The organism is Polynucleobacter sp. (genome assembly GCF_030693775.1).
Lineage (GTDB): Bacteria > Pseudomonadota > Gammaproteobacteria > Burkholderiales > Burkholderiaceae > Polynucleobacter.
Genome location: NZ_JAUXZY010000004.1, coordinates 395,880 through 452,143 on the forward strand (window position 1 = coordinate 395,880; position 56,264 = coordinate 452,143).

Here is a 56,264-nt window from a genome sequence, read left to right on the forward strand (position 1 = left end):
CCACATTGAGCATTTCCTTTGGGCTGGCTTTCGTGGCAGGCAAAAAGCGGGTACCCAATCCAGCAACAGGAAATACAGCTTTGCTAACTGGCTTAGAGAAAGGGGCGGTCATTGCAAATCCAATCAAACAAAAAGAATGGGCTGATTCTAGCGGAGATCAGGCATGCCAACTAGGCTTTGCCAAGGCGATCCAGCTGGGCAAGCAATTTTTCGTGGTTTTGCTCAAATCCAGCCAAACGCAGCTTTTCTTGTGCGACCACCTCTACAGGGGCGCGCGCAACAAAACTCTCATTATCTAATTTGCTGCGGGCTTTAGTGATTTCATTGGCAAGCCGGTCAATTTCTTTACGCAGCCGTATGCGTTCAGCGTCTACATCGACTTCAATCTTCAGGAGTAACTTCAGATCGCCCACTAAAGCAATGGGCGCCCCAGGGGCATCGCGCTCAAGCAAGGCTTCATCACTGTAAATCTTCACTTCCGATAGTTTTGCCAGTGCTTGCAAATAGGGGCTTGCCTTTTCTAAGAAAGCGGCGGGTCCATAAATCCATAGCGGTACTTTTTGCGCTGGAGAAATTTGCATCTCTCCTCGCAGGTTGCGGCAAGCATCGACAATCGCCTTGACTTGATTGACCCACGCTTCGCTGTGTTCATCGAGCTTTGAGGGTTGTGCCACTGGATAGGGCTGCAGGGCAATCGACTGCCCTGCTTGTTCAGAAAGTATCTTTCCGGTTTTGGGCCCAACCGTTTGCCATAGAGTCTCGGTAATAAACGGAATGAGTGGATGGGCCATGCGCAAAATGGTTTCCAGTACACGCAAAAGAGTACGGCGGGTTGCACGTTGTTGCGCTGGCGTGCCCGTTTGTAGCTGTACCTTAGCAAGCTCTAAATACCAATCGCAGTATTCGTCCCAGACAAACTGATAAATGGCGCTGGCGATATTGTCAAAGCGGTATTGCGTAAAGCCTTTTTCAACCTCAAGCTCAGTGCGTTGCAGGGCCGACACAATCCAGCGATCAGCCGCAGAAAAATCAAGATGGCCATCGGGGCCGCATTGCTCGTTGCAGGGGGCAAAGCCGTTGTCTTCATCTGATCCAGGGCAATTCATCAAGACAAAGCGGGTTGCATTCCAGAGTTTGTTGCAAAAATTCCGGTAACCTTCGCAGCGCTTCTGATCAAAATTAATGTTGCGACCCAGTGAAGCCAGCGAGGCAAAGGTAAAGCGCAGTGCATCGGTACCAAACGCCGGAATCCCCTCTGGAAACTCTTTCCGTGTTTTTTTGCCAATGCTATCCGCCTGCTTTGGATTCATCAGGCCGGTAGTGCGTTTGTCGATGAGGGTGTCAAGCGTGATGCCATCAATCAGGTCGATTGGGTCCAAGGTGTTGCCTTTGGACTTGCTCATCTTCTGGCCTTCCGCATCCCGTACAAGACCATGGACATAGACTGTATGAAACGGCACCTTGCCCGTGAAATGGCAGGTCATCATGACCATTCGCGCCACCCAAAAGAAAATGATGTCAAAGCCAGTAACCAATACCGAGGAAGGCAAGAAATGCTTGAGCTCCGGGGTTTCTTTGGGCCAGCCCAGCGCACTAAACGGCACCAGGGCAGAGCTAAACCAGGTATCGAGTACATCGGGGTCACGGGTGAGTGTGCCGGTATAGCCAGCAGCCAGTGCTTTTGCTTTCGCATCCGTTTCCGATCGTGCCACAAAAATTTGCCCAGCATCGCCATACCATGCTGGAATCTGATGACCCCACCACAATTGGCGCGAAATACACCAATCCTGAATGTTCTCTAGCCACTGGTTATAGGTGCTATTCCAGTTTTCAGGAACTAATTTGATGTCGCCACTCGTAACCGCATGCAATGCGGCGCTGGCAATGGATTCACCCGGTTTATAGGCGTTGTCTTGCGATGGTTTCGAAACCGCCACAAACCATTGATCGGTCAGCATCGGTTCAATAATCACTTGCGTGCGGTCGCCGCGCGGCACCATCAGCTTATGGGGCTGTACCTTTTCTAAAAAACCACTCGCCTCTAAATCGGCAACCACGCGCTTGCGGGCCTCAAAGCGATCAAGACCTTGGTATGCGATCGGTGCGTTCTCATTGATCTTGGCATCGAGCGTCAGAACATTAATGAGGGGAAGCTGATGGCGCTGACCAACGGCATAGTCGTTAAAGTCGTGTGCTGGAGTTACCTTCACAACGCCCGTACCAAACTCCAGGTCAACGTAATCGTCGGCGATGATGGGGATGGTGCGATCACACAGAGGTAGGCTGACCGATTGACCAATCAGATGGCGATAGCGCTCATCATTGGGATTGACCATGACGGCAACGTCACCCAGTAAGGTTTCTGGGCGGGTCGTAGCTACCACGAGGGAGCCAGAGCCATCGCTTAAAGGGTAGCGGATGTGCCACATGCTACCGTCTTCCTCTTCGCTCACGACCTCGAGATCGGAAACGGCTGTACCCAACTGCGGGTCCCAGTTCACGAGGCGCTTGCCGCGGTAAATCAAACCTTGCTCATGCAGGCGAACGAAGACTTCCACAACCGAGGCCGACATTTTGTCGTCCATCGTGAAATACTCCCGACCCCAATCAATCGACGCACCTAGGCGCCTAATTTGCCGAGTAATGGTCGAGCCGGAAGTTTCTTTCCACTCCCATACTTTTTCTAAAAACACATCGCGTCCTAAATCATGGCGGGATACTTTTTGCGCATCGAGCTGGCGCTCAACCACGATTTGCGTGGCAATACCAGCATGGTCGGTTCCTGGAACCCACAGAGTGTTTTTGCCAGACATGCGGGCATGACGGATCAAGCCGTCCATGATGGTTTGATTAAATGCGTGACCCATATGCAAGGTGCCGGTGACATTGGGCGGTGGCAGCTGAATGCTGAAATCCGCCTTATCGTCGTCAAGGGTGGCACTTGCTATGCCGCGCTTTTCCCATTCCGGACCCCAAAATGCTTCGATTGGGGCAGGTTCATATGATTTGGCTAGCTCGACTCCAGCAGGTGATTCTGCTGTGGACTGGGCTGGGCTTGATTCAGGGGTATTCGGGGAGATTGGCATAAGAGTCAAATTATAATTGGCGTAATGTATTCAGACCTACTCGCGAACCTAAACCCAGAACAACGCGAGGCAGTGACCTTACCTCCGGTTGCCGAAAATGGCCATGCCCAGTCCGCCCTGATCTTGGCCGGTGCCGGTAGCGGCAAGACGCGGGTACTTACCACCCGCATCGCCTGGCTCATCCAAACAGGCCAGGTTTCCCCAATTGGTGTCTTGGCGGTGACATTTACCAATAAAGCGGCCAAAGAGATGATGATGCGGCTGAGCTCGATGCTGCCGATCAATACCCGCGGCATGTGGATTGGCACGTTTCATGGTCTTTGCAACCGCTTGCTGCGAGCGCACCACCGCGATGCTGGATTGCCTTCCACCTTTCAAATTTTAGATACCCAAGACCAGTTGTCGGCAATCAAACGCCTGCTCAAAGGTTTGAAGGTCGATGATGAAAAGTACCCACCGAAGCAGTTGCAGTATTTCATTGCGCATGCCAAAGAACGGGGCATGCGGGCACGCGATTTGGAAAGCGGCGATGATTTTCAGGCGCGCATGGCGCAGCTCTACGATGCTTATGACCAGCAGTGTCAACGCGAAGGCGTAGTTGACTTTGCTGAGCTCTTATTGCGTAGCTACGAACTTTTAAAGCACAGTGAAGCCATTCGTACCCACTACCAAGAGCGCTTCCGTCATATTTTGATTGATGAGTTTCAAGACACCAATGCCTTGCAGTACGCCTGGTTAAAGCTGCTATCTGGCCACGATGGCGGCCGTGCCAAAGCGGATGCTAGCGCTGTCTTTGCGGTAGGTGATGACGATCAAAGTATTTATGCTTTCCGCGGCGCAGATGTTGCCAATATGCGCCTTTATGAAACTCAATTTCAGCCGATCATGGTCAAGCTAGAGCAGAACTACCGCTCGCATGGCCATATTTTAGATTCAGCAAATCACTTGATTGCGAACAACACCGGCCGTCTCGGAAAAAATCTGCGTACCGATGCGGGTCATGGCGAGCCAGTTCGCATCTATGAGGCGGCAAGCGACGGGATGGAGGCGAGTTGGCTGATTGACGAGATTAAAGCGCTCGTCAATGGCGGCTTACGACGCAGCGATATTGCTTTGCTCTATCGCAGCAATGCCCAGTCACGCATTATTGAGCACGGTCTATTTTCGTCAGGGATTCCATACCGAGTCTACGGCGGTCTGCGCTTTTTTGAACGCGCTGAAATCAAACATGCGCTCGCTTATTTGCGCTTATTGGAAAATCCTAATGACGACACCTCATTTTCTCGGGTGGTTAATTTTCCAACCCGTGGTATTGGTGCGCGCTCGATCGAGGCATTGCAAGACGCAGCACGGCAGCAGCAATGCTCACTGTATTTGGCCGCCTCTAGCTTAGAAGGAAAGGCCGGCGCGGCCTTGGGTGGTTTTGTGCGCTTAGTAGACCACATGCGCGAGGCAACCCGTCGCAACACCCTGCCTGAAACGGTTGAGTTTGTGATTCAGCACAGCGGTTTAATCCAGCACTATTTGACCGAGCGCGAAGGCCAGGATCGCGTTGAAAACTTACAAGAACTTGTTAATGCGGCTACGGCGTTTATTGCCGAAGAGGGTTATGGGCAAAATGCCGAAGCTGCATTACTGCCCGGAGAAAATGACCCAGGTACGCTCGAAGCGTCGCCGCTAGCTGGCTTTTTATCCCATGCCTCGCTTGAGGCAGGCGATAACCAAGCCCAAGCCGGGCAGGATGCCATTCAATTGATGACGGTGCACTCTGCCAAAGGGCTTGAGTTCACCGCTGTCTTTATCACGGGCCTCGAAGAGGGTTTGTTTCCGCATGAGAACAGCGTCAACGAAGCCAATGGTTTAGAAGAGGAGCGCCGTTTAATGTATGTGGCGATTACCCGCGCAAAAGAGCGCCTTTACCTATCGCATACGCAATCCCGCATGTTGCATGGTCAGGTGCGCTACAACATGCCCTCGCGTTTCTTGGAAGAGCTGCCATCCGATTCCCTGAAATGGCTGACACCCAAAGCAAAGGATGCCCGCTGGGGCGGTAGTCGTAATACTGGCTCCAGTTGGCAGGGTGGTGGCTATACCCGTCAGCGCGATAACGAGGGTATGGATACGTTTGATATGGAGACGCCGCGCTTAGGCAGTCGCAACAAAGCCACTGAGACCGTTAAGCGGATGGCTGCACCACCGCGTTCAGGCTATCCATTTACGATTGGCCAGCAGGTATTCCATACGAAGTTTGGCGAGGGCCGTGTTGTCGGCTTAGAAGGGCTCGACCTTGAGGCGCGTGCTCAGGTGAACTTCAAGCGCCATGGTGTGAAGTGGTTACAACTTAGCATCGCCAAACTCACAGCGATTGACGCCTAGGTCGACCTACCCTTCGGTCGATAATTGCTCAATATTGTTGTCAGTGAAGCAACCTTTCCAGGTTGCAAAAAAAGAGCAATACATAATCGTGAGTCCCGCCATCGAAATGGGTACAACCACGTAGGAAGCAATGCTCCCTAAATCGAGCGCATCGAGTAAGCCACCAATCATCATGGGCAATGCCACGAGAACGATGCCCCAAATCACCAAGTAATAAGCAAAGGCGGCGCGATTGGACCAGCATGCCATCCAGCTTGAAAAGATCGCTTGCGTTACGGGCATTTCAGCCCACGCCACCAAGAGGGGGGCGAACCACATCAGCATTGCAACTGGAACGTAGAGTAAGCCGCCAATAAACACTAATTTGTACAACTGTTGCATCGCCTCCGCACTCGGAGCTTGGTCGCTAGTCAAGAGCGGCAGTAGCGCTTCAAAGTCGACGATGAGGCTAGCCAAAAAACTCAAGATTAAGATGCAGGCGGTGTAAATCAGGCCGAGTTGCAAAATGCGCTTCCTTGCCACAGTGGATGGCAAGCGAAATGCAGCTAAATACGCCGTTGGCAGAATCCGCTCTTTTTGAATCGCTTGCCTGCATGCCGTCATAAACCCCACCGAAAGGGCGGGAGTGACTAAGAGCACAGCAAAAACACCAATCACTGGAATCAAAATAGACAGCTGTGCAAAGAAAATGTACATGAAGACCAGCATTAAAAACCCCAGCGGGTTTTGCTTAAAAAGCCAAAAGCCCTGGCGTATCCAAGTGATGGCTTCTTTGTGGTTAACGTGATTGAGTTTCATCTAGGCACTTTGTGGGATCAATTTTAAAAAATAGAGCCTGCAGCGGATTGGCGACGACTACGCAATATCCGTTCGAAGTGGCTTGGATCATGGGGTGTTAACATCTGGGCATCGCGGGGCAAATAAAAATCCCACAAACGCGAGATCCAAAAACGCAGGGCGGCCGCACGTAGCATCGCTGCAATACCGGCTAATTCATCTGGGCTGAGTGGCCGCACGGATTGATAAGCATTAACTAATGCCTGCATGCGAGCAGAGTCCAGCGCGCCGCCTTCTAGGAAGCACCAATCATTGATGGTGACCGCTAGATCAAACAACCATTTATCGGTACCGGCAAAATAGAAATCAAAAAACCCACCAAGGCGCATTGCTGAGCCTTGGCCTTCAAATAGGACGTTGTCGCGAAAGAGATCGCAATGGCTAGCGCCTTCGGGAAGTGCACGGTATGCGGCCGATGCAAAAAATGCTTCTTGAAAAGCCATTTCATCAACCAATAGGCTGCGTTGATCGTCACTCAGGTGGGGCAAGATTGCCGGAACCGTTTCGCGCCACCAGCCAAGGCTGCGCAGATTGGGTTGGTGCTGGGCAAAGTCGGCGCCAGCCAAATGCATTTTTGCCAGCATGCTTCCCACCATAGCGCAGTGTGCTGAGGAAGGCTGCATGCACGATGCGCCTGCGAGCTTGCTGACGATGGCAGCCGGCTTACCTTTGAGGGCAAACAAAATCGCGCCTGCGTGATTCGCAATCGGCTTAGGCACGGGAATGCCTTTTTCAGCGAGATGGCGCATGAGCTCCAGGTAATACGGAAGTTGCGCTGCAGATAAGCGCTCAAAAACAGTGAGAACGAATTCGTTTGGACCGCGCTCGTTGTTTGTGTCGAGAAAAAAATTAGAGTTCTCGATCCCGCCCTGAATGCCGCGAACAGCCGACGCTACCCCAATATCAAAGTCGGCAGAAATCCATTCCGAAATATCGCTTAATTCGACGGGAGTAAATACGGCCATACGAAGCGTGACTTAAAACGGAATGCTAATGCTGGGAACGCTGAGCAAATTGTCATTGGTTTTGTTACTCGGTCCAGGCATAACGGATGTGGGGGGCGACATTTCGTAGGTTCCCAAGGGTCCTTTGACTTGAACTTCCGTTGGTGCATTAGCATCACGAAATTCCTTGACTTGAGTGCCGCCTGGATCGGTGTACTCAAAAGTAGGTTTACGTGCATCTGCATTACCTAATGCGCCGGGGTTACCAACGGGGGCAGCAATCGGTTGATTGTTAATGCGGTTAAGCTCTGCTGGGCTCAGCGCCTGGGAATTTCCCCCTTGGGCTTGGGCAGAGGCGCAAATGGCCATGAGGCTTGAAATCAGCGAAGTGGCAAGCAGGTGCAGGGTTGGGCGCATAAAGTGTCTTGGTTTTTGGTTAGTTCAAGCTAGCCCCTCAGCCGAGATGGCAAGGAATTAGCAACAAGTAAGTAACTAGATTGTACGATTGCGGTATGACTAAACATAGACTCTTGTTGGTAGACGGCTCCAGTTACCTGTATCGGGCCTTTCATGGCATGCCAGACCTCCGAAATGCGGCTGGGGAGCCTACCGGGGCGGTCTATGGCATGGTCAATATGATGCGGCGGGCTAGGGCCGAGATCCAGGCGGACCACTTGGCCTGCGTTTTTGATGCAAAAGGCAAGACTTTTCGGGATGAGATATACCCCGAATACAAGGCAAATCGCAGCTCCATGCCGGAAGACTTGGTGGCGCAAATTGAGCCGATTCATGAGCTGGTCAAGGCCCTAGGTTGGCCCGTTTTGGTCGTTTCGGGGGTGGAGGCAGACGATGTCATTGGTACGCTGGCCAGGCAAGCTACTGAGGCAGGCTGGGACACCATCATCTCGACTGGCGACAAGGATTTGGCACAGCTGGTCAATCCCTCGGTATCGCTGATTAACACCATGACTGATGAGAGGCTCGATGTCGACGGTGTGACTCAAAAGTTTGGCGTTCCGCCTGAGCGCATTGTCGATTACCTCACCATCGTGGGTGATGCCGTGGATAACGTACCCGGAGTCCCCAAGGCTGGACCGAAGACGGCAAATAAATGGCTAGCAGAATACGGTGATTTAGATCAATTGATGGCACGTGCAGATGAGATCAAAGGTGTCGTGGGCGACAACCTTCGTGCCAGTCTGCCCTGGCTATTGCGCGCACGGGAACTGCTCACCGTCAAACTGGACTGCGATCTCAATGAACATATTCCGGGCCTCGACGATTTGCATGCCAAGCCAGAGAATTTACCGGTATTAAAAGAGTTCTTCGAGCGCTTTGCATTTAAAACCTGGTTGCGTGATGTGGAAAAGCGGTTGAGTGAAGAAGGCGCTACAACAGTAAGTGGAGCCACAAAAAATGATGCTCCCGTATTTGATTTGGTGGGCGACTCGGCCTCATCGCCGAGCGCAGTTTCATCAAAATCAGCTCATCCACCAGCACAAACACCAACCATTCCCGCAAAAGATGCGACGGAGCAAAACGCGATTGAGCGTCGATACGAATGCGTGGTTGATCAAACAAGACTCGATGCCTGGCTCGCCAAAATAGCTGCTGCTGATTTGGTGTGCATTGATACGGAAACTACAGGGCTTGATGCATTGGTAGCCGAGCTCGTCGGAATTTCACTCAGCGCAGAAGAGGGGGTTGCCTGTTACATTCCACTGGCGCACCGCACGGGCGAGGATCAGCTCGATCGCCAATCAGCCTTGGATCAGATGCGCCCATGGTTAGAGGATCCCAAGTGCCACAAAGTCGGGCAGAACCTCAAGTACGACGCCCATATCTTTGCGAACTACGGTATTGCCTTACGCGGGATACAGCACGACACTTTGTTGGAGTCCTACGTACTGGAATCCCATTTGGCCCACAATATGGATAGCTTGGCGGAGCGCCACTTAGGCGTGAAGACCATCCGCTACGAAGAAGTGTGCGGTAAGGGCGCGCATCAAATTGGCTTTGATCAAGTTGATCTGGCAACGGCAACCAACTATGCCGCAGAAGATGCCGACATCACCTTGCGCCTGCATCATTTCCTGTGGCCGCAGATCGAAAGTAGTCCTGGCTTACGCTATGTATACGAACAGATCGAAATGCCAGCCATGCGTGTACTGGGAGTGATGGAGCGCAATGGCATTCGGATTGACTCGGCGCGTTTAGCGGCCCAAGGGCTCGAAGTGGGTAAGCGACTCTTGGCCTTAGAGGGTGAGATCCATGCGCTTGCGGGCCAGCCATTTAATATTCAGTCACCAAAACAAATCGCCGAGATTTTATTTGGGCAATTGCAATTGCCAGTGATTAAAAAAACACCATCGGGCGCGCCCTCAACCGATGAAGAGGTATTGCAAAAACTGGCTGAAGATTTTCCCTTGCCGGCGAGAATTTTGGATTACCGCGGCCTTGCAAAACTGATGTCAACCTATATTGAGAAATTGCCACGCATGGTGAATCCTAAAACCGGGCGCGTGCATACCAATTTCTCGCAGGCCGTTGCAGTGACAGGGCGCTTGGCATCAAGCGAGCCCAATATGCAGAACATTCCGGTACGCACCGAAGAGGGTAGACGAATACGCGAAGCGTTTGTGCCAGCGGCAGGTTGCAAGTTGTTGTCTGCCGATTATTCGCAAATTGAACTGCGCATCATGGCGCACATTGCGGAAGATGAAAGTTTGTTAACCGCATTTGCAGCAGGTAAAGATATCCATCAGGCAACTGCCGCTGAAATTTTCGGTATTCCGCTCGAGCAAGTATCGTCAGAGCAGCGCCGCTATGCCAAGGTGATTAACTTTGGTTTGATTTATGGCATGAGTGCGTATGGCCTTGCAGGTAATTTGGGTATTGAGCGCGCCGCTGCACAAAAATACATCGCTACTTACTTTGAGCGTTATCCCAGCGTAGCCCACTACATGGAAGAAACCAAGCTACAGGCGCGGGAGCAGGGTTATGTCGAAACTGTCTTTGGTAGACGACTTTGGCTGCCCGAGATTAAGGGCTCGAATGGCCCCCGCCGGCAGGGCGCCGAACGTGCCGCCATCAATGCGCCGATGCAAGGCACTGCAGCCGATTTAATTAAATTGGCGATGGTTGCGGTCCAGAATTGGCTCGAGGCTGAAAACCTGAAAACACGCATGCTGCTGCAAGTGCATGATGAACTGGTCTTTGATGTGCCTTTAGACGAGCTGGATTACGTGCAAAAGGCGCTACCGGGGCTGATGTGCTCGGTCGCAAAACTCAAGGTACCTTTGCTGGTGAGTATCGGTGTCGGTGATAATTGGGAAGAAGCGCATTAATCAAATGAAATGAGGAGATGAATATGAGCACGAATCGCAGAGACTTCATGAAGGCATCGGCTGTCACGGCAACTGGCCTGGGCGTCGGTTTTGTTGCGGCATCCCAACCGGTTCTTGCGCAGGCAATTAAAACCGACTTTGCTGGCATCAAAGCGGGCGAACTATCCATTCCATCGGGCGGCATTCAGATGCCTGCCTATGTATCGCGTCCCGAAAAGGCCAAGGGGCCATTACCGATCGTGATTGTGTGCAGCGAGATTTTTGGTGTCCATGAATACATTGCGGATGTCACCCGCCGTTTTGCGAAGTTGGGCTACCTCGCGATTGCCCCTGAATTTTTTGTGCGTGCGGGCGATCCCAATACCTATGGAACCGTAGCTGAAATTTTTAGCAATATTGTTTCGAAAACACCGGATGCGCAGGTTTTGGGCGACATTAAAGCAGCGATTGCATGGGCTGGTGCTAATGGCGGTGACGTAAAGCGCGTCGGCGTTACTGGCTTTTGCTGGGGCGGCCGCATTACGTGGCTCTCTGCCACGATGCCTGAAGTGCGCGCAGGCGTTGCCTGGTACGGTCGTTTGGTCGGTGAAAAAACAGCCGGCAATCCGCTTCACCCAGTCGATATTGCGGCAGACCTGAAGGCCCCTGTACTGGGTTTGTATGGTTCAGCCGATACCGGCATTCCACTGGAGAGTGTGGATAAGATGCGCCAAGCGTTGGCTGCGGCAGGATCAAAAAATCTTGCAGCCAAAGCATCGCGTTTTGAGATTTACCTCGATGCACCCCATGCGTTTCATGCGGATTATCGTGAGACCTATCGTGCTGGCCCTGCAGCCGATGGTTGGGTGAAGTGCTTGGATTGGTTTAAGCGGAATGGAGTGGCATGACCGATCTGCAGCTCATCGTTTTAGTAACAGCAGGTGCAGGCCTCACTAGTGTTCTGATTGCGGCTAGCTTATCGCTGGGTGTTTTAGCGAAGCTAGTCGATCGCATGGTGAGCATTTCAGTTGGGATTTTGCTCGCCACCGCATTACTACATTCCTTGCCAGAGGCATTTGAGATGCCCGGGGTGGATGCCCATGTGCTCTTTGGGGTGCTCTTGGCAGGATTGCTGGGCTTCTTTTTACTTGAGAAAGTCGCGCTACTGCGCCATAGCCACCATCATGAAGGTGATGGCCACGACCACCACCACGGGCATGATGCAGAAGAAGCCGGTCAAAGCGGTTGGATGATTTTGATTGGCGATGGTCTGCACAACTTCGTCGATGGTGTGTTGATTGCTGCCGCATTCATGGTTGATTTTGAAGTGGGCATGTTTACTGCAATTGCCATTGTGGCCCACGAGATTCCGCAAGAGATTGGTGATTTCATTGTGCTCATCAATGCCGGCTTCTCACGCGCACGCGCATTGCTCTACAACGTGATCAGTGGCGCGCTCTCCGTATTAGGCGGCGTGCTTGGCTACTACTTTTTGGAAAAAGCCAATGCGGCAATGCCCTACTTACTCGTGATTGCCTCGAGTGGATTTATTTATATTGCGGTCAGTGATTTAATTCCGCAAATGCACCGCAGATCGCATTGGCGCGAGTCTTTGCGCCAAATCGCCCTGATTAGCTGTGGCGTTGGCCTAGTTGTATTGCTCTCGCGCGGACACTAAGTCACTCCACAAGAGCAAGCGATCTAGGTGGTAGCAATCGGCCGTTTTGGATCGGTGCACCACTCGCTCCAGCTGCCGACGTACAAACGGGATCCCGATAAGCCGGCTACTTCCATTGCTAAGAGATTATGGCAAGCACTCACACCAGAGCCACACTGATTGATCACCTTGTTTGCAGGGATGCTACCCAGCAAAGCTTTAAATTCAGTGCGCAAGACTTCAGGTGATTTAAATTGCCCTGCACTTAAGTTATGTTTAAAGAAGCGATTTAGTGCTCCTGGAATATGGCCACCAACCGCATCTAAGGTTTCATTTTCCCCACGAAAGCGATCTTCAGCGCGCGCATCGATCATGCAATGGCCCAGTAAATTTGGATCTGCAATGCATTCTTCGATGGCGTCTACAGTGACTACGCCCACCCATTCCTGCGGAGTTGGAGTTACTTTTAAGGGCGCAATGACCGGTGGAATGGTACCAATCGAGCCATTCCATGCGGAGAGGCCGCCATCCAAGACTTGGACATGGGCATGCCCGCTGGCTTTAAGCATCCACCACAAGCGGCTTGCATAGACGGAGCCGTGATTATCGTAGGCAATCACGCTTGTCTTTGCATCAATGCCAAGGCGCTGTCTTGTATCTGCCCATGCTTGCGGACTCGGAAGCGGATGACGACCGTTGCTCCCTGTTTTTTCAGCAGAGAGATCGCGATCCAGATCGACGTAGATAGCGCCCAAGATATGACCTACGTTATAGGCTTCACGACCCGCTTGCGGATTAGTTAAATCAAAACGGCAGTCGCAGATCAGAATGTCTGCGCCCGTATTAACGAGCTCTTCTAATTGATTGGGCGTGATGAGTGGGTGCATAGCGCAAGCTCCTTGTGAGTCGTCGGCAAGAAAAAATAGTCTACCGTGAATGCAACTGCAAGCCTAGTTAAAACTGCATCTCCCGGCGATACCATTCATGAAAATGCTGCATCCCATCTTCCATTGGACTTTGGTAGGGGCCAACTTCGTTTACGCCCCGTGCCAGGAGTGCGGCGCGACCGGCATCCATGCGCTCTGCAATCTCATCATCTTCGATGCAGGTTTCCATGTATGCGGCGCGTTCAGCCTGCACGAATTCACGTTCAAATAGGGCGATTTCTTCAGGGTAGTAAAACTCCACAATATTGCGGGTTTTATTGGGGCCCATGGGATGCAAGGTTGAAATGCACAGCACGCCTGGATACCACTCAACCATCACATTGGGATAGTAGGTCAGCCAAATAGCACCATGCTGCGGGGGTTTATTGCCATGGTGGCGCAGCACTGCATCATGCCATTGACGGTAGACCGGGGAGCCTGGGTTGGCGAGGTTTTTGTGGATACCTACCGTTTGTACGCTGTGCCAATCGCCAAATTCCCAATGCAAGTCTTCGCAGGATACAAATTGACCAAGCCCTGGATGAAAGGGCACCACATGGTAATCCTCGAGGTAGACCTCAATGAAGGTTTTCCAGTTGTAGTTGCACTCGTGCACCTCAACGTGATCGAGCATGTAGCCGGTAAAGTCTAAATCGTTAGCCACACCCAATTTGCCTAAGTCTTTTGCAACATCGCGCGGACCCTCAAACAGCATGCCTTGCCAGTTTTGCAAAGGCGATTTACCTAAATGTAAACAGGGCTTATCGCCAAAATGAGGCGCTCCTAGTAATTGCCCCTCTAAGTCATAGGTCCAGCGGTGCAAAGGGCAAACGATGGTATCGACTTGGCCTGAGCCATTGAGCATGAGGGCCTGACGATGGCGGCATACATTGGAGAGGAGTTCAACACCTGCGCTATTTCGAACCAGTAGCCGCCCTTCATTTTCGGCAGAGAGGGTGCGGTAGGAGCCTTGATCTGGAACCATGAGTTGATGACCAACATAGCCCGGGCCCTGCTTGAAAAGCAGCGCCATTTCGCGCTGATATAAATCAACGTCAAAGTAGGCCGAGACCGGCAACTGCAGATTGGACGGCGCAAGTTGCTGCGCGGTAGCCAGATTAGTCATTCTCCCCACCCCCGAAAAAGTCAGCCGAAGCTAAGCGGAACAACCAATCCAACCATCGAAAGATCGATATTGGAAAGGAAGGAAGGGATTATACCCACCGATGACTGGGGCTCGCTTTTATAGGAAGGCGCTGCTTTGGTGGAAAATCAGGCATGATTTAGCCATACGAGCCATATAACCCCTATTATTTTCCGGAAAACTGCGCATGCCAGCAAAAAAATCCGATGCCGCCTCCAGTGGCACAGAGATCCAAATTGACCCAGCCCTACGCTATGAGCAGGCTGTCAAAGAACTTGAAAAGCTCATTGCTGATATGGAGTCAGGTCAGTTTTCGCTGGAAGAAACCCTGGCCGCTTATCAGCGGGGAGCTGCTTTGTTGCGTCATTGCCAGGGCGTCTTAGCGCAAGTCGAGCAGCAGGTTCGGGTATTCGAGGCCTAATCCGATGACATTTGATTTTGGAGTGTGGTTACAGGCCGGCTCAGCGCGCGCCGAAGCAGCCTTGGATCGTCGTCTGGATTCTGCCCAGTTACTACCGCAACGCCTCCACGAGGCCATGCGCTATGCAGCCCAAGGTGGCGGTAAACGCATTCGTCCCCTACTCGTGTTTGCGGCGGGTGAGTTGGGGAACGCCAATCCCAAGGTGCTCGATGCTGCAGCCGCCGCGATCGAGATGATTCATGCCTATTCCTTGGTGCACGATGATCTGCCGTGCATGGATGATGATGATTTACGTCGCGGCCGTCCTACCGTACATAAGGCATTTGATGAGGCAACGGCGCTCTTGGTTGGTGATGCTCTGCAAACCAAAGCGTTTGAAGTATTGGTCGATACCGAAGGCACGGCGGAGATGCGCTTATCCCTGATTGGTGAACTCAGTAAAGCCTCAGGCTCGCTTGGTATGGCTGGTGGCCAAGCGATTGATTTGGAGAGTGTGGGTCAAAAAATTGATCTGACTGCCCTTAAGCAAATGCACGCCATGAAAACCGGTGCTTTGCTGAGCTGCGCCGTTCGCATGGGGGCGATTGCTGCCCAGCTCGATGCAACTGCAGTGAATCAATTGACGCAATACTCGACTGCACTTGGACTCGCCTTTCAGGTGGTAGATGATGTGCTCGATGCAACTGCCGATAGCCAAACCCTGGGTAAGACTGCGGGTAAAGATGCGGCAGACGATAAGCCAACCTACGTTACGCTGATGGGCTTAGAGTATGCTCAAAATCAAGCGAAAGAATTACAAGCCCATGCTTTAGATAGTCTTGCACTGTTTGGTCCCAAGGCGGATGCACTGCGCGCACTGGCGCGGCTGGTAGTAGAGCGCACACACTAATTATTTTTTTAACCACGTTCTAACTACGATGATGTTGAATACGATTAATGATCCTGCTGATTTGCGTAAATTGGAACGCGAGGCATTGCCGGCGCTAGCCGATGAGCTGCGTCAATTTGTCATTGATTCGGTATCCAAAACCGGCGGACACTTATCGTCCAACTTAGGTACGGTCGAGTTATCGATTGCACTCCATTACGTATTTGATACCCCGCGTGATCGCATTGTGTGGGATGTCGGACATCAAAGTTACCCCCATAAAATCTTGACGGGTCGCCGAGAGCGCATGAGTACCTTACGGCAATTTAATGGCCTCTCTGGATTTCCGCGCCGCGCAGAAAGTGAATACGATATCTTTGGTACTGGGCATTCCTCGACGAGTATTTCTGCGGCGATGGGCATGGCCAGGGCGGCGCAAACCAAAGGGGAGAAACGGGTTGCGGTCGCCGTGATTGGTGATGGTGCCATGAGTGCTGGTATGCCGTTTGAAGCCATGAACAATGCTGGCGTCTATGATGATTTGCCTTTGATCGTGATTCTGAACGACAACGACATGTCGATTTCGCCAGCAGTAGGAGCGCTCAATCGCTACCTTGCACGCCTACTCAGTGGCAATATTTATTCTGCAACGAAGAAAGGCATTGATAGTGTTTTATCGATTGCGCCGCCCTTGCGTGAGTTTGCGAAGCGCTTAGAAGATCATGCAAAAGGCATGGTCTCACCATCGACGATTTTTCAAGAATTTGGTTTTAACTATTTTGGCCCGATCGATGGTCACGATTTAGATGCCTTGTTGCCCATGCTGCAAAACGTTCGACGACTAGCGTTAGAGGGCGGCGGCCCACAGTTTTTACATGTCGTCACGCGCAAAGGCCAAGGGTATATGTTGGCAGAAGCCGATCCAGTTCTGTATCACGGCCCCGGTAAATTTAATCCCTCTGAGGGCATTCAAAAGGCAAGTAACACCAAGCAAACCTTTACGCAGGTATTTGGTGAGTGGCTCTGCGATATGGCGCATGCTGATCCCTTACTGGTCGGCATTACACCTGCGATGCGTGAGGGATCGGGCTTGGTTGAGTTTGAAAAGCGCTACCCCGATCGTTACTACGACGTTGGCATTGCAGAACAGCACGCCGTTACCTTTGCTGCGGGCATGGCCTGTGAAGGTATGAAGCCGGTGGTGGCGATTTATTCCACCTTTTTGCAACGTGCCTACGACCAGCTGATTCACGATGTGGCGATTCAGGATTTGCCAGTCGTGTTTGCGCTCGATCGCGCTGGCCTAGTGGGCGCCGATGGCGCAACTCATGCTGGCGCGTATGACATTCCCTTCTTGCGTTGCATACCCAATATGCTGGTGATGACTCCGGCCGACGAGTCGGAGTGCCGCGATTTACTCACTACGGCTTATCGTCAGCCGCACCCGAGTGCTGTGCGTTACCCGCGGGGATCCGGGGCTGGCGTTAAGCCTTCAGCTGAATTGCGTAGTTTGCCTTTGGGTAAAGGCGAGATACGCCGCGAGTCGACTGCAGTGGCTGGCAAACGGCTAGCCATTTTCGCGTTTGGCACCTTGCTGTACCCTGCACTCGATGTGGGTGAGCTACTTAATGCAACCGTAGTGAATATGCGTTTTGTAAAACCCTTGGACGTCGATTTACTAAAAGCAGTTGCGACGAGCCACGACTACCTCGTGACGATTGAGGACGGTGCAATCATGGGGGGCGCTGGCAGCGCTTGCTTAGAGGCGCTGATCCAATTGAATATCAATAAGCCAGTATTGCAATTGGGCCTGAAGGATGAATTCATTGAGCATGGTGATTACAACTTACTGATGTCGCGCTGCGGTCTGGATGCGGATGGCATTAAGACGTCAATTGCCACTCGCTTTCCCGCCGCTTTGCAGAGTTAGGCGGCAGTTAAGTCCCAGCGTGGCTTAACGTCAAAAGCGGTAGTGTCGCTGTCTTGATGTCCTGCGAGTAAACGCAAAGCCCCCGCAAAGGCAATCATGACGCCGTTATCGGTGCAGAGTTGCAGCGGTGGGTAGTGCACCTGAAATTGATCGCGTAGGGCGCGTGCATTGAGCGCTGCTCGCAGTTGTTTGTTAGCGCCCACTCCACCCGCTAAGACTAAGTCACGGAAGCCTGTTTGCTTGATGGCTTTGGCTGACTTCTGCACCAATACATCCACGAGTGACTCAACAAAGGCATGGGCGAGATCGGCGTCAAACTGCGCTTTATCGTCTGTGCTCTCAGGGCTAAAGCGATTGACTTGATTTAGGACGGCTGTCTTGAGGCCCGAGAACGAAAAATCCAAATCGCCTGAATGCAGCATGGGCCGGGGCAAATCAAAGCGCCCTGGTTTGCCACTCTCCGCCAATAGCGATACCGCAGCGCCGCCGGGGTAGTCCAAGCCTAACAACTTAGCCGTTTTATCGAATGCCTCGCCGGCAGCATCATCGACGGTTTCCCCGAGGAGTTCATATTGACCCACCCCCTGCACCGCCATCAGTTGGGTATGGCCACCCGATACCAAGAGAGCAATAAATGGAAAACGGGGGGCGGATTCACCTAAAAGGGGGGAAAGCAGGTGGCCCTCGAGGTGGTGCACCCCAATGGAGGGTTTGTTTAGAGCCAGAGCCAGAGACCGGCCAAAGGCAGTGCCGACCAAAAGGGCCCCAGCAAGCCCAGGACCTTGGGTATAGGCAACCGCATCAATCGAATCGAGGGGCAGGCTAGCCTCGTCTAAAGCCTGCTCAAGCAGGGGTAAAACCCGGCGAATATGGTCTCTAGAGGCTAATTCAGGGACAACGCCCCCGTATTCACGGTGCATGGCAACCTGAGAGTGGAGGGCTTGGCCTAATATGCCCAGGCCAGCCGCTTGGCCAGCTTCCCAGTTTTTAGTGTCATAAACCGCGATTCCGGTCTCGTCACAGGAAGTTTCTATGCCCAAAACGATCATTTTTAATTAAGCCGTGCTAGAATCCGTGATTCAGTTAATTTCGATTATTCGAGCATATACGAGTTAAACCAGCATGACTACAGTCCGCCTCCGCGAAAACGAGCCTTTTGAAGTGGCATTACGCCGTTTCAAGCGCACCATTGAAAAAAACGGTCTTTTGACTGACTTGCGTGCCCGCGAGTTTTACGAAAAGCCAACTGCAGAGCGCAAGCGCAAAAAAGCTGCTGCCGCAAAACGCCATTACAAGCGTATTCGCAGCCAGATGTTGCCTAAAAAGCTCTACTAATAAGGGCAGTCCGAATACAGGCACTCCATTCATCGAGTTGCCAACAAGCCCGCTGACGGTAAAACGCAGCGGGTTTTTGTTTTTTTGTTGTGGTACTAATAGACACCAAGACATTCAATAATCGCAAGGAAATGCAATGAGCCTAAAAGACCAAATCACCGAGGATATGAAAAATGCTATGCGCGCTAAAGAGGCCGAGCGTTTAGGTGCGATTCGCCTTTTGCTGGCAGCGATCAAACAGCGTGAGGTTGATGAGCGCGTGGTAGTGGATGATGCTGGCGTGATTGCGATTGTCGAAAAATTAATCAAGCAGCGCAAAGATTCCATCAGTCAGTTTGAAAAAGCAGGCCGCGCTGATTTAGTGGCGATCGAAGCCGCTGAGATGGCCATCATGCAAGCGTACTTGCCAGCACAGTTATCCGATGCCGAAGTGGCTGCCATTGTGACTGCAACCATCAAACAACTTGGCGCCAGTGGACCGCAGGACATGGGTAAGGTGATTGGCGCGCTTAAGCCGCAACTTGCAGGCAAAGCTGATATGGGCGCGGTATCTGGCCTCGTGAAAGCGGCGCTCGCTCAGTAAGCTTAAAGCAAAGCGCATCATGGGCATGATCCCTCAATCGTTTATTGCGGATTTATTAAATCGAGTTGATATCGTCGATGTTGTTGGCCAGCACGTTAAGTTAAAAAAAGCAGGCGCCAACTACCAAGGTCTGTGCCCATTCCATCAAGAAAAGTCCCCCTCGTTTTCGGTATCGGCAACTAAGCAGTTCTATCACTGCTTTGGTTGTGGTGCCCATGGCTCTGCTATCGGCTTTTTAATGGAGTACTCAGGGCTCGGTTATGTTGAAACAATTGAAGAGCTCGCACGCTCTGCCGGACTCACCGTGCCGCGTGAGGAACGCACCGCTAATGATGTAGCGCGGCAGCAGCAGGCACTAGCCCTAAGTGAAGTGATGGGCTTGGCAGCCGATTGGTATAAAACCCAGTTAAAGGCGGCACCGCGCGCGATTGAATATTTAAAAAGCCGCGGCCTGACCGGTGAAGTGGCGAAGCGCTATTCACTCGGGTATGCACCCGATGGCTGGCAAGGCTTGGAAGCGGTCTTTGGCAGTTATACCGATGACGCTACTGCTAAGCCTTTACTTGAGGGTGGTTTGTTAATACAAAGTGAAACCAGTGAGTCCAACCAAACAGCACGGCGTTATGACCGCTTTCGTGATCGCGTGATGTTCCCGATTCGAAATCACAAAGGGCAGGTGATTGGTTTTGGTGGGCGCATCTTGGATCAAGGCGAGCCAAAGTATTTGAACTCACCTGAAACCCCGCTCTTCTCGAAAGGCAACACGCTGTATGGTTTGTTTGAGGGGCGCCAAGCGATTCGGGCGCAAGAGTATGTCTTGGTTTGCGAAGGCTATATGGATGTAGTGGCCTTGGCGCAATTGGGCTTCCCGAATGCGGTAGCGACCTTAGGCACTGCATGCACTGCCAATCACGTGCGCATGTTATTACGTCAAACCGATCGGATTGTGTTTGCGTTTGATGGTGACGCTGCCGGCCAACGTGCAGCGCAGCGCGCGCTGGAGGCCTGTTTGCCTTTAATGTCAGACGATAAAGAGATCCGATTCTTATTTTTACCAACTGAACACGATCCCGATAGTTACGTTCGGGCATACGGCGCACCTGCGTTTGAAAAAGCCATTAAAGAAGCGACGTCATTTTCAGGATTCTTTTTTAAGATCGTGAGCGAAGGCCATGACTTAACAACGCCGGAAGGGCGTGCACAAACCCACCATGCTGCAAAGCCGCTGTTTTTATCGATGGCGCCGATTGCTTTGCGCTCCCAAATGCTACGCGAGGTGGCCATTCGTACATCGTCCACTGCGGCTGAGTTAGAAGCATTTTGCGGCCTGACAGTTGCGCCAGCAGTCCGCAGCAGTAATGCAGCACAGGGAGCATCGGCGGCACCAACCGCTACTGGAGTAAGAGCCCAATCCAGCACCTGGCAACCCGGTAAAGGGTATAGCAAAAAGCCAGCCGCACCGGTGATTCCACCACCCAACGCGCCGATGGATTTAGCGGAACAAATTTTGCGCGTACTGATTCAGTTTCCGCATTTGGGTAAGGGCCTCAATAGTGATCAACGTCAATTAGTCTTGGCGGCAGCGGAGCAGCGCTCACCTAATGCCTTGATGCTGATGACCGATTTGATCAAGCAATGCGATCAATTGGATCTATTACCAAATGCTTCTACTGCAGGGCCGACCATCGGGGCGGGCGCCTTTGCATTGTTTCAGGAGCAACTCTCCCGAAGTGAGCTGGCATCAATGTATGAGGTGCTGCGCAAACGCGTGATGGAATCCGATTTGGATGCAGCCGGCGCTGCTGCCGACCTAGACGGCGCCCTGAAAAAGCTTAATTTGTTGCAGCTGAAAAATGAAATGACCGCCATTACCCAGCGTATTTCCAGTGGTGAAGCCTCCGATGCGGATCGGGCGCGGTATCGCGAATTGGGCGAGCGGCTGAAGTTTTCCTAATAAAAGCCCATTAAGCCCCTTAGACCCCTTAAGCCCTTAAAAATTACCTGTTTAAGCCCGATTTATAGCTTACTCCAGCGTCAGAAAATACCGAATCGACTATAATCCTCTGTTAAGAGAAAAAATACGATTTAATTCAGTCACTTGCGTCATTAATTTACATTTATTGACCTTAGTGGCCCAGGCAATTGGTCTGACCCATTGAAACCAACAATTAATTAAGTAAGTGAGCGTAAACCTATGCCAAGCAGCAAGATCAAGAAAAGCGCAAAACCCGTGAAAAATACTTCAGCAGCAAGCAAGTCCAAACCGCTTGCCAAGAAAACGGCCGCCCCAGCAAAAAGCAAAGTAACTGCGAAAGCGCCAGTAAAGAAAGCTGCCCCGACAAGCAAAGCCAAAGCGCCTGCCAAAAAGGCAGTAGCAGTTAAGTCAAAGCCAGTACCTAAAGCAGCTCCTAAAAAAGCAGCGGCACCTGTGAAGGCAGCAAAAAAGCCGATTGCTAAATCGGCTAAGCCAAGTGCAAAGACAACAAAACCAGCCGCAAAGGCAAATGCGAAGCCAGCAACAAAAGTGCCGGCCAAAGCAGCCGCAAAAGCAAAACCAGTAGCAAAGGCAAGTGCGAAGCCAGCGGCGAAGGTGCCAGTGAAGGCAGCTGCAAAAGCAAAGCCCGAAGTGAAGTCAGCAGCCAAGCCAAGCAAGGAAACGAAAAAAGCCGCTGTTGCTGTCAAGGGCAGCAAAGATGTTCCAGCGAAAAAAGGCAAAGCAGTCGAGCCTGAAGTGGTTACATCAAAAGGCAAGAGCAAGTCCAAGGCGGCTGCAGCGGCCGAGGTATTACAAGATGACGCAGAAGCGGTAGAAGAGGGTAAAAAAACCAAAGGACGTAAAGCCAAAGCGGAAGTTCCTGCTACTGAATCGGGCGAAGACAATCGCACCGATCGGCAAAAAGCCCGTGACCGTAAGGCTAAAGAGAAAGCCCTTTTAAAAGAATTCGCAGCACAGCAGTTAGGCTCCGAAGAGCAGCAAGAGTTGCGTCGCGCACGCCTGAAAACCCTGATTAAGATGGGTAAGTCCAAGGGCTACCTAACCCACGGTGAAATGAATGACGTGATGTCCGATGAATTGTCGGATGCGGATGCGCTCGAAACATTAATCGGTTTGCTCAATGACATTGGTATTACCGTATACGAGCAAGCTCCTGATGCAGAAACCCTGCTCCTCAATGAGAACGGCATTTCTGGCGCATCCGATGAAGAGGCGGAAGAAGAGGCCGAGGCTGCGCTATCGACCGTTGATTCCGAGTTTGGCCGAACCACTGATCCTGTGCGCATGTACATGCGCGAGATGGGAACGGTAGATCTGCTTACCCGTGAAGGCGAGATTGTCATTGCCAAGAAAATTGAGGCAGGCCTCAAAGACATGGTGATGGCACTTTCGGCATGCCCAGTGACAATCGCTGAAATTATTGCTAACGCGGACAAAATTGTTTCAGGCGAACTGGAGATTGATCAGTTTGTCGATGGATTAGTTGACCCCAATGCGGAAGACATTCAGCTCGGACCGGATGAGCCAGAGGAAGATCTCGAGGCAGTAGAGGGCGACGACGATGGCGGTGAAGAGGATTCTGGCGGTGGCGGTGGAGGTGCAAGCACAGCGAGCGCTAAGCAACTCGAAGAACTCAAGCAGATTTCCTTAGAAAAGTTTGCCATTATTCGCACTCAAGCAGACAAGATGCGCCGTGCCTATGATCGTGATGGGTACAACTGCCCTGGATACATCAAGGCACAAGAAGCCATTCGCAATGAATTACTGGGTTTCCGTTTGACAGCAAAGAGCGTTGAAAAGCTCTGCGACACCATGCGCTCCCAAGTAGATCAAGTATGGAAGCTCGAGCGTGGCATTGTGAGTTTGTTGGTCGACAAAATTGGCGTACCCCGCGGTGAAGTATTAAAAGACTTCCCTAAGATGTCCATGAATTTGAAATGGACTGCCAATTTACTGAAAGACAATAAGCCCTACAGCGCACTCCTGGAGCGCAATGTTCCTGCCATTCAAGAACTGCAGCAAAAGCTGATTGATATTCAGACGAGGGTTGTGTTGCCTTTGCCTGAGTTAAAAGAAGTAAATAAGCAAATGATTGCGGGCGAGAAGCGCGCACGTGAAGCCAAACGGGAAATGACCGTGGCTAACTTGCGTCTAGTAATTTCGATTGCCAAGAAATACACCAATCGCGGCTTGCAGTTCCTCGATTTGATTCAAGAGGGCAATATTGGCCTCATGAAGGCAGTGGATAAGTTTGAGTATCGCCGTGGCTATAAGTTCTCTACTTATGCAACTTGGTGGATTCGTCAGGCCATTACTCGCTCAATTGCAGATCAGGCCCGCACGATTCGTATTCCGGTCCACATGATTGAAACCATCAACAAGATGAACCGGATTAGCCGTCAGATTCTGCAAGAGACCGGGCACGAGCCCGATGCAGCAACCTTGGCCTTGAAGATGGAAATTCCGGAAGACAAAATCCGTAAGATCATGAAGATCGCCAAAGAGCCTATCTCGATGGAAACACCGATTGGTGATGATGAGGACTCCCATTTAGGCGACTTCATTGAAGATGGCAACACCTTGGCTCCGGCCGAAGCAGCCTTGCATGAGTCTATGCGCGATGTCGTTAAGGATGTTCTCGATTCATTAACACCGCGGGAAGCCAAAGTATTACGTATGCGCTTTGGTGTAGAAATGAGCACAGACCATACCCTCGAAGAAGTGGGTAAGCAGTTTGACGTTACGCGTGAGCGTATTCGTCAGATTGAAGCCAAGGCCTTGAGAAAGATGCGTCATCCTAGCCGCAGCGACAAGCTTAAGACCTTCCTCGAGGAAGATTAAGTAACCGAACTGCTATCGTGAGTCCTTAAATAAAAGGATTCACGATCTGCAGTCGTTTTTCGATGGTTTGTCGGTGTTGCATGTCTTCTGAATACAGCCGTTCACATCCTGCCTGTAGTGCTGCAGCAATAATCATCGAATCGTAGTGCTGGTATCCGTATCTACGGGATACCATTAAGCCAATCTCGAATGTCTCTAGGTCAAGTGACCGTACATTAAAAGTCGAAGTAAATAAATCTAAAAACGACTCAAGCTCGGCGTGTGTTAGCTTAATTTTTCTCAGACTTGCTGACGTGAACTCATTAAGCACCTGAATGCTGATTACATTCGATTGCTGAAGATTGCGGCTAACCCAATCTGACTTATTCTCATCCGAGGAGAGAAGATAAAGAAGGGTGTTGGTATCAAAAAATATCTTTTTAGCGTTCATTCAATTCAGATCGATCAAAGTGAAAATCGGCGGGCATGCGTCCACGGAATTTTCTCAAACCTTCAATCCTCTCTTGCAGGGATGGTTTCTTCTTTACTTGAAAATGTTTTTTATCGGCGACATGGATTTCAATGTCATCCCCTTCTTTCAGCTTGAGATGTTCCACAACCTGAGAGGGCAGTCGTATAGCTAAGCTGTTGCCCCACTTGGATACGATCATCATTTTTCTCCCATAAGATATACATATAATAATGTATATCTTATTGAATGGAAGCCACCGCAAGCGCCCTGTGAGCAGGGATTGCCAACCCTTCAATTACAATGACAGATTAGGGCCCATAGCTCAGTTGGTTAGAGCAGAGGACTCATAATCCTTTGGTCCCAGGTTCAAGTCCTGGTGGGCCCACCAGCAATATCAATGACTTAGCGTGAGAGCGCTAGGTCATTTTTCATGGATGTGTAGTGGGTGTGTAGCAAAATCACCGCTAGATCCCAATACATATATGGCTCTAGCTTAGAGCAATCTACTGTTTGTTCATTGTGCCAATTCTTTTTGCTCTGAACATGCCAACTTGTCGCCTGCCAATGCCGAAAGTTCATTCCATGCCTATAGCTAGAACGGCATAATGGATTAATTCTGACCCCTTTTGCCCATTGTTGGAGTCTTCTTTGAAAAATACCGAACTACCATTAATTGATGACATCCGCCTGTTAGGGAAAATTCTAGGCGACATCATTCGCGAGCAGGAGGGCGATACTGTCTATGCTTTAGTGGAGCAAATCCGAAAGCTATCCGTAGCCTTTCATCGCGATGCCAATCAGAAAGCCAATCACGAGCTGAGCAAACTTCTAAAAGGGCTTACTAGCGACAATGCGGTGAAAGTTCTTCGTGCTTTTACTTACTTTAGTCATTTAGCCAATTTAGCTGAAGATAGGCATGACATTCGTCTTCGTATAGCGTATGAGCGTAATGGCAGCTATCAAGATGGCAGCATTTCTATAGCTATGAAAAAACTGCATGCTGCCGGCGTAACAAATAAGCTGATCTCCAAGACGCTGGAAGAAAGTTTGATTTCCCCAGTGCTTACAGCCCATCCTACTGAAGTGCAAAGAACCAGCATTTTGGAGGCTGAGCGGGATATCGCCAATCTATTGGCTGTACGAGATCAGATTAAAGAATCATCAAAAGCAAATAATCCAGAAAAGGACGCCCTGCTTAATAAAGATCTGAAAGCCAATGAGGAGCAAATTCGGGCTCGTGTATTGCAGCTTTGGCATACCCGTTTATTGCGATTTACTAAGCTAACAGTTGCTGACGAGATTGAGAATGCGCTAACGTACTATGAAACTACTTTTTTAAGAGAAATTCCCAAGATCTACGCTGAAATAGAGGATTCCCTTGCCGGAAATCCCGTGGCGAGCTTTCTCAAGATGGGTCAGTGGATTGGCGGTGATCGGGATGGCAACCCTAATGTCAGCGCTAAGACACTGGAGTACGCAGTGTCTAGGCAAGCTGAAATGGTATTACGCCACTATTTAACTGAAGTGCATCACTTGGGCAGAGAGTTATCTGTATCCGCACTGCTCCTAAAATTCCCGAAAAGGATGCAAGAGCTTGCGGCCAGTTCCCCAGATACTAATGAGCATCGTCAGGATGAACCCTATCGCAGGGCGCTCACTGGTATGTATTCTCGGCTGGCAGCTTCCCTAAAGATGCTAACTGGGTCAGATGCTGCTCGTCATGCTCTGGCGCCGCAAAACCCCTACAGTAGTTCACATGATTTTTTATCTGATCTTAAGACAATTGAGGCTTCACTTGTGTTGCAAGGTGCAAAAGCGCTGGCCAATCGCCGCTTACATGGCTTAATTAGAGCGGTTGAGGTCTTTGGTTTTCATCTAGCCACAGTGGATTTGCGTCAAAGCTCAGATATGCATGAAGCTGTTTTAGCTGAACTCCTTAAGGTGGCATCCATTCAAGCGGATTATTCGAGTCTTTCTGAAGCGCAACGGCGCGAGCTTTTGATATCCCTCCTAAAGGACCCAAGACCACTGCGTGTGGTTGGCCATCAGTACTCTGAGTTCGCACTTTCTGAAATCGCTATTTTTGAAATGGCCAAGAAAACCCGCCAGCGCTTTGGTAATGACACGATTCGCCACTACATCATCAGCCACACTGAGACTGTCAGTGATCTATTAGAAGTTTTATTGCTACAAAAAGAAGTGGGCTTAATGCATGAAACCTTAGGTAAGAAGTCCTCGGCTGACCTGATTGTTGTCCCATTATTCGAAACCATTGAAGATTTACGTAATGCCGCCCCAATCATGCACGATTTCTATACCTTGCCGGGTATCTTGGATTTAGTAAAGCGCTCTGGTACTGAGCAAGATATTATGTTGGGCTATTCTGACTCGAATAAAGATGGCGGGATTGTCACCAGCAATTGGGAGTTGTATTGTGCGGAGCTTGCCTTAGTTAAGGTATTCCAGCCGCTGGAGGAAAAGCATGGTGTGAAGCTCCGCTTATTCCATGGCAGGGGTGGCACCGTTGGTCGTGGTGGTGGCCCAAGTTACGAGGCCATCTTGGCCCAGCCTCCTGGTACCGTCCGTGGACAAATTCGGTTAACCGAGCAGGGTGAGGTGATTGGGTCAAAGTACGCTAATCCCGAGATTGGTAGACGCAATTTAGAAACCTTAGTAGCCGCCACGCTAGAGGCCACTTTACTAAAGCCAACTAAGCCAGCCAGTAAGGCGTTCTTAGAAGCCGCAGCGAAAATCTCGCAAGACAGCATGAATGCTTACCGAGCTCTTGTATATGAGACGCCAGGATTTGCGGAGTATTTCTTTGATGCAACACCTATTCGAGAGATTGCAAAGCTCAATATTGGTTCTAGGCCAGCAAGTCGTAAGGCTAGTCAGAAAATCGAAGATTTAAGGGCGATTCCATGGGGATTTAGCTGGGGTCAATGCCGCTTGACCCTTCCGGGTTGGTTTGGCTTTGGTTCTGCGGTTGACGAGTTCTTAAATCACCCTAAGGCTGCAGATAAGAAAGCGGCAATCGCTCTTTTGCAAAAGATGTATAAGGATTGGCCATTTTTTAGGACCTTGTTATCGAATATGGATATGGCTCTAGCCAAGAGTGATTTAGCATTGGCCTCTCGTTATAGCGAACTAGTCCCTGATGTGAAGCTACGCAAGAAAATATTTACCGCTATCGAAGCTGAATGGAATAAAACAGTAGATGCCCTGAACTTAGTTACTGGAGAAAAAGTACGTCTCGCCAATAATCCATCCCTAGCAAGATCGATACGGACCCGCTTTCCTTATATTGACCCACTGCATCATTTACAGATCGAGCTAGCAAGACGCTATCGAGCAGGCAAGCATGATGATAGGGTGCAGAGGGGCATTCATATTGCTATTAATGGAATTGCGGCTGGGCTTAGAAATACTGGATAGATTGTGCTGAGCCCATGGAAATCTTGTCAGACAATTTAAGCCATATTAGAGTGTAAATAAGGCACAATATTTTTATATGTGGACATCATTTAATTCAGTCGTGGCACTTAATTCGCTTGCTGTGTAGCGTGTTAATCCTATGCGTAATATTACTATTGGCATCCTCGTATTTCCGCGCTTTCAACTGCTTGATTTGGCCGGTACGGGCGAACACCACCCCCAAATAGACCCTATTTTGGCTCGCATTGACTGCCGTCAAGCATGTTTCAGGCCTAGCTTTCTATGATTTATTAAAAGAGTAAAAAGAACACATGGAATTCGAAATACCAGAAACCCTGGCCAATGCGCTACTTGGAACGGTCAATGAAGATTCGCCGCTTGCTAAGCGGCTGAGCGAGTACGGCCGTTCCCGAGGCAAACGTGTGGTGCCCAGCCACCTTTTCGACGCCACCTCACTTAACACACTCTACGGCCTGTGTCGTACGGCCAACGAGCGTGAGCTGATGTTCCAAATGTTGGCGCTGGACAATATCCACGCCGCACCGGCTGCCCGAAAAATCCCCAGCTTGGAGCATCTGATCCCCGGTCTGATCGCTTGGCTGTCGCGTGACCTGATCGATGGCTGGCTCTATAGGCTCGGCAAGGATGGTGTGTTGCTGCCCTGGCTGGTCCATTCCATGCGCTATGTGCAGCCTGTCGATAGTGCAGCTTACGTCATCATCGGTCTTCTGGCTAATACCTTGCAGGCTGCAGAACGGGGGCCGGTTACCGATCCGAGGCTAAGGCGTACTGGCATGACCTACAGCATCACCTTTTATGCCGAAGATATTCTGGATTGCACGATTCCCGAATTGATGACAGGTTATGGTTACTTCAAAGAATGTGCGGAATTCAAAAACGAATACGAGGCACACTTAAAGCGTTTCATGCAGATGCAGCCGAAGTTTGGTGCGCAGTTTACTGTTTCTGGCACTGTCTGGGTGTCCAGCGAAGGGCCTCGTCCACAACTCGAATGCATGCGGCTGCAGGCAGGCACGACAGCCCGCTGCGTCAATGACGAAGAGCTGCTGGAACGCCACTTTGATACCACCGCCGATGCAAGCTTCTGGCGCGGAAGCGGTATCAATGAGGGTTTTGAACGGATTCCCCAGCATTGCTATCTACACCTATTTCACCTGGATTACCACCGCGGCGTATGGGTACATGTGCAACATGTTGAGTCCTATTGTTACAAACCAGAATTGCGTGACAAGCTGGTTCTGCCGCATGCTCATCGCGAGCTGATTGATATCTTGACCGCTGATCGTAACTTCCTGATGGAGGACATCGTCGAGGGTAAGTCGGGCGGTACAACCATCCTGTGCAAAGGCGCGCCTGGCTTAGGCAAGACGCTGACAGCAGAGGTCTATGCCGAGGTCGTCCAGAAACCACTATACCGCGTACATTCTGGTCAACTCGGCGTGACGGCAAGCTCAGTGGAAGCGAACCTTTCGAAAATCCTGCGGCGCGCGGCGCGCTGGGATTCGGTGCTGTTGCTCGACGAGGCCGACGTCTACATTCGCCGCCGCGACAACGATCTGCAGCACAACGCCATCGTGGCTGAGTTTCTGCGTACCCTCGAGTACTTCAACGGCTTGCTGTTCATGACTACCAACCGCGTAGCCGACATTGATGACGCCGTCTTGTCGCGCTGTATCGCCATCATCCAGTTCGAGACACCGACACAAGTGCAGGCGAAACAACTATGGAAATCGCTAGCGCAGCAGTTCAACACTGAATTACCCGACGACCTAGTTGAGCGCTTGACAATAACCTACGCAGCTGCCAGCGGCCGCGATATCAAGGAGTTACTCAAGCTGACGCTCAAGTTTTGTAAGGGTAGGAATTTATTGCTCAGCGAGGAAGCCTTTGCTCAGTGCGCGGCTTTCCGCAGCATCGGTAAGCCTGTTTAAGATGGCAACGTTTGACACCTCTTTCCTGGGAGATTCGGTGTTGGGCCGCCTCAGTTTTCGACCCGGCGCCGTACCCGACAAGCAAGCCTTACCTGCTGGTCGTCACGATCTGGGGATTGCTAGCGAGCGCGATGCTGTATTGATCGTGCCGGACGGTCTGCAGCCTGGAGTTCCAGTCGCTCTGCTCGTGATGTTTCATGGCGCCGGTGGCAGCGCCGACAAGGTGCTGCCATTCTTGATCGACCATGCGTATCAGCATGGCTTTTTGCTTTTGCTGCCGCAGTCTCAGTTTCCGACGTGGGACTTGGTCGTGGGTGGTAACGGCCCAGACCTAGAGCGGCTGGACAAAGCATTACACGAAGTGGCGTCACGTTTTTCTATCAATCCATCCCACTTGGGATTTGCTGGGTTTTCAGATGGAGGCAGCTATTCGCTGTCAGCAGGCGTGACCAATGGCGACGTCGTTAGCCACGTGATCGTATTTTCCGGAGGCTTTATGTCAGTCCTTCAGCAAAATGGTACGCCCCGCATCTTCATCGCCCATGGTTTAGAAGACGAGCAGCTGCCAATTGAAACGAGTGCGCGTCCTCACGTAGCCAAACTTAAGGCCGCAGGTTATGACGTAACCGCCTTGGAATTCAGAGGCCCGCACCGCATCGAGCCGCCAGTGGTTGCGTTGGCAATTGATTTCTTCCTGAAACCGACGGCGCAGCGGTAACAAGCCATGCTTAAAACACAGAAATTCGCATGGGACCGAAAAACAGCACTCAGAAGGGCTGGGCCCGTACCGGACACCTGGTTTATATCCGGTACGTAACCTATTTAGGTAGGCTGATAAGTCGGCATTAACGAAGATGGATACGGCACCCTATTGCTTGACTCAATAACGTCGGCAACCATTTCAGCAGTTGCCGCCGAAAGCGTCCATCCCAGATGCCCGTGGCCGGTGTTGTAAAACACATTCTTTTTGGAGCCCTTTCCAATTCTAGGCATCATATTTGGCATCATCGGTCTTAGACCTGCCCAGGGCACTACAGAGCGCGTATTGATCCTGGGAAAGCATTGATTGACCCAATCAACCAATGGCTTAATACGGTCAGCTCTAATATCGCGATTCACGCCATTAAACTCAGCTGTACCGGCAACCCGGAAGCGATCAAGCCCCAAGCGGCTGGTAACGAGCTTGGTTTCATCATCAAGCAAGCTCACGATTGGTGCCCCAGCTTGACTTTGAGCATCGCTTAAGTTGACGGTAATGGAGTAGCCCTTAACTGGATAAACGTTGACATAGTCACCTAGCTGGCTTGCAAGCGCTCGGCTAGCAATGCCTGTACAAACGACCACATTATCAAAGACTTGCTCTTCATATTCACCATTTCTTAGCATGGTGACCTTGACCGATTCCCCATCGGACTTCACTTTGATAACTTCGCAGTTATAAATAATCTTCACGCCTTTCTTCTCGGCCGCAGAAGATAAGGCATGCGTAAATTTGTGAATATCCCCGGTCGAATCACTCTCAGTAAAGTAGCCACCATAATATTGACCCGATAAGGTGGGCTCAATATCAATTATTTCTTTTGGGGAAAGCATTCTTCTCTCAAGGCCGCCTTTAGCTAGCATTTGAGAGACCTTGGCGGCGTGATCAAAGCCGGCTTTATCGCGGTAAATGTGAAGAATGCCTTCTTTCTTTAGGTCAAAATCAATGCCTTCATCTTTGGCCCATTGAAAAAGGTACTTTCTGGCTTCGATTGCTAACTTGGTAGTAGCTATCGTATTTTTTTCGTATTGAGGGATAGCGGCCATGAATTCAGCAAACCAAGACAATTTATGCCAGCTGGGTTTCATATTGATGAGAAGCGGGGCATCTTTTTTGAAGATCCACTTCATGCCTTTCAAAATAGTGCCCCAGTGATTCCACACCTCGGCATTGGATGCCGAAAGTTGGCCACCATTTGCAAATGAGGTTTCCATTGCGCTGTAGCGATGACGCTCAAGTAAGGTAACGGAATAGCCTCGCTTGGCTAAAGCGTAAGCAGTCGTGACGCCGGTAATGCCGCCACCAATAACAACATAGTTTTTCATGAATAGCTCCAAAACGCCAAAGGGGTTAAGCGCACTAGAAATATGTCTAATGTGCGCCCCCTCTGTTTTGGACCTGAGAGATTCACAAGCGAAGCTTGCTTGCTCCTGCGGTACCCTAGCCGACGTTTAGCGCTAGGGACTCTTCAGAGTGTTGTTCAAACATCGGTTCTTTTGCCTGAGAGTTTCCGGGGCGGTTGCTCCTTCGGCGCCAACGAGTGGTCTCTCCCGATGTAACAAATTCATCATAAATTACATTATTTAATCCGTCAATTTCTCTTCGCCCATTCATCAGTCCCCTTAAAAAGGAAGTAGTGGTGGGTTGTCCATGAGACTGCCGATGTGGTTTTAAACGGCAAAATCACTTGATTTGTGAGGCATTTGACAATAGTCAATATATGGACTATATTAGTACATATATGGACTTTCTACCGATCATTAAAGAGCTAGCTCGGACCTATCAAGGGTTTGAGGCCTACTCATCTGCTCACATTCGAGGGCTGGGATTATTGCCAGTCCAGTTTGATGTGATTGCCACTTTGGCGAATCAGCCGCCCATGAGCTTTAAGCAACTGGGTAAAAAAACCCTGATTTCTAAAAGCTCCCTTACGGGCGTAGTGGAGCGCATGGTTCAAAAGGGCTTGATTGCGACCCAAGAAAACCCCGACGATGCGCGCAGCCATTTGCTTAGGCTAACCGGTAAAGGGCAAACGATTTTCGAGCAAGTCTTTCCAGAACAGATGAAGCATCTTGAAAAAGTGTTTGAAAAGCTGTCAAAAAAACAAATGAACGAAATTGAAGCATCACTTAAAACCCTGAAATCCATTTTTAATTAACTAGAGGAAACACCATGAATCCACAGATCCCACAAAAAGCACCTTACAAAGTAGAAGTCACTGCTGGTCAGTCCTATTACTGGTGCTCTTGCGGCCTAAGCAAGAATCAGCCGTTTTGTGATGGCAGTCATAAAACCACTGAATTTACACCGGTGAAGTTCACCGCTGAAAAGACGGAGACCGTCTATTTCTGCGGCTGCAAACACAGTGCCAATGGCGCGTTTTGCGACGGCAGTCATAACAAGCTCTAAACCCCCTAGATAAATTTTTTAATCAGGAAAAAAATGAAGCATTCTGAAAGTGTATTAAACCTACTAGGCCGTATTGCCATTGCCGCATTATTTTTGCCAGCAGGACTGAATAAGTTAATGGGTATCGAGGGCACCACAGGGTATTTCGACTCGCTTGGATTGCCTGCTGCAGCTATATTAGTTTGGGTAGTGATTGCCGTTGAAGTGTTCGGTGGCATTGCGTTAATTCTGGGGTATCAAACTCGTCTTGTCGCAATTAGCCTGGCAGTCTTTACGGTGTTGGCAAGCATTGCTGGTCACGCCTTCTGGGCAGCCCCAGCGGATGCCGCATTTATAGCGCAGCTATTGTTCTTTAAGAATATTGCAGTCACTGGTGGTTTGCTGATATTAGCTTCATCGGGCGCTGGTTCAATTAGTCTAGATGGCCGCAGGGCAAAAGGGTAAAAACTTAATCCATTGAACTAGAGTCAAGCGTTCTTGACTCTGGTTTAAGGTCATCTAGATCTAAAAATTGCAAGTGATAGTAGGCTTCTTTTTTCATATGCAGCATGGCTAAATCGTCCTAGAATAGTCATAGCTTCTTGGAATAAGCCAAGAAGATAGGCGCTCCAATGACACTAGGCCAAAACATGCATGATTTATCCGTTTCAAATCCAATCGGTGGCGATGAACTAGTCGCTGCCCTCAATGAGTTGCTGGAGGCAGAGCGAGCCGGTGCTCGAGTAGCCCTAGAAACAGCCAATCAAATAAAGGGTCATGACTTAGCTCCCTTGGTTATTGATATTCAGCAAGACGAAGTGCGTTGGTGCAAGATGCTTCTGGGAGTCATTGGATCGCTCGGCTATTTGCCTTCCACTACCACGGGTGATTTTTATGAGAAAGCCATCGCCATTGAAGACCTGAAGGATCGCTTACTTTTTTTGAACCGAGGGCAGGGCTGGGTAGTACGGCGGCTAGAAAAATTAATTCCACGAATTCAAGAATCGCACATTCGTGCCCAGCTACAAACAATGCTGGATGCGCACATCCAGAATATCCAGCGGGTCGAAGAGGGTATCTAGTAACAGATAAACTTAATCTGCTGCACATGTTTGGCCTTAAGTGCCAATAGATGCCATGCGCCATCAGCTTTGTGTCACCGTGCATTATCAACGCTACATTAGAGTTTCCCGCCCCTTTTTTTGGTATTGTCGGTACAGATTAAGAGGGGCACTGCAGATCCCAATTACTTTGTTGTTTCGCAAAAGTAGACCCGAAAAGGGGTATATTCGCGAGCATCCAACCAACCATGACATATTTCTTACGTCATCAATTACTTAAAATTGTGTAGGAGAGTACAGATTTTTATGTAAGACGGCATCTGAATTCTCATCTAAAAAACGTATATATAGAAGATCTGACATATTTTGAGCAAGCGCAATGGAGCTATTGCAGTCTTAATTAGATAAATTCACTAGTCATTTTTATTAATTAATTTTCAATTGCTGGCGAGGCAAGACAAGTTTTAATCGAAAAACGGCTTCCTCCAATCAAAAACTTTTTTAATCTACAACTTAATATATTGATTTTGCTCCACACGAAGTAGGTTTGTAGGATCGCAGTTATTTTATGCTGCTCAATCAAAAAATCTTGAATCAATTGTATTTTGAAAGCATAAGGGACGTGGCTTGGCAGGCAGAATAATAATAATCGTCATTATCTTAATTCGGGCATTTTGTGAGCCCATGCAGGATGCGTTCGCAAAGCGAACGCAATGCTAGAAAAATGCGGACGCATTGCGAACGCATTGCTACCAGTCACCAGTCACCAGACTCCATACTCCAGTCTCCAATCAATCAATACGATGGTAGTAAAGCGTATAGAAGGGTTTTGGGTGTAGTCCTCCATTTCTTCACCTTTTCCGCTGGACTGGGCTCTTGCGCTTGCGGAGCTGAATCGGGTACGATTTGGTGCATGATCAATGAATTCAACACCAAAGCCCCTGCCGCCTTGAATCCATTCATTGTCAGCACAATCCATTAAAAGGGAGTCCCTGGAATGCATTTGCCTTTGGAGGTAACTACCCAATTGCAAGTCTTGCTGGGCGATCGTTTTAGTCTAGCCAAGGTGGTACGCGATCACCACGGCCGTGACGAGTCCCCTTATCCCGAATTAGCCCCAGATGCGGTGGCGTTTGTGCAGACCAATGAAGAGGTTGCTAGTGTAGTTAAGCTATGCAACGAGCATCGCGTACCTGTAGTAGCTTATGGCGCCGGATCTTCGCTAGAGGGACATATATTGCCGATTCAGGGTGGAATATGCCTCGACTTAAGTCAAATGAATCAGGTTCTAGATGTTGCGCCCGATGATTTCCTGGTAACCGTTCAGGCAGGAGTATTGCGTAAGCAACTCAATCTCGAGCTGAAAGACCACGGATTATTCTTCCCAGTAGATCCTGGGGCGGATGCCAGTATTGGCGGCATGTGTGCCACACGGGCCTCTGGTACCAATGCTGTGCGCTATGGCACCATGCGTGAGAATGTCGTGGCTTTAACAGTAGTCACTGCGAGCGGCAACATTATTCGAGTAGGCTCGCGCGCACGTAAATCGTCTGCTGGATATGACCTAACGCGGCTTTTGATTGGCAGTGAAGGTACGCTGGGCATCATGACGGAAATTACCTTAAAGCTCTATCCATTACCAGAGGCAATTTCTGCGGCAACCTGTGTCTTTCCGTCGGTGAGCGCCGCAGTGCAAGCAGTGATTGCCATTATTCAATATGGCGTTCCGATTGCGCGCGTCGAGTTAGTCGATGAAACTGCGATTGCAGCAATTAATCACTATTCCAAGTTGAGCCTCAGGGAGAGTCCCACACTGTTTTTTGAGTTTCATGGCTCGCCGCTCGGCGTGCAAGAACAAGCTGAAAATACCCAAGCGATTTGTGCCGAATTCGGCGGTAGTGGCTTTGAATGGTCTGCGAACCCAGAAGACCGTACTAGGCTCTGGCAGGCTAGGCACAATGCCTATTACGCGTGTTTGCAACTGCAATCCGGCGCGCGCATTCTGAATACGGATATTTGTGTGCCGATTTCAAAGTTAGCGTATTGCATTGATCGGGCGCGCGAGATGCTGAGTCAATCCTATTTAAAGAGTGCCATACTAGGCCATGTGGGCGATGGTAACTTTCATGCTTTGATCATCATTGATCCCAATCGCCCCGAAGATATGGCAGAAGCAGAGCGCTTAAATCACAGCATTGTGCAAGATGCCTTAAGTAGCGGCGGAACATGCACGGGTGAGCATGGTGTCGGCATGCATAAAATACAGTTTATGCTGCAAGAGCATGGCGTTGATGCCATTGAATGCATGCGTGCAATCAAAGCCGTATTCGATCCCAATAACATCCTCAATCCCGGAAAAATGCTGCCTGCCCTAGCTCTATAAAATCCTGATGGCTTGAGTATCATGAAATAATGAAATTTAATGTAGTGACCATTCCAGTAACAGAGTCGGTTTCAATGAAATTACACCCTTTTTTAAATACTGATGAGAGAGATAATGATTAAAAAAATAGTAGCTGCATCCGTTTCTATTACTTTGGCAATTGCCCCCATGGCAAGTTATGCCTGTACCGCCGTAAATGTCGTCGCAAAAGATGGCTCGGTTGTAGCAGGAAGAACCATGGAATGGGCTTTTGATATGAAGTGGGAGTTGATTGCAAATCCGAAGGGCACCTCCATCGCCCTCAGTGCTCCCGCATCAATGAAGCTGCCCGCCACCAATGTATCGAGTAAGTATGCTTTTGCTGCGATTGCACCTGGCGTTCTGCAGGGAGCTCCAGCCTATTTAGAGGGGCAAAATGAAGCGGGATTGGCTATTAGTGGAAATTTCTTACCAGGCTTTACGGAATATCAGACCGTAACTCCACAAGATAAAAAATATGTTTCGGTCATTAATTTTGGTGGCTTTGTTTTGGGCATGTTCGGATCAGTCAAAGAAGCCCGTGCAGAGATTCCACAATATAAGGTTTGGTACGACCCAAGCGAGGTGAAAGGGATTCCTACCCCACCATGGATACATTACGTTCTGACGGATCGGAGCGGTGACAGTATTGTGGTCGAGTTTGTTAAGGGCCAAATGCGAATCCATGACAATATTGCAGGGGTTTTGACCAATTCGCCGACATATGACTGGCATCTGAATAATGTGCGTAATTATTTGTCACTCACAAGCACGGCAACGGCTTCGGTTACTGTTGGCAAGACCAACGTCACTGAATTAGGTCAGGGCGGTGGCTTATTGGGTTTACCCGCAGATTACACCCCTCCATCCCGCTTTGTCAGGGCCGCTTATCTAAAACAGTTTGCCTATCAGCCAGGTAATAGCAATGAAGCGATACAAGCCACAGGTCATATTTTGAATAACGTGGATATTCCAGTTGGCGTCGCTCGCTCAACCGATGGCAAGCAGGTTTTTTCTGATTACACGCAATGGGTCAATATCAAAGACTTAAAGAATAATCGGATGAAAATTGCAAACTATGCAAATCGTACGAACTTCATTGAAATTAATCTGAATGACATATTTAAGTCTGGAAAATCAAAGAGCTGGCAGGTTGATAAGTTGCCGTATCCTAAGAATGACCTAACCGCAGAGTTCTTAAAATAGGCGAATTCACTAAACCACCTTCGGGTGGTTTTTCTTTTGTTGAGTATGAGGCAGAATAGTGGGCCAATGTAGCTTATTGCTTAAGTCCATCATTTAATCATTCCAATCGAGCAGCGCCGAACCCTCTATCTAAAAAAATGAATTTACTCATGAAGATCCTCAAACTACATTTGGCTGCATGCCTCCTTTTAATTTGTCCCCAGGTATTTGCTAATAGTGCCAGTATCTATTTCAATGGCGACATCCTGACCATGGAGGGCGCTAAGCCGCAGTATGTGGAAGCAGTTGTAGTGAAGGACAAGAAGATCGCTTATGTCGGTAAATTGCAAGATGCTTTAAATGGCGCTGGCGCCAATCCAGTGATGCATGATTTAAAGGGCCAAACTTTGTTACCGGGCTTTATTGATGCCTGGGGCCACTTCACCTTGATTGCTCAGAACACGCTTGCCGTTAATTTAGGGTACTTTTCAAAGAATCCACCGACTACGACTCAGCAGTTAATTAATCGCTTGAAAGCCGAGGCAAAGCCATTTAATGGCTGGATTATTGGTGCAGAGTATGCAGATGCTTTTCTGACCGACGGGCCGTTAACGATTGCCCAGCTGGATAAAGCCTTTCCGAATCAACCCGTGTTTGTGAATAACATTTCTACCTTGACCGGGATTGTGAATACAGCCGGCTTAAATAAGTTGGGGATTACCAAAGATACCAAAGTGGAGCAAGGCATGATTCCGGTTGATCCCAAAACTGGAAAGCTCACGGGTGAATTGATTGGTAACCCAAACATCAGTGCCACGGCGAAGGTGTTTGGTAGCTATTCCAAGGACTTGACCATAGAGACCTACCGTAAAGCAGAAACGATTTATGCCTCAAATGGCTTCACTACTGCGCAAAGCTATGAAACCACCACTCAAGATATTCAGAATATGGGTGAAGCTGTGGAGCGCAAGCTAATTAGTCTCGATCTGATTGCCTTGCCAACCTATGATGTAGTTGATCAATTGCTAGCCAGCAATAAAAATTATCCATTTGGGATTTACAGCAAGGGCGATGGCGGCTTTAAGGTTGCCGGAATCCTGGTATCCACTGATGGTGCGCCCCAATTGCGTTTAGCCTATTTCAGTAAACCTTATGCAGATACAACTGGTCTCCCAAAGGATTGGCGCGGCATGGCGGTTATCACGCAAGATGCAGTGGATCGTTACGCCAAGTTAGCCTACGAAAAAAACATCCAGTATTACGGCTATTCCAATGGCGATGCGGGGATTGATATGACGCTTTCTGCTATTGCAAAAGCAATTCGAGAGACAGGCGTTACCGAAGATCGCAGAACCGCTATTGCCCATTCCTTTTTTATTCGTGACGATCAATTGGATCAATACAAGGCCAATAAAATTCTTCCCCAATTTATGCCTAATCACATCTGGATGTATGGCGATGTGTATAGAAAAATTCTAGGCGAAGATAGGGCGAAAAATATGGTCCCCCTCAATTCAGCTAAGGCAAAAGGGATGCAATTCGGCATCCATAATGACACCCCATCGTCCGGTCCAAGTGTATTGTTTTCCATCTGGACTGCAGTGAATCGCCAAACATACGGAGGCGCCACCTTAGGCCCCAATCAACGGATTGATCCCTATCTTGCACTGCGTGGATTTACTGCGGTCGCCGCCTATCAATATAAAGAAGAGGCATCCAAGGGCAGCATTACGACCGGAAAACTGGCTGATCTGGTTCTCCTAGATCGCAATCCTCTGAAAGTGAATCCTATGGAAATTAAGGATATTCAGATTGTGAAGACCATCAAGAATGGTAAAGATCTGTATGTTCGTCCATAGGTCAAGTAATCCTACGAGGATGCCCAGAATATTGAGACTGTAGTGACTAAAAATACAAGCCTGGAACAATAATCCTATAAAATTTATATCAGAAATGATGATGTTATCTAGCCCCTAGAGTAAGTAAGAACCCCCTAATAATTAGAGCTCAAGACAATGAAAAAAACCTCAAAAATCTTCCTTTTTTGTGCAGCTGCATTTTTAGCGCAAACTGCATCCGCTCAGGGTAGTCGCGATGCCTCTCCCATTCCTAAAGTTTCAGACGAATGGCGCTTTGAAGTAACTCCCTATTTATGGGGTACCGGCATTCGAGGCACTGCAAATCTGAATAATGGTCTGGCCAAGTCCGCTGACATGTCCACTAGTAATGTGCTTAGTAACCTGAAATCCGGCGCCATGATTGCTGCTGAGGCGCACAAAGGTAAGTGGGGGATCATGGGCGACCTGGTCTCTGCTACCTTACAGAATTCGGGATCGGTTCCGGTTGAAGGCGGCGCGGCTACAGTTGCAGACAAGATTACGCTGCAGCAAACCATCTTAACTGGCGCTTTTACGTACACCCTTGCCAATACAAAAGATGCCTATCTTGATGCCTTGCTTGGCGTTCGTGCAATTGATGTTACGGCTACACTCAGTGGAAGTTTGATGGGTACGCCTGACAAAGAATCCATCTCTAAAAAGACCTCAACGGTTGACCCCATTATTGGCGCCAAGGGCCGCTACCGGATTGCCGATTCCACTTGGTATATCCCGTTTTATGGCGATATTGGTAGTGGTGGTGGCACCACGGATTTAACCTGGCAAGTCATGGCTGGTATTGGCAAGACCTTTAATAAGATGGTGGATGCTTCCCTGACGTATCGCGCTCTTTATTACGATATGAAAGACGGTGGTGTGCTGCAAAAGACCACCATGCTTGGGCCGCAAGTTGCCGTTACCTTTAAGTTTTGACCCCTTCACATATCTTTTATGAAATCCTTAAAAATTATCAGCACCCTATTGATCATGGGAGTATTACCCTGCACGGCATTAGCTCAGCAGGCAACCTCAAATACCTCAATAGCCCCAGGCGCTGTTGATAAAGTTGGGATTGCAAAAAAATTAGCAAACCCGATTGCTAACATGATCTCAGTGCCATTGCAGTACGAGTTCAGCCGTGGCGTGGGAAGGAATCAAGGCGGCTCCGAGCAAACTTTGTTATTTCAGCCGGTAATACCATTTAATTTGGGTGGTGGTGATACCTTCATCGTGCGCCCCATTGTGGCCGGCGTTAGAGAGGTGAGCGTTCAGGGTGCGAGTGGCCAGCCTTATTCTGGTTACGGTATTGCAAGCGTAACAATCGAATCGTTTTATGCGCCAAATACCAATTCTTCTTGGATTTGGGGTATTGGTCCCTATGCGCAATCGCCATCGGGTAATAGCGGCAAGTTTGGCTCTCAACAAACGGGTGCGGGTGTCACGGGGGTAGTACTGAATCGCCATGGTCCATGGACCTATGGTTTGCTTGGTTATCAATCGTGGGAAGTGGGCGGTAATCCTGCATTTGGAACACAAAATAATTTATATGGCCAGCCATTTCTCGCTTACACGAATAAAGATGCTTGGACTTTTACAACCAATATGGAAGCACTTTATAACTACGATACCCGTCGTACCTCAAACCCGCTCTATGCTGGAGTCTCCAAACTTGCAGTGATCGATGGCATACCATTCTCTTTTAGTGCTGGTCCCATGTATTACGTCAGTAACACACCGGGCGGCGCATCGGGCTGGGGTGCTCGCGCAACCGTCACCCTAGTTGTTCTGAAATAAGCCACCTAATTTCAATACTTTCTATTCTCTGGAGTTAAATATGAGAAAGCTACTTTCTACATTAATCATTGGCTCTACCTTAGCTTTTTCTTTTGCTGCAGTTAATGCCAATCCATCGATGCCACCCTTCTATGCCGATGTCATGAAAATGACGCCCGAAGGCAAATTAGGGCAAGTCATCAAACAAGAAAAAATTATCACCCCAGTCAAGGGGGCACAGGCTTGGAAGATTGCCTATATTTCATCGGATGTTGCTGGGCGGGCAACCATCTCTACTGGTCTAGTAGTTGCACCAGTTGGGCAAGCTCCTAAAGAGGGGCGTCCCGTATTGGCATGGGCGCATGGCACAACAGGAACCGCTCAAAATTGTGGACCTTCGCAGGTGACTAATCCAGTAGTACCGCTCAATCAGTATTTCTTGGTGGGTGGTAATTCGTGGACGGACTATGGCATTCCAAATCTTGAGGAGTTTATTAAAGAGGGCTATGTCATCGTAGCTACGGATTATCAAGGCTTGGGTGGGGGTGGCAAGCATCAATACGCAGTGGCAGGTAGCAATGGCCGTGATTTAATTAATTCAGCGCGGGCAGCAATTTCCATGAAAGATACTGGGGCAGGTAAGCGTACCATTTTTTATGGCTGGTCGCAGGGCGGCGGGGCAACGATTGCTGCCGCTAGCTTAGGCGACTACCTCAAGAAGAAGGGTGCCGTGACCGATGATTTGCAGGTCCTAGGATTTGTTGCCATGGCTCCCGATGATGCTGGGGTGATGATCCAAAACGCCACTAAAGATCAGGCGTCTGCTGATAAAGCCATTAACGGACTGATTCAGTTATTTTCCGACAATGTATTTAACTTCTCCCATTTTACGATGACGATGTGGGGCACTCAAGCAGCCTATCCCAATCTTAAGCTCAGTGATCTATTTACAGATCAGGGTTCCAAAGTGATCGATCAAGTGCTCTTGAATAAATGCATGCATGTGACTTCCGATACCTTCAATTACACCTATGGCAATCAGTTCAAAACTCTTCTGCGTGATAAGCCTGTTAATACCATGCCCTGGGTAAAGGCCCTAATTGATGGCAGCGTTTTGCCCGTGAAGCCGGTCGCACCGGTGGTGATTTATTGGGGCACGAAAGACACTGCCGTGCCGCCAATCATGCACGAACTGTATCAAAAACAAATGTGCGCCATGGGTGGCAATATTGAGCGCATTCAGTTACCGGGTGAGCAAACGCATTTCTCAACACCTGGGTTATCAGCCCCCATGTATTTGACCTGGGTTAAAGACCGCTTGGCAGGTAAGCCGTTACCTAATGGCTGTCCAAAAAGCTAAATAATATAATGCATCAAATAATCGTTAACTTTTCGGGTGGCTTTTATTTAATTATTGGCTACTAAGCGTTCGTAATCGTTATTTATAAATCTCCTTTCGATTGCCAATACGCAAAATAAGGATACAGATGGTTTTATCCTGAATGCTTGCAATGATGCGAAAATCTCCAACTCGGTACTTCCAAAATTCACCAAGTGTTGATCCTTTGAGCGCTTCACCATTTTTTCTAGGATCAACTTGGGTAGCAAGCCGTTCCTTCAGAAATTTTAATATTCGTTTTGCTATTTGGGGATCGAGTTTTCCTAATTCTTTTTTTGCTGCCGGATCAAATTCAATCTGCCAAACCAAGTTCACGCTCCAGTTGGTTTAATTTAATGGCTTTCGTTTTGCCATTTTTTATATTACTCAGCCGCTTTTCAGCTAAGTAGAGATCCTCTAGATTATCTAGGTATTCTAGAATCGCCTCGCGCGCATAAAATGTTTTAGTGCGGCCAGTTTTCTTGGCTAAATTACCAAGGCGTAATTCAATTTCTTCAGGCAATCGAATTGCTAACATACTACCTCCTTAAAATGCTATACAAGTATAGCAAAATAGGACTCTATTGGCAATGACCACAAGCAAACTCGATAAATCGCCTGATGTCAGGCTCAGCCTATCTGCCCTTGGTAACCCTCCTCTATAAAATAAGCCAAAGATCGTTTTTCTATGTCTAAAATAAGACTATTCAATTCTAGAGAGTCATCATGAAAATCGCTTCTCAATTCCTTGCGCTCGCCCTCTTGGCCCAATGCGGATTTGCGCTTGCCAAAGGCAATGCCGATACGATTTTTTATGGCGGCCCGGTGGTTACCGTGAATGCAAAGAATGAAGAGGTGCAGGCAATTGCTGTGCAGGGTGGGAAAATTGTTGCGCTGGGCACAAAGGATGCGATCACCAAAGACTGGCAATCCAAGACAACGCAGGTCATTGATTTAAAGGGGCAGACCCTGATGCCTGGTTTTGTCGAGCCCCACGTTCATATTATGGTGACTGCAGTATTTGAGGGCCTTGGACTTAACTTAAGTAACTTTACCCTGCCCTACGACACTAAAGAGACCCTCATTGCAAAAATGAAAGCGCATCTCAAGACAATTCCGCCCGGGGGTTGGCTTTTTGGTTTTGGGGTAGATCCATCGCGCACAAGTCCATTTATGTCAGAACTTACGGCAGATGATTTAGATAAAGTATCTAAAGACGTACCCATTTTTATTGTCAATCAATCGGGCCATATTGGGTATGTGAATAACAAGGCAATCGAACTTGCTGGCATTACGAATAAGACCCCGAACCCTGCCGGTGGCGGGATTTATGTGAAGGATGCACAAGGAAGGCTGACGGGAAAATTGGTTGAGCCACCTTCTTACTTAGCATTTATGGCAAAGATGCCAGTGCCAACCGAGGCGCAATTGTTTGGCGCTATCCAGCAAACGATGAAGCGGTTTGCAGCAACGGGAGTAACCACGGCCTCCGAGATGAGTGTTGGCGGCAATTTCGGGGTGGATAAAGAGATTGCAATTTATCGGGCAATCTTTGCAAAGAATGCATCCCCTATTCGCATGCGTGGCTATCTCTTCAGTCAGGCTTTGCCAGAAGGCTATAAGACCATCAAACCCAATGATGGCGATGATATGTTGCGTTTTATTGGGATTAAATACATCTCGGATGGATCAACCCAGGGCTTAACTGCAGCTTTAAATGATCCCTACACTTACCCAAAGGGCTCAAAGTGGAGCGGCGCCCTTAATTATAGAGATGCTGATATCCAAGCCTCGATGAAGTCTTACTTTGATCAGGGTTGGCAGATTTCAACGCACTCCAATGGCGATAAGGCAATTGAACAAGCACTGAATAGTTACTCTAAATTACTAGCGGGCAATCCGAAGCCGCAAGATCGCCGTTTGCGGATTGAGCATTTCACTGTAAATAATGAATCTCAGACCAAGAGAGCAGTGCAGCTTGGTGTGGTTCCTAGCTTTACGATTGGGCATGTGCATTATTGGGGATCGGCATTTGATAACTTTATTATTGGGCCAGAGCGAGCCAAGCGCATTGATCCCGCCGGCGAAATCAAACGTTTAGGTGGAAAATTCACATTGCACAGCGATACACCGGTTTCGAATGTAGGCCCCCTCAATTACATAACCGAAGCAGTTACTCGCGTATGGCAGTTATCACCCAAAAAAGTATTGGGCCCAGACCAAGTCATTAGTGTCGATGATGCCATTCGTGCTGTCACTATTGATGCGGCATACCAAATTTTTGCTGACAATAAGGTGGGCAGCCTAGAAGTAGGCAAGCAAGCCGACTTTGTCGTACTAGAAAAAAATCCGCGTACCACTCCGGCTGCAGATATTCGGGATATTAAGGTTAAAGAAACCTGGGTAGACGGCAAAAAGCAGACTTGGTAAGGCTTCTATAGTTAAGCGGCGAGGTTTTAAAAATTGAATGACACCTTGCTATAAACAGACCAATCGTATTGAAGATACGATTGGACAATTTGCTTGCTTGCGCCAACTGCAAATAAAAAGTGTTTGTTCACGCGGTGCGTCACCATGCCATCAATGGGAATAAACCAGCCCCCACCAGCAGAGTTAAAGACTGCGCCATTTTCATCCCATAGTCGCAGTTGTGTATTGGCACTTAATCGAAATCCAACGGTGGGAAAGAGTTGGAGATTGCGTATCAATGATGGCTGATTGGGATTTACTTGAAACGAATTGCTTTTCGTATCAAAGCCATACATATAGCGCGCCAGGGGTGAGAAGTCTGTAATCTCTAAGGGGTTATTCCCCTTGGGCCTAAAGCTAGCGCCAATCTGAGGCCCAGCTGCCCACTGGCCGTTATTGCCAAAAGGAAAAATGACCCGAGCACCTAAATTTGCGCCCCATCTTGGTAGGAAGTTGGGGTGGTTTCCCCAAAAGGTGAGCATTGTATTGCCTTCGCTGTAGCGATCAGAGGAGCTGATGGGGATGCCAGGGCCGTATGCCCGCACATACGATGTATCCAGACGCAAAGTGCCATTAAAGCGATGGATGTTCAGGGGCTGATAGTAGCGTAGCCGAATGGTGTTGTTGTAGACCTCACTTCCTTGCGAGTCATGGTAGCCCCAAAACTCTAAAATGCGATCCCGATCATATTGCTCTGAGATATTTTCAAACCGAGATGAAAACTTGTTTTCATCTTCTGATGCAAATGCAAATCCAACCATTAGCTGGGCGGATGAAATGAGTACAACAATCTTAAATAGAGTTTTGCTCAACTAAGCCTCATCAGGACTCAACACTTCAAGTTACAGTTAGGAATAAATTATAAAAGTAACTTTTGCTGCGGCTTGAAATCGATGGGTGCGTGTTATGGATGCCTAAAATGCCTTGGCATAACGCACAACAAGACGATTGCTTTCCATGAAACCATTCATCGTAGTAATGTCGTTGCCGTATTGAACAGTAAATCGACCGACGCGCGTGTGGGCTACGCCACTGACGAAATAGCGCTGGGTAACGAGGGTATTGTTGCGCTCCACTCCATTCCATGCAGTTTCACCGCCGGTAACGTAGACATACGTTGCCCCTACCGTATAGGTTTGATTAATCCGGTAAATGGGTCCGGCTTGGGCGGTATACAAGGGTTTTTGCGTAAGCTGCAGATTTTGATTGGATAAACAGGCTGCAGCGCATGCACTATTGGCACCAAACCAGGTGGAGTCGACGGCAACTGCAGCATCGATATTTTTGCTGATAGGGCGCTGGTAGCCCATTTGTAATGCTTGCGCATATCGATTGCTGCCTAGATTAAAGGCCTTGGCATTGGAATACTCACCCGTAGGTAAATAAAGATATCCGGCAACTCCAAAATATGTCCGAGTGGCATGATTGGCGTAGGGCCAAATTGCCGTCACAATGGCGGAGTCTGTCATGCCCTTGCTGCCCGGAAAGGCTGCAAGGGAGCCATCGGTTGAGAGGGCGCCAGTTCCGGTTTGTAGGTAAGTGACGGCCGGCAGCGAGCCAATGGTGTAAGTGTGCGTTAACCGTAAAAATACAGCATTGCTTTCGAGCTTGGGATCCTGGCCGGTGTTGACGCCGTTCCGAAATAGGTCATTATTTTGGCTGTTGACGTAGGATATGGTTACCGCATTAATATTGGGTGGTGGAGCAACAATGTCACCCGGCTGCAGGTCAATGCCCAAGGCATGCCGTGACAGGCCGCTTAAAGCGCTTAAAAGGAGTAAATAAGCTGCATTTTTCATCGACTCCATTCTACTGAATCGGGTAGCTAGGTTAGTCAAAAGCCACCATGAGTTGTTTAGGATCGGATTTGGAGTGCAAACCATCCTATTTTTGCAATTTCTATTACAGTAGGCTGTTACCAAAAATTAATAGGAGCCATATGAACACACTTGATGCCATCCGTCAGCGTAGAGCAGTGAAGCACTTTGATGCTACGCACCAAATTACCCCTGCTGAAACCGATGCTTTAATTGATCTAGCGATGCAAGCTCCATCTTCCTTCAATATTCAGCACTGGCGCTTAGTCAATGTAAAAGATAAGGCCTTGCGAGTGCAGTTGCGTGCAGCAGCTCATGATCAGGCACAGGTCACCGATGGCTCTCTCTTGTTTGTGGTGACCGTTGATATCAAAGCATGGGATAAAGATCCTGCGCGTTATTGGGTAAATGCGCCTAAGGCTGCGCAAGACATCTTGGTGCCATGGATTAATCCATTTTATTCTGGCAATGAGCAGTTGCAGCGCGATGAAGCCATGCGCTCTGCCGGTATCCTATTGCAAACCATGATGTTGGCAGCAAAGGCGATGGGGTATGACTCATGCCCAATGGTCGGTTTCGATTTTAAGAAGGTTGCTGAACTCATTCATCTGCCAAAAGACTATGCAGTTGCCGCAATGCTGGTGATTGGTAAAGGAACTCAGGCGGCATGGCCCAAGCCCGGATTCATTCCTAAATCAGAAATGGTGATCGACAATCATTTTTAATATGCTCAAAAGCCTGTCCTTAGCCACTCTGCTGTTCTGTAGTGCGTCCGCATTCGCGCTGGAGTTCTCGGATATTGCTGCGGAAGGCCAGATTAAATACCTGAAAGAGCGCCCCGATCCTGGTGCCTACTCGTACGAGTCTCGGGTCAAGATTACCGCCGCCAGTTTGGAGAGCGGTAGTGTGCAGATTGCAACATGCCACTACCAGCTCGACCCCATCCGCAAGGTGGTGATTGTGTTTAATCCAAACCGTATTCAAGCAATTGCAGTCAAAAGTATTGATAGAATGGCCTCAGCTGAAGTGAAGAATAATCAAGTGGTTTTAACTGACGTTGAGCGTGGCGCATCGATTTGCATTGATCTGCAATCCAAAGCCTTGGATCAGGTGGGGGCAGGCCAGTATCGCTTAAATGCCGGCCCTCTGATGCGCCGCTATTTGGATGGCTATTTGCCTATGGCGGCAAAAATACGCGTGGACTGGCCTAGCAATATGTTGATTGTAGAAAAAACCGCCCCGTCTGAGAAAGAAGGCATTCAGGTGGTGCGGGGAAATGACGGTGTGCAATTGGATATGGTTTTTGCGGGCAAGATGACGGCGCAGATTGATCTGAAAAAGCCTGATTAATAGCTAGCCCCGTCTTTTTTTACAGCACTATTTTTATTTTTAACCCATTAACGAAAAGCAGCTATGTCACTCAACTTAATTAGCCTCTACATTGTTGCAGCCATGGTCGGCATCATGGTGTTCTTTACGATTGCAGTTGCGCCCACCGTATTTAAGGTGTTGCCAGCCGAATGGTCTAGTAAGTATGTGCGGAGTTTTTTCCCGAAATACTACGCCTTTATGTGCTTCGCCTGCATTGCTTCTTCCTTGCTGGCCAACGATGCATTGATTAGTAGCTTGACGTTTATATGCGCGGTTCTTTTTGCGATAGCGCAATTCATTCTTACGCCTGCGATCAATAAAGCGTCAGACAATAAAGACAAGAAGCGTTTTGGTCTTTTGCATGGACTGAGCGTGGTGATCAATGTGCTGCAGTTGGGTATTTTTATTTATGTATTGTGGGTAACAGCCTAATCAGATCAATTAAATGCTGCCAAATGAGCGTATTTAAACTAAGATTATTAGGCCATGATTTTTATTTATCAAAAAGTGATAGCTCTTGCTGCCTCTAACGTATAGGATTAAAAAAATGAAAACACTTCTCAAAGCGATGTTTACAGGAATTCTTTTATTCTCATCCGCAGTATTTGCTGCAGGCCAACCGATTACCGCGACTGAGCTGGCAGATATCGAAAAGCAGGGCAAGTCAGCGGTGATATCAACCCACGCAGATTGGTGCTCAACCTGCAAAAAGCAGGATAAAGTGTTGGCGAATTTCATGAAAGACCCTGATTACAAAAACGTTGTGTTCTATCAGGTTGACTATGACAATCAAAAAGACCTTTTAAAAGCCCTCAACGTGCGCTCGCAAAGTACGATCATTGTTTATAAAAATGGCAAAGAAGTCGCACGCGCTACGGGCGATACGAAAGAGGCTGCGTTGTCTAAATTAACGCGCCAGGCAATTTAGTGGATTTTGGTCTTGGATCTTTCCTCTTTGCTTTTTTAGCCGGGGTTTTATCGACACTATCACCCTGCGTTCTCCCCTTAATTCCCATTATTATTGGCGCTGCTGCAAATCAGCATCGGTTTGGGCCGCTTGCTCTTGCAGGGGGTTTAGCAGCATCCTTCGCAGTTATCGGCACAGGCTTAGCTAGCATTGGATCCAGTATCGGATTGGCACAGGATAGCTTTCGTTTATTTGCCGCGGTTGTGATGGGCATCATTGGTATTGTGCTTATTTCTAGCCAATTGCAGGAGCGCTTTGCTGTTGCGATGTCGGGCATTAGTGGAACTGGTAATTCTTTGTTATCCAAGGTGACCATCGATGGTCTACTTGGGCAGTTTTTAATCGGAATTCTATTGGGCTTGGTTTGGACGCCCTGCGTAGGACCCACATTGGGCGCTGCCATTACCTTGGCGAGCCAAGGTAGGGATTTAGGCAAAATTGTGTTTGTCATGGCCATATTTGGCTTAGGAGCCGGCTTGCCATTGGCCCTACTAGGAATGCTATCCCGTGGCGCCATGATGAAGGCCAAAGGAAAGCTGGGCAATGCAGGTAAGTTTGGCAAGCAACTGCTAGGTGGATTTTTAATGATGATTAGCTTGCTGGTCATCACAGGCCAAGATAAGCAACTTGAATCTTTCTTGCTAAAGCATTCGCCAGCGTGGCTGACTGATTTGACAACAACTTTCTAACGCCTTATCAGAATCGAGCGCCTAAATGACGTGGCTATTGAGAGGACTATGGATTGGCCTTTCTATTTTGGGTGGCGCAACCCATGCCAGTAATGTGGATAGCTCGATTGCTATTCAGGTTTCACGGGCCAATGGGGGTTTTGAAGTCAACGCAAGCTACTTTGCGCCATTAAGCCAGTGCCAGTCATATGTACTGCTAACTGATTTTTCGGACAGCATGCCTTCGGAGGGGATTCAGTCCAGTAAAGTCACGCGCTTGAATGAAAATACAGTCCGCGTTGAGCAGCAAGTGGAAGATAAAGTACTGTTTTTCTCGACCCGCTTTGAGTCCATTATTGATTACACAGAGTACCCCATGACTGGAATGGATTTGAAGCAAATTCAGGGCTACTTTAAGGAATATCGCGGCTCATGGCGTTTAAAGCCCAGTACGGGTGGCACACTGTTTGTCTATAACGCCTTTTTGCTACCCGATTCAGCCATTCCCATGTTTGTGATTGAGCACTTTATGAACGGGCGGATTCAAAAGCGCTTTGAAAAAATGGCGCTGCGTGCCAACAGTAAAATGGGCATCATTCCCGATCAATGCAAATGAAGAAAATACTGATTCTTTTCGCTAAAGATTGGGATCAGCTGGCGCTACAGGCGCAACAGTATTCTGAGCAGTATCAGTTTTTCTATGAAGGGTTTGATTTATTTCGCTTCCCAGAAAACGCGCAGTTACTCGGATTTAATGCGGTTCGCTACATTGAAAAATTAGAGCGAAAATATCGCGCCATTGGATTGGATGGTGTCGTTAGTAATCATGAGCAATTTGGCACTTTAATTGCGGCGGTATTGGCTCAGCGCCTCGGCTTGCCTGGTAATGATCCACTAGCTATCATCGCCTGCCAACATAAGTTCTATGGTCGTTTAGTGCAGCAAAAAATTGTCCCTGAGGCAGTGCCCCGTTTTAGCTATATCCCTTATCCATTCGATCCCCAGAATCCATTGGATATGACCTATCCCTTTTTTATTAAGCCGATTAAGGCGACTTATTCGGTATTGGCTAAGCAAATTGATAATGAAGCGACCTTAGTACGGCACTTAAAATTTAACCTGTTTGAGGAATTCTTGATACGCAGGCTAGTCAAGCCCTTTGCTGAGATCATGCCCTTGTTTACACCAATGCAAGTCGATCCGAATGGCTTATTGGCTGAGGAAATCATGCGAGGGGAACAAATCAATATTGATGGCTACTGTAGTGATGGCGAGGTGTTTTTCTTGGGGGTTATCGATGAGGTCATGTACCCAGAAACCCAAGCATTTATGCGCTTTGAATACCCCTCTCGGTTGGAAGCCTCAGTGCAAGATCGTGCTAAAGCGATTACTCGAAAGGTGCTAGAAGGACTCGGTTACCGACACGGTTTTTTTAATATTGAGTTTATCTATGAGCAAAAAACCGATCGATTAAAGATCATTGAAATTAACCCACGCATGGCCTCACAATTGAGCAATTTATATGAGCGGGTAGACGGGTGTCAGCCCTATGGCATGCTCTTTGCCTTGGCGGTAGGCGATCAGCCTGAGGTCATTCGAGGGCGGGGGCGTTTTACTTCGGCAGCTAGCTTTATTTTTCGAGCATTCCAAAAGCTACTGACACAACATCTTCCCAGCAAGAGTGAGTTAGCCAAGGCCCTAGCCCCTTATCCAGATGCTAGCTTGATGCTGTATTACAAAAAAGGCGCTAGCTTGGATCGCGAGATAAAATGGCTTGGAAGCTATCGCTATGCCGTCCTCAATATAGGCGGTTTGAGTAGAAGCGATTTATTTGATCGGTTTCAGAATATCTGCAAAAAACTGTATCGGGATGATCCTATTTGCAAGGCACAGCAACCATAATTCTTAAAGATAAGGGGAAATGCCCATGATGCACCTACGCAAATCCAGTGACCGTGGCTACGCCGACCACGGTTGGCTCAAGAGCTTTCATTCATTTTCATTTGCCAACTATTACGACCCACAATTTATGGGCTGGGGTAATTTGCGTGTCATTAATGAGGACCGGGTTGCAGCTGGCCGAGGTTTTGGTAAGCACGGTCATCGCGATATGGAGATCGTGAGTTATGTCCTTTCGGGCGCATTGGCGCATGAAGACAGTATGGGCAATGTCGAAAGCATTCCACCGGGGGATGTGCAACGCATGAGTGCAGGAACGGGTGTTGAGCACAGTGAGTTTAATCACGCCCCAAATCAAGAAACCCACTTTTTACAAATCTGGATTGAGCCTCTGAAGAAAGGGGTTGAGCCCGGGTATGAGCAAAAGACCATTTCACCTGCCACTAAGCGAGGTACTTTACGCTTAATCGCATCGCATGATGGCGCGCATGATTCAGTCCGTATCAATGCCGATGCAAAAATCTATGCAGGCTTGTTTGATGGTGCCGAAACGGCTAAGCTGCAGATGGGCCCTGAACGCAAAGCATATGTTCACCTGATTGCCGGGCAGCTGATGGTGCAGGGTCAGAAGCTACAGGCGGGAGATGCATTAATGCTCGAGGGTGAGGACATGCTTGTATTCGAGCACGGTGTAAATGCGGAAGTCTTGGTGTTTGATTTGCTGCCGTAATACTGGTCATGCGCTGCGTAATGATGAAATAACTCTTTTGTAATGGACGACTTTAATTTCTATCGCTTTATTGCTTACCTGATTGGCTTTGCCATAGCGGCGATGCTGCTGGTGAAGTTGTACTTGATTTATGCCTTTCGAAAACTAGAAAAAGAAGAACGGCAACGACAGGAAGAGCAGCCTAAATAGGTTTCAGCGCTTGCTGCACTGCATTGACTTATATTCTGTAAGTCATTGATTATTATGAATTTAAGCAATAACCCTATAAATAAATTGACTTTTTTTGCTTATATTGTAAATATATTGTGACATTCGTCTATGTAAATTTTAATTTACTTAGTCGGATGTATTTATGGGTACCCATAAATAAATCCGACGTGCAGGATTGGCACGGGTATTGAAGTCGAGCTAGGAGATATCACTATGTCAGACGCAAACAAGGTTTGGCCTACTGGCCTTACCGAAGACGAGTCTCAGGAGTTGCATCGAAGCCTGATTCAAGGCACACAGTTTTTTGGCATGATTGCAGCATTTGCCCATTTGCTGGCCTACATCTATTCACCTTGGCTGAAATAAGGAGATGACATGATCTACGGAAAAATGTGGTGCGTAGTTAAACCAACGGTTGGTCTTCCTCTTATCATCGGGGCAGTAGCTGTCGGTTCATTTGCCGTTCACACAATGATTTTGAACAATACAACTTGGGTCAAAGCATTTTTGAATGGTAATGCCAGCGTACAAGCTGGCGCTCCAGCAGCCGCACCCGCGGCGCCTGTGGCGAAAAAGTAGTGATTGGTCTGTGAAAAAGGGTCTGGCAGCATGTGGCACGACCCTTTTTTACAGCCATTTAAATTCAGGCAGGACAGCCTTGGTTCTGCACTATGAAACGCATTAGTCAAAAATTAATTGATACGTGGGTTCACTTCGGACCCCGCTTCTTGCCGTTCGCCGACGTGGCGACCGATGATCTCCCACTCTCGCGCTTGTTGCGTTTATCTTTATTCCAGGTCTCGGTTGGGATCATGTTGGTTTTGCTGGTTGGAACCCTCAACCGCGTGATGATTGTTGAGCTAAAAGTTCCAGCATCGCTGGTGGCGATCATGATCTCTTTGCCTTTGCTGTTTGCCCCTTTTCGCGCACTGATTGGCTACCGGTCCGATACCCATCGATCCCATCTGGGTTGGCGCCGAGTACCCTACATGTGGATGGGCACGATGTTGCAATTTGGTGGGCTATCGATCATGCCGTTTGCGCTCCTGGTTTTGTCTGGAGCGGGGCAGTCTAGTAATGCACCTGCTTGGATAGGGCAATTGGGCGCTGCAGTGGCTTTTCTGCTCGTCGGCGCGGGCGTGCACATTACACAAACCGTTGGATTGGCTTTGGCCAATGATCTCGTTAAAGAAGAGTCGCAACCTAAAGTAGTTGGATTAATGTATGTGATGATGCTCGTCGGCATGATTGCCAGCGCACTGATTTTTGGTGAGCTTTTATCCGAGTACAGCCCAGGGCGTTTAATTCAGGTGATTCAAGGCGCCGCTATTGTGATCATGGTGCTCAATGTGGTGGCATTGTGGAAACAAGAGTGCCGCGATCGCGCCAAAGTAGCGGCGCGGGAAGTAAATGTTAGTTTTTCAGAATCGTGGGGTATCTTTTGCAAAGGCAATCATGCGATTCGGCGTTTGCTTGCGGTGGGTCTGGGGACCATGGCATTCACGATGGAAGATATTTTGCTCGAGCCCTACGGCGGCGAAATACTGAATATGAGCGTAGGTGCAACCACCTCGCTGACCGCAACCCTGGCCATTGGTGGACTATTTGGTTTTGCCTTGGCATCGCATGTCTTGGGCAAAGGGTACGATGCATTTCGGATGGCAATGAATGGCGCATTTGTTGGCCTACCCGCATTTTTAGCGGTGATTTTGGCCGCCCCCTTGGGGTCGCCCACTTTGTTTGCAGTTGGCATCCTATTAATTGGCTTTGGTAGTGGCTTATTTGGGCATGGAACGCTCACCGCCACCATGCGCCTAGCCCCCAAAAAACAAAGTGGCTTAGCTTTGGGTGCCTGGGGCGCAGTTCAGGCGACGGCAGCTGGCACCGCAATTGCCTTGGGCGGGGTGATTCGGGACCTCGCTAGCCCGCTTGCAGGGGCTGCAGGCGGCTATATTGTTGTGTATATTATTGAAATAGTCTTATTACTGGCAGCCATTGTGGTCATGTTGCCGCTGATAAAAAGCAGGTTTAATCTGGCCACAAACACCGCTTAGCACTGCATTTAAATGGCTAGGTGGATAACATAAGGAGCGTACGATGGGTTTCGGAACTGTATTTGCAATTTTGCTGGTGGTTGTATTCACCGTTGTTATTTTGAAAGACATGAATCAAAACAACAAGTGGAAGTAAAGGTGATTTAGCTCTTTACAGAGCCCAGTATTAGTAAAAACCCACTCAATGCAGTGGGTTTTTTTATGTCTGCAGCGCATGCCACTTGCAATTACATTGGGGGTTTACGACTACTGCCATTTTTAGATTAAGTGCGTAGTATGGGTTAATACCTTAATAAAAGTGAAGTATGCCAACGCCCTCATCTGATTTAGTTGAACTGACCTACGTCAGCGAGCCTGCTGAGGAAATGTCTTTTTTGGGATTAATGCGCCTTCTCTATCACTCCTATTTACGCAATCAAGCGCTTGGCATTACTGGGGTTTTGATTTTCGAAGACCAGCGCTTTGGCCAAGTGATCGAAGGTCCAGCGAACTCGATCGATCGTCTGTGGGATAAGATCAAAAAAGACGATCGCCATAAAAACGTTAAGCTCATTAACCGCAAAACCATTGAACGTCGCAGTTTTCTCAAGTGGACCATGATCTTTCAGGGGAACGAAGAAATTGCTAATCGCCTTCCTGAGGTGAAGGCTGCAGTAGACCATGGCGACTTTCCAAGCGACCACCCCTTGCTCGTTGCCCTGCGTCACGAAATCCAGCGTTAATAAAACTGCTTATCTTTTGATGGATGCCAGCGCTAGGGCCATGCGGTCCATCGCTTGTGCAAGTAGTGCGCGCTGCGTACCAAAATTGAGGCGCACAAATTGCGGTGCATTAAATTGAGCGCCGGGCGATAGTGCTAAGCCGAAACTCAAAAATAGAGCATGGGGATCGGCGCATTTGAGCGCCCTGCAATCAATCCACGCCAAATAACTGGCCTCGGTCTTTGCTAGGGTGAGTGGGGACATAGTCTCTATCCGCTTCGCAACATAATCCCGATTGCCCCGTAGGTATTGCAGTAAGGATTGACGCCATTCCTCCCCATCACGCAGTGCAGCCATAGTAGCGGTATAGGCCATCAGGCCAGGCTCTGCAATGGTGCGGTGTAAATCGGTTTGCATCGCTGCGCGCAAGCGGGGATTTTCAGCAAC

General features: G+C 48.9%; 54 protein-coding genes, 1 tRNA gene and 1 riboswitch (2 of these 56 cut by a window edge). Of the genes, 39 read left to right on the forward strand and 16 right to left on the reverse strand.

Annotated elements, in window-relative coordinates; all coding sequences use genetic code 11:
- Both galU and Q8M75_RS04755 read right to left on the reverse strand, forming a co-directional pair.
- Window positions 1-112, reverse strand: the 5' portion of a protein-coding gene (gene galU, locus Q8M75_RS04750; protein ID WP_305486721.1) for a UTP--glucose-1-phosphate uridylyltransferase GalU. The gene continues 776 nt to the left of window position 1, outside the view; the window shows 112 of its 888 coding nt (coding positions 1-112); its start codon is at window positions 110-112; its stop codon lies beyond the left edge, outside the window.
- 58 nt (window positions 113-170) lie between these two features.
- Window positions 171-3,086: a valine--tRNA ligase gene (locus tag Q8M75_RS04755; protein ID WP_305486724.1), complete on the reverse strand. Its 2,916-nt coding sequence runs from the start codon at window positions 3,084-3,086 to the stop codon at window positions 171-173.
- 24 nt (window positions 3,087-3,110) lie between these two features.
- On the opposite strand from Q8M75_RS04755, the gene Q8M75_RS04760 reads away from it, so the two are divergent.
- Complete coding sequence (locus Q8M75_RS04760; RefSeq protein ID WP_305486726.1) at window positions 3,111-5,462, forward strand: UvrD-helicase domain-containing protein; 2,352 nt, start codon at window positions 3,111-3,113, stop codon at window positions 5,460-5,462.
- 6 nt (window positions 5,463-5,468) lie between these two features.
- Here Q8M75_RS04760 and Q8M75_RS04765 read toward each other — a convergent pair whose 3' ends face one another.
- Genes Q8M75_RS04765 through Q8M75_RS04775 form a run of 3 tightly spaced genes read right to left on the reverse strand, consistent with a single transcriptional unit; the run spans window position 5,469 to window position 7,660 of the window.
- Complete coding sequence (locus tag Q8M75_RS04765; protein WP_305486730.1) at window positions 5,469-6,260, reverse strand: BPSS1780 family membrane protein; 792 nt, start codon at window positions 6,258-6,260, stop codon at window positions 5,469-5,471.
- A 23-nt stretch (window positions 6,261-6,283) separates the two neighbouring features.
- On the reverse strand, window positions 6,284-7,264 hold the full coding sequence (locus Q8M75_RS04770; protein ID WP_305486732.1) for a homoserine kinase: 981 nt from the start codon (window positions 7,262-7,264) through the stop codon (window positions 6,284-6,286).
- 12 nt (window positions 7,265-7,276) lie between these two features.
- Window positions 7,277-7,660: a hypothetical protein gene (locus tag Q8M75_RS04775; RefSeq protein WP_305486735.1), complete on the reverse strand. Its 384-nt coding sequence runs from the start codon at window positions 7,658-7,660 to the stop codon at window positions 7,277-7,279.
- Window positions 7,661-7,755: 95 nt separating this feature from the next.
- On the opposite strand from Q8M75_RS04775, the gene polA reads away from it, so the two are divergent.
- Genes polA through Q8M75_RS04790 form a run of 3 tightly spaced genes read left to right on the forward strand, consistent with a single transcriptional unit; the run spans window position 7,756 to window position 12,247 of the window.
- Window positions 7,756-10,590 carry a DNA polymerase I gene (gene polA / locus Q8M75_RS04780; protein ID WP_305486737.1) on the forward strand — a complete coding sequence of 945 codons (2,835 nt, stop codon included), beginning with the start codon at window positions 7,756-7,758 and terminating at the stop codon, window positions 10,588-10,590.
- 23 nt (window positions 10,591-10,613) lie between these two features.
- Window positions 10,614-11,477, forward strand: a complete 864-nt coding sequence (locus Q8M75_RS04785) for a dienelactone hydrolase family protein (RefSeq protein ID WP_305486739.1) — start codon at window positions 10,614-10,616, stop codon at window positions 11,475-11,477.
- Complete coding sequence (locus Q8M75_RS04790; protein WP_305486740.1) at window positions 11,474-12,247, forward strand: ZIP family metal transporter; 774 nt, start codon at window positions 11,474-11,476, stop codon at window positions 12,245-12,247. Before Q8M75_RS04785 ends, Q8M75_RS04790 begins: the two co-directional genes overlap by 4 nt.
- A 23-nt stretch (window positions 12,248-12,270) precedes the next feature.
- Here the strand turns inward: Q8M75_RS04790 and Q8M75_RS04795 are convergent, their stop codons facing one another.
- Window positions 12,271-13,113 carry a sulfurtransferase gene (locus Q8M75_RS04795; protein WP_305486744.1) on the reverse strand — a complete coding sequence of 281 codons (843 nt, stop codon included), beginning with the start codon at window positions 13,111-13,113 and terminating at the stop codon, window positions 12,271-12,273.
- 67 nt (window positions 13,114-13,180) lie between these two features.
- Entirely contained in the window at window positions 13,181-14,278 is a 1,098-nt protein-coding gene (locus tag Q8M75_RS04800) for an aromatic ring-hydroxylating dioxygenase subunit alpha (RefSeq protein ID WP_305486746.1), read from the reverse strand.
- Window positions 14,279-14,483: 205 nt separating this feature from the next.
- Here Q8M75_RS04800 and xseB point away from each other — a divergent pair, with 205 nt between their 5' ends.
- The 3 genes from xseB to dxs are packed head-to-tail and all read left to right on the forward strand — an operon-like array spanning window position 14,484 to window position 17,515.
- Window positions 14,484-14,717 carry an exodeoxyribonuclease VII small subunit gene (gene xseB, locus Q8M75_RS04805; protein WP_305486748.1) on the forward strand — a complete coding sequence of 78 codons (234 nt, stop codon included), beginning with the start codon at window positions 14,484-14,486 and terminating at the stop codon, window positions 14,715-14,717.
- A 4-nt stretch (window positions 14,718-14,721) separates the two neighbouring features.
- Window positions 14,722-15,606, forward strand: a complete 885-nt coding sequence (locus Q8M75_RS04810; RefSeq protein ID WP_305486750.1) for a polyprenyl synthetase family protein — start codon at window positions 14,722-14,724, stop codon at window positions 15,604-15,606.
- A gap of 28 nt (window positions 15,607-15,634) precedes the next feature.
- Window positions 15,635-17,515: a 1-deoxy-D-xylulose-5-phosphate synthase gene (dxs, locus tag Q8M75_RS04815; protein WP_305486752.1), complete on the forward strand. Its 1,881-nt coding sequence runs from the start codon at window positions 15,635-15,637 to the stop codon at window positions 17,513-17,515.
- Here dxs and tsaD read toward each other — a convergent pair.
- Window positions 17,512-18,564 carry a tRNA (adenosine(37)-N6)-threonylcarbamoyltransferase complex transferase subunit TsaD gene (gene tsaD / locus Q8M75_RS04820; protein ID WP_305486754.1) on the reverse strand — a complete coding sequence of 351 codons (1,053 nt, stop codon included), beginning with the start codon at window positions 18,562-18,564 and terminating at the stop codon, window positions 17,512-17,514. The genes dxs and tsaD overlap by 4 nt on opposite strands.
- Window positions 18,565-18,637: 73 nt before the next feature.
- On the opposite strand from tsaD, the gene rpsU reads away from it, so the two are divergent.
- The 4 genes from rpsU (at window position 18,638) to rpoD (ending at window position 24,270) form a co-directional block, all read left to right on the forward strand.
- Complete coding sequence (gene rpsU / locus Q8M75_RS04825) at window positions 18,638-18,850, forward strand: 30S ribosomal protein S21 (protein WP_011903537.1); 213 nt, start codon at window positions 18,638-18,640, stop codon at window positions 18,848-18,850.
- 136 nt (window positions 18,851-18,986) lie between these two features.
- Window positions 18,987-19,433, forward strand: coding sequence for a GatB/YqeY domain-containing protein (locus Q8M75_RS04830; protein WP_108469605.1), 447 nt, complete (start codon window positions 18,987-18,989; stop codon window positions 19,431-19,433).
- Between the two features lie 25 nt (window positions 19,434-19,458).
- Window positions 19,459-21,387 (forward strand): DNA primase, encoded by a 1,929-nt coding sequence (gene dnaG / locus Q8M75_RS04835; protein WP_305488177.1) that lies wholly within the window; start codon window positions 19,459-19,461, stop codon window positions 21,385-21,387.
- Between the two features lie 240 nt (window positions 21,388-21,627).
- Window positions 21,628-24,270 carry an RNA polymerase sigma factor RpoD gene (gene rpoD, locus Q8M75_RS04840; protein WP_305486841.1) on the forward strand — a complete coding sequence of 881 codons (2,643 nt, stop codon included), beginning with the start codon at window positions 21,628-21,630 and terminating at the stop codon, window positions 24,268-24,270.
- A 25-nt stretch (window positions 24,271-24,295) separates the two neighbouring features.
- Here rpoD and Q8M75_RS04845 read toward each other — a convergent pair whose 3' ends face one another.
- Window positions 24,296-24,700, reverse strand: a complete 405-nt coding sequence (locus Q8M75_RS04845) for a PIN domain-containing protein (protein ID WP_305486844.1) — start codon at window positions 24,698-24,700, stop codon at window positions 24,296-24,298.
- A complete protein-coding gene (locus tag Q8M75_RS04850; protein ID WP_371131747.1) occupies window positions 24,690-24,923 on the reverse strand; it encodes an AbrB/MazE/SpoVT family DNA-binding domain-containing protein in 234 nt (77 codons plus the stop codon). Before Q8M75_RS04850 ends, Q8M75_RS04845 begins: the two co-directional genes overlap by 11 nt.
- Before the next feature lie 109 nt (window positions 24,924-25,032).
- On the opposite strand from Q8M75_RS04850, the gene Q8M75_RS04855 reads away from it, so the two are divergent.
- From Q8M75_RS04855 to Q8M75_RS04870, 4 genes are all read left to right on the forward strand, one after another.
- Window positions 25,033-25,109, forward strand: a tRNA-Ile gene (locus Q8M75_RS04855).
- A 260-nt stretch (window positions 25,110-25,369) separates the two neighbouring features.
- Entirely contained in the window at window positions 25,370-28,156 is a 2,787-nt protein-coding gene (gene ppc, locus Q8M75_RS04860; RefSeq protein WP_305486846.1) for a phosphoenolpyruvate carboxylase, read from the forward strand.
- A gap of 311 nt (window positions 28,157-28,467) precedes the next feature.
- Window positions 28,468-30,108 (forward strand): AAA family ATPase, encoded by a 1,641-nt coding sequence (locus Q8M75_RS04865; RefSeq protein WP_305486849.1) that lies wholly within the window; start codon window positions 28,468-28,470, stop codon window positions 30,106-30,108.
- A 1-nt stretch (window position 30,109) separates the two neighbouring features.
- Window positions 30,110-30,826 carry an alpha/beta hydrolase gene (locus Q8M75_RS04870; RefSeq protein WP_305486851.1) on the forward strand — a complete coding sequence of 239 codons (717 nt, stop codon included), beginning with the start codon at window positions 30,110-30,112 and terminating at the stop codon, window positions 30,824-30,826.
- Between the two features lie 104 nt (window positions 30,827-30,930).
- Here Q8M75_RS04870 and Q8M75_RS04875 read toward each other — a convergent pair whose 3' ends face one another.
- A complete protein-coding gene (locus Q8M75_RS04875; protein WP_305486853.1) occupies window positions 30,931-32,193 on the reverse strand; it encodes a D-amino acid dehydrogenase in 1,263 nt (420 codons plus the stop codon).
- Between the two features lie 153 nt (window positions 32,194-32,346).
- Window positions 32,347-32,431, reverse strand: a riboswitch (glycine riboswitch).
- A 178-nt stretch (window positions 32,432-32,609) separates the two neighbouring features.
- Here Q8M75_RS04875 and Q8M75_RS04880 point away from each other — a divergent pair.
- The 10 genes from Q8M75_RS04880 (at window position 32,610) to Q8M75_RS04925 (ending at window position 42,913) form a co-directional block, all read left to right on the forward strand.
- The gene (locus Q8M75_RS04880) at window positions 32,610-33,026 is read left to right on the forward strand and encodes a MarR family winged helix-turn-helix transcriptional regulator (protein WP_305486855.1); all 417 of its coding nucleotides are present in this window, start codon (window positions 32,610-32,612) and stop codon (window positions 33,024-33,026) included.
- Between the two features lie 14 nt (window positions 33,027-33,040).
- Window positions 33,041-33,277 (forward strand): CDGSH iron-sulfur domain-containing protein, encoded by a 237-nt coding sequence (locus Q8M75_RS04885; protein ID WP_305486857.1) that lies wholly within the window; start codon window positions 33,041-33,043, stop codon window positions 33,275-33,277.
- A gap of 33 nt (window positions 33,278-33,310) precedes the next feature.
- Entirely contained in the window at window positions 33,311-33,721 is a 411-nt protein-coding gene (locus Q8M75_RS04890; RefSeq protein WP_305486859.1) for a DoxX family protein, read from the forward strand.
- A 167-nt stretch (window positions 33,722-33,888) separates the two neighbouring features.
- The gene (locus Q8M75_RS04895; RefSeq protein ID WP_305486862.1) at window positions 33,889-34,338 is read left to right on the forward strand and encodes a DUF6306 domain-containing protein; all 450 of its coding nucleotides are present in this window, start codon (window positions 33,889-33,891) and stop codon (window positions 34,336-34,338) included.
- Window positions 34,339-35,314: 976 nt separating this feature from the next.
- Window positions 35,315-36,700: an FAD-binding oxidoreductase gene (locus Q8M75_RS04900; RefSeq protein ID WP_305486865.1), complete on the forward strand. Its 1,386-nt coding sequence runs from the start codon at window positions 35,315-35,317 to the stop codon at window positions 36,698-36,700.
- 114 nt (window positions 36,701-36,814) lie between these two features.
- Complete coding sequence (locus Q8M75_RS04905) at window positions 36,815-37,924, forward strand: choloylglycine hydrolase family protein (RefSeq protein ID WP_305486867.1); 1,110 nt, start codon at window positions 36,815-36,817, stop codon at window positions 37,922-37,924.
- Window positions 37,925-38,073: 149 nt separating this feature from the next.
- Window positions 38,074-39,762, forward strand: a complete 1,689-nt coding sequence (locus Q8M75_RS04910) for an amidohydrolase (protein ID WP_305486869.1) — start codon at window positions 38,074-38,076, stop codon at window positions 39,760-39,762.
- A 156-nt stretch (window positions 39,763-39,918) separates the two neighbouring features.
- Window positions 39,919-40,713, forward strand: a complete 795-nt coding sequence (locus Q8M75_RS04915) for a hypothetical protein (RefSeq protein ID WP_305486871.1) — start codon at window positions 39,919-39,921, stop codon at window positions 40,711-40,713.
- Between the two features lie 18 nt (window positions 40,714-40,731).
- On the forward strand, window positions 40,732-41,574 hold the full coding sequence (locus Q8M75_RS04920) for a hypothetical protein (protein WP_305486873.1): 843 nt from the start codon (window positions 40,732-40,734) through the stop codon (window positions 41,572-41,574).
- A gap of 40 nt (window positions 41,575-41,614) precedes the next feature.
- Complete coding sequence (locus Q8M75_RS04925) at window positions 41,615-42,913, forward strand: lipase family protein (RefSeq protein ID WP_305486876.1); 1,299 nt, start codon at window positions 41,615-41,617, stop codon at window positions 42,911-42,913.
- Between the two features lie 78 nt (window positions 42,914-42,991).
- Here the strand turns inward: Q8M75_RS04925 and Q8M75_RS04930 are convergent, their stop codons facing one another.
- Both Q8M75_RS04930 and Q8M75_RS04935 read right to left on the reverse strand, forming a co-directional pair.
- Window positions 42,992-43,267 carry a type II toxin-antitoxin system RelE/ParE family toxin gene (locus tag Q8M75_RS04930; RefSeq protein WP_371131748.1) on the reverse strand — a complete coding sequence of 92 codons (276 nt, stop codon included), beginning with the start codon at window positions 43,265-43,267 and terminating at the stop codon, window positions 42,992-42,994.
- On the reverse strand, window positions 43,245-43,469 hold the full coding sequence (locus Q8M75_RS04935) for a TraY domain-containing protein (protein ID WP_305486878.1): 225 nt from the start codon (window positions 43,467-43,469) through the stop codon (window positions 43,245-43,247). Before Q8M75_RS04935 ends, Q8M75_RS04930 begins: the two co-directional genes overlap by 23 nt.
- A 188-nt stretch (window positions 43,470-43,657) precedes the next feature.
- Between Q8M75_RS04935 and Q8M75_RS04940 the strand changes: the two genes are divergently transcribed.
- Entirely contained in the window at window positions 43,658-45,361 is a 1,704-nt protein-coding gene (locus Q8M75_RS04940) for an amidohydrolase (RefSeq protein ID WP_305486881.1), read from the forward strand.
- A gap of 26 nt (window positions 45,362-45,387) precedes the next feature.
- Here the strand turns inward: Q8M75_RS04940 and Q8M75_RS04945 are convergent, their stop codons facing one another.
- Both Q8M75_RS04945 and Q8M75_RS04950 read right to left on the reverse strand, forming a co-directional pair.
- A complete protein-coding gene (locus Q8M75_RS04945) occupies window positions 45,388-46,212 on the reverse strand; it encodes a hypothetical protein (RefSeq protein ID WP_305486883.1) in 825 nt (274 codons plus the stop codon).
- A 102-nt stretch (window positions 46,213-46,314) separates the two neighbouring features.
- Window positions 46,315-47,199, reverse strand: coding sequence for a transporter (locus Q8M75_RS04950; protein WP_305486885.1), 885 nt, complete (start codon window positions 47,197-47,199; stop codon window positions 46,315-46,317).
- A gap of 140 nt (window positions 47,200-47,339) precedes the next feature.
- Here Q8M75_RS04950 and Q8M75_RS04955 point away from each other — a divergent pair, with 140 nt between their 5' ends.
- From Q8M75_RS04955 to Q8M75_RS05015, 13 genes are all read left to right on the forward strand, one after another.
- On the forward strand, window positions 47,340-47,942 hold the full coding sequence (locus tag Q8M75_RS04955; protein ID WP_305486888.1) for a nitroreductase family protein: 603 nt from the start codon (window positions 47,340-47,342) through the stop codon (window positions 47,940-47,942).
- 1 nt (window position 47,943) lies between these two features.
- Entirely contained in the window at window positions 47,944-48,567 is a 624-nt protein-coding gene (locus Q8M75_RS04960; protein ID WP_305486891.1) for a hypothetical protein, read from the forward strand.
- A gap of 63 nt (window positions 48,568-48,630) precedes the next feature.
- Window positions 48,631-49,020: a DUF4149 domain-containing protein gene (locus tag Q8M75_RS04965; RefSeq protein ID WP_305486894.1), complete on the forward strand. Its 390-nt coding sequence runs from the start codon at window positions 48,631-48,633 to the stop codon at window positions 49,018-49,020.
- 115 nt (window positions 49,021-49,135) lie between these two features.
- Window positions 49,136-49,516 carry a thioredoxin family protein gene (locus Q8M75_RS04970; RefSeq protein WP_305486896.1) on the forward strand — a complete coding sequence of 127 codons (381 nt, stop codon included), beginning with the start codon at window positions 49,136-49,138 and terminating at the stop codon, window positions 49,514-49,516.
- Complete coding sequence (locus Q8M75_RS04975) at window positions 49,516-50,244, forward strand: cytochrome c biogenesis CcdA family protein (protein ID WP_305486898.1); 729 nt, start codon at window positions 49,516-49,518, stop codon at window positions 50,242-50,244. Before Q8M75_RS04970 ends, Q8M75_RS04975 begins: the two co-directional genes overlap by 1 nt.
- Window positions 50,245-50,269: 25 nt before the next feature.
- A complete protein-coding gene (locus Q8M75_RS04980; protein ID WP_305486901.1) occupies window positions 50,270-50,839 on the forward strand; it encodes an SRPBCC family protein in 570 nt (189 codons plus the stop codon).
- Window positions 50,836-52,125: an acetyl-CoA carboxylase biotin carboxylase subunit family protein gene (locus tag Q8M75_RS04985; protein WP_305486904.1), complete on the forward strand. Its 1,290-nt coding sequence runs from the start codon at window positions 50,836-50,838 to the stop codon at window positions 52,123-52,125. Before Q8M75_RS04980 ends, Q8M75_RS04985 begins: the two co-directional genes overlap by 4 nt.
- A 25-nt stretch (window positions 52,126-52,150) precedes the next feature.
- The gene (locus tag Q8M75_RS04990; RefSeq protein WP_305486907.1) at window positions 52,151-52,852 is read left to right on the forward strand and encodes a pirin family protein; all 702 of its coding nucleotides are present in this window, start codon (window positions 52,151-52,153) and stop codon (window positions 52,850-52,852) included.
- 42 nt (window positions 52,853-52,894) lie between these two features.
- Window positions 52,895-53,041, forward strand: coding sequence for a hypothetical protein (locus Q8M75_RS04995; RefSeq protein WP_305486910.1), 147 nt, complete (start codon window positions 52,895-52,897; stop codon window positions 53,039-53,041).
- A 234-nt stretch (window positions 53,042-53,275) separates the two neighbouring features.
- Complete coding sequence (pufB, locus tag Q8M75_RS05000; protein ID WP_108469550.1) at window positions 53,276-53,428, forward strand: light-harvesting antenna LH1, beta subunit; 153 nt, start codon at window positions 53,276-53,278, stop codon at window positions 53,426-53,428.
- A gap of 9 nt (window positions 53,429-53,437) precedes the next feature.
- Window positions 53,438-53,641, forward strand: coding sequence for a light-harvesting protein (locus Q8M75_RS05005; RefSeq protein ID WP_108469549.1), 204 nt, complete (start codon window positions 53,438-53,440; stop codon window positions 53,639-53,641).
- Between the two features lie 92 nt (window positions 53,642-53,733).
- The gene (locus Q8M75_RS05010; RefSeq protein ID WP_305486916.1) at window positions 53,734-55,116 is read left to right on the forward strand and encodes a PucC family protein; all 1,383 of its coding nucleotides are present in this window, start codon (window positions 53,734-53,736) and stop codon (window positions 55,114-55,116) included.
- Window positions 55,117-55,421: 305 nt separating this feature from the next.
- Window positions 55,422-55,838: a BLUF domain-containing protein gene (locus Q8M75_RS05015; protein ID WP_305486919.1), complete on the forward strand. Its 417-nt coding sequence runs from the start codon at window positions 55,422-55,424 to the stop codon at window positions 55,836-55,838.
- Window positions 55,839-55,847: 9 nt separating this feature from the next.
- On the opposite strand, the gene Q8M75_RS05020 is transcribed toward Q8M75_RS05015, so the two are convergent.
- Window positions 55,848-56,264 carry the final stretch of a MalY/PatB family protein gene (locus Q8M75_RS05020; RefSeq protein WP_305486921.1) on the reverse strand. The gene runs 732 nt beyond the window's last position, so the window shows 417 of its 1,149 coding nt (coding positions 733-1,149); the start codon falls outside the window, past its right edge; the stop codon is at window positions 55,848-55,850.

What these genes read in the sequence shown, in the direction of transcription:
- Q8M75_RS04755 (WP_305486724.1), bottom strand. Translation starts at nt 3,086, where the DNA reads ATGCCAATCTCCCCGAATACCCCTGAATCAAGCCCAGCCCAGTCCACA.
- Q8M75_RS04760 (WP_305486726.1), top strand. Translation starts at nt 3,111, where the DNA reads ATGTATTCAGACCTACTCGCGAACCTAAACCCAGAACAACGCGAGGCA.
- Q8M75_RS04765 (WP_305486730.1), bottom strand. Translation starts at nt 6,260, where the DNA reads ATGAAACTCAATCACGTTAACCACAAAGAAGCCATCACTTGGATACGC.
- Q8M75_RS04770 (WP_305486732.1), bottom strand. Translation starts at nt 7,264, where the DNA reads ATGGCCGTATTTACTCCCGTCGAATTAAGCGATATTTCGGAATGGATT.
- Q8M75_RS04775 (WP_305486735.1), bottom strand. Translation starts at nt 7,660, where the DNA reads ATGCGCCCAACCCTGCACCTGCTTGCCACTTCGCTGATTTCAAGCCTC.
- polA (WP_305486737.1), top strand. Translation starts at nt 7,756, where the DNA reads ATGACTAAACATAGACTCTTGTTGGTAGACGGCTCCAGTTACCTGTAT.
- Q8M75_RS04785 (WP_305486739.1), top strand. Translation starts at nt 10,614, where the DNA reads ATGAGCACGAATCGCAGAGACTTCATGAAGGCATCGGCTGTCACGGCA.
- Q8M75_RS04790 (WP_305486740.1), top strand. Translation starts at nt 11,474, where the DNA reads ATGACCGATCTGCAGCTCATCGTTTTAGTAACAGCAGGTGCAGGCCTC.
- Q8M75_RS04795 (WP_305486744.1), bottom strand. Translation starts at nt 13,113, where the DNA reads ATGCACCCACTCATCACGCCCAATCAATTAGAAGAGCTCGTTAATACG.
- Q8M75_RS04800 (WP_305486746.1), bottom strand. Translation starts at nt 14,278, where the DNA reads ATGACTAATCTGGCTACCGCGCAGCAACTTGCGCCGTCCAATCTGCAG.
- xseB (WP_305486748.1), top strand. Translation starts at nt 14,484, where the DNA reads ATGCCAGCAAAAAAATCCGATGCCGCCTCCAGTGGCACAGAGATCCAA.
- Q8M75_RS04810 (WP_305486750.1), top strand. Translation starts at nt 14,722, where the DNA reads ATGACATTTGATTTTGGAGTGTGGTTACAGGCCGGCTCAGCGCGCGCC.
- dxs (WP_305486752.1), top strand. Translation starts at nt 15,635, where the DNA reads ATGATGTTGAATACGATTAATGATCCTGCTGATTTGCGTAAATTGGAA.
- tsaD (WP_305486754.1), bottom strand. Translation starts at nt 18,564, where the DNA reads ATGATCGTTTTGGGCATAGAAACTTCCTGTGACGAGACCGGAATCGCG.
- rpsU (WP_011903537.1), top strand. Translation starts at nt 18,638, where the DNA reads ATGACTACAGTCCGCCTCCGCGAAAACGAGCCTTTTGAAGTGGCATTA.
- Q8M75_RS04830 (WP_108469605.1), top strand. Translation starts at nt 18,987, where the DNA reads ATGAGCCTAAAAGACCAAATCACCGAGGATATGAAAAATGCTATGCGC.
- dnaG (WP_305488177.1), top strand. Translation starts at nt 19,459, where the DNA reads ATGATCCCTCAATCGTTTATTGCGGATTTATTAAATCGAGTTGATATC.
- rpoD (WP_305486841.1), top strand. Translation starts at nt 21,628, where the DNA reads ATGCCAAGCAGCAAGATCAAGAAAAGCGCAAAACCCGTGAAAAATACT.
- Q8M75_RS04845 (WP_305486844.1), bottom strand. Translation starts at nt 24,700, where the DNA reads ATGAACGCTAAAAAGATATTTTTTGATACCAACACCCTTCTTTATCTT.
- Q8M75_RS04850 (WP_371131747.1), bottom strand. Translation starts at nt 24,923, where the DNA reads ATGATGATCGTATCCAAGTGGGGCAACAGCTTAGCTATACGACTGCCC.
- Q8M75_RS04865 (WP_305486849.1), top strand. Translation starts at nt 28,468, where the DNA reads ATGGAATTCGAAATACCAGAAACCCTGGCCAATGCGCTACTTGGAACG.
- Q8M75_RS04870 (WP_305486851.1), top strand. Translation starts at nt 30,110, where the DNA reads ATGGCAACGTTTGACACCTCTTTCCTGGGAGATTCGGTGTTGGGCCGC.
- Q8M75_RS04875 (WP_305486853.1), bottom strand. Translation starts at nt 32,193, where the DNA reads ATGAAAAACTATGTTGTTATTGGTGGCGGCATTACCGGCGTCACGACT.
- Q8M75_RS04880 (WP_305486855.1), top strand. Translation starts at nt 32,610, where the DNA reads ATGGACTTTCTACCGATCATTAAAGAGCTAGCTCGGACCTATCAAGGG.
- Q8M75_RS04885 (WP_305486857.1), top strand. Translation starts at nt 33,041, where the DNA reads ATGAATCCACAGATCCCACAAAAAGCACCTTACAAAGTAGAAGTCACT.
- Q8M75_RS04890 (WP_305486859.1), top strand. Translation starts at nt 33,311, where the DNA reads ATGAAGCATTCTGAAAGTGTATTAAACCTACTAGGCCGTATTGCCATT.
- Q8M75_RS04895 (WP_305486862.1), top strand. Translation starts at nt 33,889, where the DNA reads ATGACACTAGGCCAAAACATGCATGATTTATCCGTTTCAAATCCAATC.
- Q8M75_RS04900 (WP_305486865.1), top strand. Translation starts at nt 35,315, where the DNA reads ATGCATTTGCCTTTGGAGGTAACTACCCAATTGCAAGTCTTGCTGGGC.
- Q8M75_RS04905 (WP_305486867.1), top strand. Translation starts at nt 36,815, where the DNA reads ATGATTAAAAAAATAGTAGCTGCATCCGTTTCTATTACTTTGGCAATT.
- Q8M75_RS04910 (WP_305486869.1), top strand. Translation starts at nt 38,074, where the DNA reads ATGAAGATCCTCAAACTACATTTGGCTGCATGCCTCCTTTTAATTTGT.
- Q8M75_RS04915 (WP_305486871.1), top strand. Translation starts at nt 39,919, where the DNA reads ATGAAAAAAACCTCAAAAATCTTCCTTTTTTGTGCAGCTGCATTTTTA.
- Q8M75_RS04920 (WP_305486873.1), top strand. Translation starts at nt 40,732, where the DNA reads ATGAAATCCTTAAAAATTATCAGCACCCTATTGATCATGGGAGTATTA.
- Q8M75_RS04925 (WP_305486876.1), top strand. Translation starts at nt 41,615, where the DNA reads ATGAGAAAGCTACTTTCTACATTAATCATTGGCTCTACCTTAGCTTTT.
- Q8M75_RS04935 (WP_305486878.1), bottom strand. Translation starts at nt 43,469, where the DNA reads ATGTTAGCAATTCGATTGCCTGAAGAAATTGAATTACGCCTTGGTAAT.
- Q8M75_RS04940 (WP_305486881.1), top strand. Translation starts at nt 43,658, where the DNA reads ATGAAAATCGCTTCTCAATTCCTTGCGCTCGCCCTCTTGGCCCAATGC.
- Q8M75_RS04950 (WP_305486885.1), bottom strand. Translation starts at nt 47,199, where the DNA reads ATGAAAAATGCAGCTTATTTACTCCTTTTAAGCGCTTTAAGCGGCCTG.
- Q8M75_RS04955 (WP_305486888.1), top strand. Translation starts at nt 47,340, where the DNA reads ATGAACACACTTGATGCCATCCGTCAGCGTAGAGCAGTGAAGCACTTT.
- Q8M75_RS04960 (WP_305486891.1), top strand. Translation starts at nt 47,944, where the DNA reads ATGCTCAAAAGCCTGTCCTTAGCCACTCTGCTGTTCTGTAGTGCGTCC.
- Q8M75_RS04965 (WP_305486894.1), top strand. Translation starts at nt 48,631, where the DNA reads ATGTCACTCAACTTAATTAGCCTCTACATTGTTGCAGCCATGGTCGGC.
- Q8M75_RS04970 (WP_305486896.1), top strand. Translation starts at nt 49,136, where the DNA reads ATGAAAACACTTCTCAAAGCGATGTTTACAGGAATTCTTTTATTCTCA.
- Q8M75_RS04980 (WP_305486901.1), top strand. Translation starts at nt 50,270, where the DNA reads ATGACGTGGCTATTGAGAGGACTATGGATTGGCCTTTCTATTTTGGGT.
- Q8M75_RS04985 (WP_305486904.1), top strand. Translation starts at nt 50,836, where the DNA reads ATGAAGAAAATACTGATTCTTTTCGCTAAAGATTGGGATCAGCTGGCG.
- Q8M75_RS04990 (WP_305486907.1), top strand. Translation starts at nt 52,151, where the DNA reads ATGATGCACCTACGCAAATCCAGTGACCGTGGCTACGCCGACCACGGT.
- Q8M75_RS04995 (WP_305486910.1), top strand. Translation starts at nt 52,895, where the DNA reads ATGGACGACTTTAATTTCTATCGCTTTATTGCTTACCTGATTGGCTTT.
- pufB (WP_108469550.1), top strand. Translation starts at nt 53,276, where the DNA reads ATGTCAGACGCAAACAAGGTTTGGCCTACTGGCCTTACCGAAGACGAG.
- Q8M75_RS05005 (WP_108469549.1), top strand. Translation starts at nt 53,438, where the DNA reads ATGATCTACGGAAAAATGTGGTGCGTAGTTAAACCAACGGTTGGTCTT.
- Q8M75_RS05010 (WP_305486916.1), top strand. Translation starts at nt 53,734, where the DNA reads ATGAAACGCATTAGTCAAAAATTAATTGATACGTGGGTTCACTTCGGA.
- Q8M75_RS05015 (WP_305486919.1), top strand. Translation starts at nt 55,422, where the DNA reads ATGCCAACGCCCTCATCTGATTTAGTTGAACTGACCTACGTCAGCGAG.